The 53,992-nt window shown below is 70.2% G+C and carries 57 protein-coding genes and 1 tRNA gene (1 of these 58 cut by a window edge); 28 read left to right on the forward strand and 30 right to left on the reverse strand.

Annotation, left to right across the window (positions count from 1 at the left end; translation table 11 throughout):
- The 6 genes from Q0R13_RS17520 to Q0R13_RS17545 all read right to left on the reverse strand — a co-directional run.
- The coding region (locus Q0R13_RS17520) for a PAS domain-containing protein (protein WP_293906322.1) at nt 1–723 on the reverse strand (723 nt) is incomplete at its 3' end.
- 182 nt (nt 724–905) lie between these two features.
- Nucleotides 906–1,607, reverse strand: coding sequence for a TPM domain-containing protein (locus Q0R13_RS17525; RefSeq protein WP_293906324.1), 702 nt, complete (start codon nt 1,605–1,607; stop codon nt 906–908).
- Nucleotides 1,607–2,377, reverse strand: coding sequence for a TPM domain-containing protein (locus Q0R13_RS17530; RefSeq protein ID WP_293906326.1), 771 nt, complete (start codon nt 2,375–2,377; stop codon nt 1,607–1,609). The genes Q0R13_RS17525 and Q0R13_RS17530 overlap by 1 nt, the downstream gene beginning before the upstream one ends.
- A 179-nt stretch (nt 2,378–2,556) precedes the next feature.
- On the reverse strand, nt 2,557–3,249 hold the full coding sequence (locus tag Q0R13_RS17535; protein WP_293906328.1) for a LemA family protein: 693 nt from the start codon (nt 3,247–3,249) through the stop codon (nt 2,557–2,559).
- A 215-nt stretch (nt 3,250–3,464) separates the two neighbouring features.
- Entirely contained in the window at nt 3,465–4,244 is a 780-nt protein-coding gene (locus Q0R13_RS17540) for a DUF1365 family protein (protein WP_293906474.1), read from the reverse strand.
- A 5-nt stretch (nt 4,245–4,249) separates the two neighbouring features.
- Nucleotides 4,250–5,587: an FAD-dependent oxidoreductase gene (locus Q0R13_RS17545; protein WP_293906330.1), complete on the reverse strand. Its 1,338-nt coding sequence runs from the start codon at nt 5,585–5,587 to the stop codon at nt 4,250–4,252.
- 146 nt (nt 5,588–5,733) lie between these two features.
- Here Q0R13_RS17545 and Q0R13_RS17550 point away from each other — a divergent pair, with 146 nt between their 5' ends.
- Genes Q0R13_RS17550 through Q0R13_RS17560 form a run of 3 tightly spaced genes read left to right on the forward strand, consistent with a single transcriptional unit; the run spans nt 5,734 to nt 7,995 of the window.
- Nucleotides 5,734–6,537: a DUF1295 domain-containing protein gene (locus tag Q0R13_RS17550; protein WP_293906332.1), complete on the forward strand. Its 804-nt coding sequence runs from the start codon at nt 5,734–5,736 to the stop codon at nt 6,535–6,537.
- Nucleotides 6,534–7,559, forward strand: coding sequence for a cyclopropane-fatty-acyl-phospholipid synthase family protein (locus Q0R13_RS17555; RefSeq protein ID WP_293906334.1), 1,026 nt, complete (start codon nt 6,534–6,536; stop codon nt 7,557–7,559). Before Q0R13_RS17550 ends, Q0R13_RS17555 begins: the two co-directional genes overlap by 4 nt.
- A gap of 22 nt (nt 7,560–7,581) precedes the next feature.
- A complete protein-coding gene (locus Q0R13_RS17560) occupies nt 7,582–7,995 on the forward strand; it encodes a DUF2177 family protein (protein WP_293906337.1) in 414 nt (137 codons plus the stop codon).
- 13 nt (nt 7,996–8,008) lie between these two features.
- Here Q0R13_RS17560 and Q0R13_RS17565 read toward each other — a convergent pair whose 3' ends face one another.
- Together Q0R13_RS17565 and Q0R13_RS17570 are read right to left on the reverse strand one after the other, a co-directional pair.
- Nucleotides 8,009–9,799, reverse strand: a complete 1,791-nt coding sequence (locus Q0R13_RS17565) for a M3 family oligoendopeptidase (protein WP_293906339.1) — start codon at nt 9,797–9,799, stop codon at nt 8,009–8,011.
- A gap of 40 nt (nt 9,800–9,839) precedes the next feature.
- Nucleotides 9,840–10,265 (reverse strand): Lrp/AsnC family transcriptional regulator, encoded by a 426-nt coding sequence (locus Q0R13_RS17570; RefSeq protein WP_293906341.1) that lies wholly within the window; start codon nt 10,263–10,265, stop codon nt 9,840–9,842.
- Nucleotides 10,266–10,360: 95 nt separating this feature from the next.
- Here Q0R13_RS17570 and Q0R13_RS17575 point away from each other — a divergent pair, with 95 nt between their 5' ends.
- Together Q0R13_RS17575 and rocD are read left to right on the forward strand one after the other, a co-directional pair.
- On the forward strand, nt 10,361–11,263 hold the full coding sequence (locus Q0R13_RS17575) for a dimethylarginine dimethylaminohydrolase family protein (RefSeq protein WP_293906344.1): 903 nt from the start codon (nt 10,361–10,363) through the stop codon (nt 11,261–11,263).
- Between the two features lie 11 nt (nt 11,264–11,274).
- The gene (gene rocD, locus Q0R13_RS17580; RefSeq protein WP_293906346.1) at nt 11,275–12,489 is read left to right on the forward strand and encodes an ornithine--oxo-acid transaminase; all 1,215 of its coding nucleotides are present in this window, start codon (nt 11,275–11,277) and stop codon (nt 12,487–12,489) included.
- Nucleotides 12,490–12,535: 46 nt separating this feature from the next.
- Here the strand turns inward: rocD and Q0R13_RS17585 are convergent, their stop codons facing one another.
- Entirely contained in the window at nt 12,536–14,656 is a 2,121-nt protein-coding gene (locus Q0R13_RS17585) for a PQQ-dependent dehydrogenase, methanol/ethanol family (RefSeq protein ID WP_293906347.1), read from the reverse strand.
- Between the two features lie 96 nt (nt 14,657–14,752).
- The gene (locus tag Q0R13_RS17590; RefSeq protein WP_293906349.1) at nt 14,753–16,165 is read right to left on the reverse strand and encodes a PLP-dependent aminotransferase family protein; all 1,413 of its coding nucleotides are present in this window, start codon (nt 16,163–16,165) and stop codon (nt 14,753–14,755) included.
- A gap of 94 nt (nt 16,166–16,259) precedes the next feature.
- Between Q0R13_RS17590 and Q0R13_RS17595 the strand changes: the two genes are divergently transcribed.
- Entirely contained in the window at nt 16,260–16,865 is a 606-nt protein-coding gene (locus Q0R13_RS17595) for a hypothetical protein (RefSeq protein WP_293906350.1), read from the forward strand.
- A 105-nt stretch (nt 16,866–16,970) separates the two neighbouring features.
- Nucleotides 16,971–18,443 carry a sigma-54 dependent transcriptional regulator gene (locus Q0R13_RS17600; protein ID WP_293906351.1) on the forward strand — a complete coding sequence of 491 codons (1,473 nt, stop codon included), beginning with the start codon at nt 16,971–16,973 and terminating at the stop codon, nt 18,441–18,443.
- On the opposite strand, the gene Q0R13_RS17605 is transcribed toward Q0R13_RS17600, so the two are convergent.
- The 6 genes from Q0R13_RS17605 to ykgO form a co-directional block, all read right to left on the reverse strand.
- The gene (locus Q0R13_RS17605; RefSeq protein WP_293906353.1) at nt 18,440–21,841 is read right to left on the reverse strand and encodes a carboxyl transferase domain-containing protein; all 3,402 of its coding nucleotides are present in this window, start codon (nt 21,839–21,841) and stop codon (nt 18,440–18,442) included. The two genes, Q0R13_RS17600 and Q0R13_RS17605, sit on opposite strands and share 4 nt — an antisense overlap.
- A gap of 277 nt (nt 21,842–22,118) precedes the next feature.
- Nucleotides 22,119–22,445 carry a hypothetical protein gene (locus Q0R13_RS17610; protein ID WP_293906355.1) on the reverse strand — a complete coding sequence of 109 codons (327 nt, stop codon included), beginning with the start codon at nt 22,443–22,445 and terminating at the stop codon, nt 22,119–22,121.
- Complete coding sequence (locus Q0R13_RS17615; RefSeq protein WP_293906357.1) at nt 22,442–22,711, reverse strand: DUF2312 domain-containing protein; 270 nt, start codon at nt 22,709–22,711, stop codon at nt 22,442–22,444. The genes Q0R13_RS17610 and Q0R13_RS17615 overlap by 4 nt, the downstream gene beginning before the upstream one ends.
- A gap of 154 nt (nt 22,712–22,865) precedes the next feature.
- Nucleotides 22,866–24,056: a PEPxxWA-CTERM sorting domain-containing protein gene (locus Q0R13_RS17620; RefSeq protein WP_293906360.1), complete on the reverse strand. Its 1,191-nt coding sequence runs from the start codon at nt 24,054–24,056 to the stop codon at nt 22,866–22,868.
- A gap of 292 nt (nt 24,057–24,348) precedes the next feature.
- Entirely contained in the window at nt 24,349–24,954 is a 606-nt protein-coding gene (locus tag Q0R13_RS17625; RefSeq protein WP_293906362.1) for an HAD family phosphatase, read from the reverse strand.
- Nucleotides 24,955–24,965: 11 nt separating this feature from the next.
- Nucleotides 24,966–25,091: a type B 50S ribosomal protein L36 gene (gene ykgO, locus Q0R13_RS17630; RefSeq protein ID WP_293379178.1), complete on the reverse strand. Its 126-nt coding sequence runs from the start codon at nt 25,089–25,091 to the stop codon at nt 24,966–24,968.
- Between the two features lie 171 nt (nt 25,092–25,262).
- On the opposite strand from ykgO, the gene Q0R13_RS17635 reads away from it, so the two are divergent.
- Entirely contained in the window at nt 25,263–26,564 is a 1,302-nt protein-coding gene (locus tag Q0R13_RS17635; RefSeq protein WP_293906366.1) for a lytic murein transglycosylase, read from the forward strand.
- 52 nt (nt 26,565–26,616) lie between these two features.
- Here the strand turns inward: Q0R13_RS17635 and Q0R13_RS17640 are convergent, their stop codons facing one another.
- The gene (locus Q0R13_RS17640; protein ID WP_293906368.1) at nt 26,617–27,918 is read right to left on the reverse strand and encodes an MFS transporter; all 1,302 of its coding nucleotides are present in this window, start codon (nt 27,916–27,918) and stop codon (nt 26,617–26,619) included.
- Nucleotides 27,919–28,022: 104 nt separating this feature from the next.
- Here Q0R13_RS17640 and motA point away from each other — a divergent pair, with 104 nt between their 5' ends.
- The 5 genes from motA (at nt 28,023) to Q0R13_RS17665 (ending at nt 31,804) form a co-directional block, all read left to right on the forward strand.
- Nucleotides 28,023–28,892 carry a flagellar motor stator protein MotA gene (gene motA / locus Q0R13_RS17645; protein WP_293906371.1) on the forward strand — a complete coding sequence of 290 codons (870 nt, stop codon included), beginning with the start codon at nt 28,023–28,025 and terminating at the stop codon, nt 28,890–28,892.
- 176 nt (nt 28,893–29,068) lie between these two features.
- Nucleotides 29,069–29,341: a hypothetical protein gene (locus Q0R13_RS17650; protein WP_293906373.1), complete on the forward strand. Its 273-nt coding sequence runs from the start codon at nt 29,069–29,071 to the stop codon at nt 29,339–29,341.
- Between the two features lie 71 nt (nt 29,342–29,412).
- Nucleotides 29,413–31,209, forward strand: a complete 1,797-nt coding sequence (mnmD, locus tag Q0R13_RS17655; protein WP_293906375.1) for a tRNA (5-methylaminomethyl-2-thiouridine)(34)-methyltransferase MnmD — start codon at nt 29,413–29,415, stop codon at nt 31,207–31,209.
- A gap of 58 nt (nt 31,210–31,267) precedes the next feature.
- Nucleotides 31,268–31,672, forward strand: a complete 405-nt coding sequence (locus Q0R13_RS17660) for a DUF6491 family protein (protein WP_293906377.1) — start codon at nt 31,268–31,270, stop codon at nt 31,670–31,672.
- Between the two features lie 3 nt (nt 31,673–31,675).
- On the forward strand, nt 31,676–31,804 hold the full coding sequence (locus Q0R13_RS17665) for a hypothetical protein (protein WP_293906379.1): 129 nt from the start codon (nt 31,676–31,678) through the stop codon (nt 31,802–31,804).
- Between the two features lie 170 nt (nt 31,805–31,974).
- On the opposite strand, the gene Q0R13_RS17670 is transcribed toward Q0R13_RS17665, so the two are convergent.
- Complete coding sequence (locus Q0R13_RS17670) at nt 31,975–33,174, reverse strand: TonB-dependent receptor plug domain-containing protein (protein WP_293906476.1); 1,200 nt, start codon at nt 33,172–33,174, stop codon at nt 31,975–31,977.
- Nucleotides 33,175–33,581: 407 nt separating this feature from the next.
- Here Q0R13_RS17670 and Q0R13_RS17675 point away from each other — a divergent pair, with 407 nt between their 5' ends.
- The 3 genes from Q0R13_RS17675 to Q0R13_RS17685 are packed head-to-tail and all read left to right on the forward strand — an operon-like array spanning nt 33,582 to nt 37,035.
- Complete coding sequence (locus tag Q0R13_RS17675) at nt 33,582–33,926, forward strand: STAS domain-containing protein (protein WP_293906381.1); 345 nt, start codon at nt 33,582–33,584, stop codon at nt 33,924–33,926.
- A gap of 45 nt (nt 33,927–33,971) precedes the next feature.
- Nucleotides 33,972–34,934 carry an MBL fold metallo-hydrolase gene (locus Q0R13_RS17680; protein ID WP_293906383.1) on the forward strand — a complete coding sequence of 321 codons (963 nt, stop codon included), beginning with the start codon at nt 33,972–33,974 and terminating at the stop codon, nt 34,932–34,934.
- Nucleotides 34,909–37,035: a CHASE2 domain-containing protein gene (locus Q0R13_RS17685; protein ID WP_293906385.1), complete on the forward strand. Its 2,127-nt coding sequence runs from the start codon at nt 34,909–34,911 to the stop codon at nt 37,033–37,035. The genes Q0R13_RS17680 and Q0R13_RS17685 overlap by 26 nt, the downstream gene beginning before the upstream one ends.
- Nucleotides 37,036–37,041: 6 nt before the next feature.
- Here Q0R13_RS17685 and Q0R13_RS17690 read toward each other — a convergent pair whose 3' ends face one another.
- Complete coding sequence (locus Q0R13_RS17690) at nt 37,042–37,620, reverse strand: OmpA family protein (protein ID WP_293906388.1); 579 nt, start codon at nt 37,618–37,620, stop codon at nt 37,042–37,044.
- 20 nt (nt 37,621–37,640) lie between these two features.
- Complete coding sequence (locus Q0R13_RS17695) at nt 37,641–38,120, reverse strand: FecR family protein (RefSeq protein ID WP_293906392.1); 480 nt, start codon at nt 38,118–38,120, stop codon at nt 37,641–37,643.
- A gap of 157 nt (nt 38,121–38,277) precedes the next feature.
- Between Q0R13_RS17695 and Q0R13_RS17700 the strand changes: the two genes are divergently transcribed.
- The 3 genes from Q0R13_RS17700 (at nt 38,278) to Q0R13_RS17710 (ending at nt 39,750) form a co-directional block, all read left to right on the forward strand.
- Nucleotides 38,278–38,646 carry an ATP-binding protein gene (locus tag Q0R13_RS17700; RefSeq protein ID WP_293906394.1) on the forward strand — a complete coding sequence of 123 codons (369 nt, stop codon included), beginning with the start codon at nt 38,278–38,280 and terminating at the stop codon, nt 38,644–38,646.
- Nucleotides 38,631–39,329 carry a DUF1345 domain-containing protein gene (locus Q0R13_RS17705; RefSeq protein ID WP_293906396.1) on the forward strand — a complete coding sequence of 233 codons (699 nt, stop codon included), beginning with the start codon at nt 38,631–38,633 and terminating at the stop codon, nt 39,327–39,329. Before Q0R13_RS17700 ends, Q0R13_RS17705 begins: the two co-directional genes overlap by 16 nt.
- A 103-nt stretch (nt 39,330–39,432) precedes the next feature.
- Nucleotides 39,433–39,750, forward strand: a complete 318-nt coding sequence (locus tag Q0R13_RS17710) for a hypothetical protein (RefSeq protein WP_293906398.1) — start codon at nt 39,433–39,435, stop codon at nt 39,748–39,750.
- Between the two features lie 3 nt (nt 39,751–39,753).
- On the opposite strand, the gene Q0R13_RS17715 is transcribed toward Q0R13_RS17710, so the two are convergent.
- The 4 genes from Q0R13_RS17715 to cpdR all read right to left on the reverse strand — a co-directional run bounded on the left by Q0R13_RS17715 (nt 39,754) and on the right by cpdR (nt 41,574).
- Complete coding sequence (locus tag Q0R13_RS17715) at nt 39,754–40,002, reverse strand: hypothetical protein (protein ID WP_293906400.1); 249 nt, start codon at nt 40,000–40,002, stop codon at nt 39,754–39,756.
- Between the two features lie 81 nt (nt 40,003–40,083).
- Nucleotides 40,084–40,899: a polysaccharide deacetylase family protein gene (locus Q0R13_RS17720; RefSeq protein ID WP_293906402.1), complete on the reverse strand. Its 816-nt coding sequence runs from the start codon at nt 40,897–40,899 to the stop codon at nt 40,084–40,086.
- A 139-nt stretch (nt 40,900–41,038) separates the two neighbouring features.
- Nucleotides 41,039–41,113, reverse strand: a tRNA-Val gene (locus Q0R13_RS17725).
- Between the two features lie 104 nt (nt 41,114–41,217).
- Nucleotides 41,218–41,574, reverse strand: coding sequence for a cell cycle two-component system response regulator CpdR (gene cpdR, locus Q0R13_RS17730; RefSeq protein ID WP_293906404.1), 357 nt, complete (start codon nt 41,572–41,574; stop codon nt 41,218–41,220).
- A gap of 113 nt (nt 41,575–41,687) precedes the next feature.
- On the opposite strand from cpdR, the gene Q0R13_RS17735 reads away from it, so the two are divergent.
- The 3 genes from Q0R13_RS17735 to typA all read left to right on the forward strand — a co-directional run bounded on the left by Q0R13_RS17735 (nt 41,688) and on the right by typA (nt 45,780).
- A complete protein-coding gene (locus Q0R13_RS17735) occupies nt 41,688–42,593 on the forward strand; it encodes an N-formylglutamate amidohydrolase (protein ID WP_293906406.1) in 906 nt (301 codons plus the stop codon).
- Between the two features lie 66 nt (nt 42,594–42,659).
- Nucleotides 42,660–43,463 (forward strand): PEPxxWA-CTERM sorting domain-containing protein, encoded by an 804-nt coding sequence (locus Q0R13_RS17740; protein WP_293906408.1) that lies wholly within the window; start codon nt 42,660–42,662, stop codon nt 43,461–43,463.
- Nucleotides 43,464–43,947: 484 nt separating this feature from the next.
- Entirely contained in the window at nt 43,948–45,780 is a 1,833-nt protein-coding gene (gene typA / locus Q0R13_RS17745) for a translational GTPase TypA (protein ID WP_293906410.1), read from the forward strand.
- Between the two features lie 73 nt (nt 45,781–45,853).
- On the opposite strand, the gene Q0R13_RS17750 is transcribed toward typA, so the two are convergent.
- A complete protein-coding gene (locus Q0R13_RS17750) occupies nt 45,854–46,582 on the reverse strand; it encodes a hypothetical protein (RefSeq protein ID WP_293906412.1) in 729 nt (242 codons plus the stop codon).
- Nucleotides 46,583–46,646: 64 nt separating this feature from the next.
- Here Q0R13_RS17750 and Q0R13_RS17755 point away from each other — a divergent pair, with 64 nt between their 5' ends.
- The 3 genes from Q0R13_RS17755 to Q0R13_RS17765 all read left to right on the forward strand — a co-directional run bounded on the left by Q0R13_RS17755 (nt 46,647) and on the right by Q0R13_RS17765 (nt 48,503).
- Nucleotides 46,647–47,270, forward strand: a complete 624-nt coding sequence (locus Q0R13_RS17755; protein WP_293906414.1) for a glutathione S-transferase family protein — start codon at nt 46,647–46,649, stop codon at nt 47,268–47,270.
- A 147-nt stretch (nt 47,271–47,417) separates the two neighbouring features.
- A complete protein-coding gene (locus tag Q0R13_RS17760; protein ID WP_293906416.1) occupies nt 47,418–48,092 on the forward strand; it encodes a hemolysin III family protein in 675 nt (224 codons plus the stop codon).
- Between the two features lie 204 nt (nt 48,093–48,296).
- Nucleotides 48,297–48,503, forward strand: coding sequence for a hypothetical protein (locus tag Q0R13_RS17765; protein WP_293906418.1), 207 nt, complete (start codon nt 48,297–48,299; stop codon nt 48,501–48,503).
- 27 nt (nt 48,504–48,530) lie between these two features.
- Here the strand turns inward: Q0R13_RS17765 and Q0R13_RS17770 are convergent, their stop codons facing one another.
- Entirely contained in the window at nt 48,531–48,983 is a 453-nt protein-coding gene (locus Q0R13_RS17770) for a GNAT family N-acetyltransferase (RefSeq protein ID WP_293906420.1), read from the reverse strand.
- A 51-nt stretch (nt 48,984–49,034) separates the two neighbouring features.
- Here Q0R13_RS17770 and Q0R13_RS17775 point away from each other — a divergent pair, with 51 nt between their 5' ends.
- Nucleotides 49,035–50,207: an aminotransferase gene (locus Q0R13_RS17775; protein ID WP_293906422.1), complete on the forward strand. Its 1,173-nt coding sequence runs from the start codon at nt 49,035–49,037 to the stop codon at nt 50,205–50,207.
- Nucleotides 50,208–50,313: 106 nt separating this feature from the next.
- Here the strand turns inward: Q0R13_RS17775 and Q0R13_RS17780 are convergent, their stop codons facing one another.
- Together Q0R13_RS17780 and Q0R13_RS17785 are read right to left on the reverse strand one after the other, a co-directional pair.
- Nucleotides 50,314–50,880 (reverse strand): carboxymuconolactone decarboxylase family protein, encoded by a 567-nt coding sequence (locus Q0R13_RS17780; protein WP_293906424.1) that lies wholly within the window; start codon nt 50,878–50,880, stop codon nt 50,314–50,316.
- 69 nt (nt 50,881–50,949) lie between these two features.
- Nucleotides 50,950–51,729 (reverse strand): helix-turn-helix transcriptional regulator, encoded by a 780-nt coding sequence (locus tag Q0R13_RS17785; protein WP_293906426.1) that lies wholly within the window; start codon nt 51,727–51,729, stop codon nt 50,950–50,952.
- A gap of 69 nt (nt 51,730–51,798) precedes the next feature.
- Between Q0R13_RS17785 and Q0R13_RS17790 the strand changes: the two genes are divergently transcribed.
- Entirely contained in the window at nt 51,799–52,176 is a 378-nt protein-coding gene (locus tag Q0R13_RS17790) for a VOC family protein (RefSeq protein WP_293906428.1), read from the forward strand.
- 25 nt (nt 52,177–52,201) lie between these two features.
- Here the strand turns inward: Q0R13_RS17790 and Q0R13_RS17795 are convergent, their stop codons facing one another.
- Both Q0R13_RS17795 and Q0R13_RS17800 read right to left on the reverse strand, forming a co-directional pair.
- Nucleotides 52,202–52,576 (reverse strand): hypothetical protein, encoded by a 375-nt coding sequence (locus Q0R13_RS17795; protein ID WP_293906430.1) that lies wholly within the window; start codon nt 52,574–52,576, stop codon nt 52,202–52,204.
- Nucleotides 52,577–52,585: 9 nt separating this feature from the next.
- The gene (locus tag Q0R13_RS17800; protein WP_293906432.1) at nt 52,586–53,329 is read right to left on the reverse strand and encodes an enoyl-CoA hydratase-related protein; all 744 of its coding nucleotides are present in this window, start codon (nt 53,327–53,329) and stop codon (nt 52,586–52,588) included.
- A 227-nt stretch (nt 53,330–53,556) separates the two neighbouring features.
- Here Q0R13_RS17800 and Q0R13_RS17805 point away from each other — a divergent pair, with 227 nt between their 5' ends.
- Nucleotides 53,557–53,992 carry the 5' portion of a PEPxxWA-CTERM sorting domain-containing protein gene (locus tag Q0R13_RS17805; protein ID WP_293906435.1) on the forward strand. Its footprint extends 389 nt past the window's final position, so the window shows 436 of its 825 coding nt (coding positions 1–436); it begins with the start codon at nt 53,557–53,559; the stop codon falls past the right edge of the window.

The following is a 53,992-nucleotide window of genomic DNA, read 5'->3' on the forward strand; positions in this document are numbered from 1 at the left end:
GGAGGTGCCGACCACCAGCCGGGTCTCGCCGGCGGCGTCCAGCGTCACCCGGCCATGCGCCTGAATCCAACGGGTCTCGCCGGCCGGGGTGATGATCCGGTGATCCATCGCATAGTCGCCCCGCGCGTTGTCGCTGGCCGAGCCGAAGGCGGCCTGAACGGCGTCGACGTCCTGCGGATGCACCAGCTCCAGATAGCGCTCGACGCTGACCTCGGCGTCGGGCGCCAGACCGAACAGCGCCTTGTTACGCGCCGACCAGGTGACCGTGCCGGCCGCCACGTCCCATTCCCAGAAGCCCAGGCCCGTGGTCTCCACCGCGGCCTCCAGCCGGCGGTGCTGCTCGCGCAGCTTGGCGGCCATCTCGCGGCGGTCGGTGACGTCCACCTGCAACCCGTCGCAGAACACCGCACCGTCTGGTTGGGCGCGCTGCAGGGACGCCAGCCGGTGCCAGCGCACCTCGCCGTCGGCGCGGCGCATGGCGACTTCGACGTCGAACGGCTGCAGGCTCGCCACGGCGTCGGCCTGCGCGGCCTCGAAGGTGGGGCGGTGCTCCGGCAGGATCATGTCGAAGAACACCTGGGCGTCGGCCATGATCGTCTCGGCGGTGACCCCGTTCACCCCCAGGCAGCGAGGTCCCGCGAACACAAAACGCCGCTGCCCGTCCGGCTGGCTCTCCAGGACATAGGCCATGCCCAGCGCGGTCGCGTCGGCCGCCGACCGCACGACGGGGTCACCCGCGACCAGATCTTCGCCTGCAGCGTCCACCGGCTTTCACACCCACCCAACCGGGGCACAATCTCCCGCGCGGGCTCGCTCGCGGCAATAGCAGAAGAACTATGGTGAGCCGCCGCTAACTGTCTGCGGCCGATCGCCCCAAGACCGCTGTCAGGGTTCAGCTTTTCCGTCTACGGGCGCGGCAGAACCACCACGGCGTCCGGCAGCTCATTAGGGTTATCGCCGGCCCGCGCCGGGAATTTCGCCGCCAGCACGTCGCCGCAGAGGCCGACGGCGGCCTCGAACCCGGCCTCGACGCGGCCGTGCTTCAGCCCGTCGGTGAGCGCCGCCATGGCCTTGTCCCAGACGTGGCTCTCGACGTGGTCGGCGATGCCTTCGTCGGCGATCAGCTCGGCCATCCGTTCGCCCAGGGAGACGAAGATCATCACGCCGGTCCGATCACGGGTGGCGTGCAGGTTCTTGGCGATGAACTGCTCGGCGGCGCGCCGCTGCACCCGCAGGCGCTTCAGGCCCCGGGGCGTCAGCGCCCGCCGCACGGCAGGGATCGAGACGATGGCCGCGGTCGCAACGAACAGCACGCCTTGGACCACGATGGCCCCGATCAGCGCGCGGCGCACCGCGGTCTCGATGGCCTCGCCGACCGCCGAGGCGCTCCAGCTCGAAAACAGGTCCGGGATGGTCACATGCACCCCGGCCAGCAGCAGCACCGCCGGCCCCAGCAACGCCACCACGGTCGCCCAGGCGATGACGATTTCGGTGTAGTGGGCGCTTTCCTCGGTGACGACGCAGTAGATCTCGCCGGTGGTCGCGGCCTCGGCCTTGCGGACCGCGGCCTCAATGGCGCTGAGTTCTGTGGGGGTAAGGCTCTTCATCACCAGCTTCCCGACGATCCGCCGCCGCCGAACGATCCGCCGCCACCGCCGGAGAAGCCGCCGCCACCGCCGCCGCCGAACCCGCCGCCGTCGCCCCAGCCCCCGCCACGCCCGCCGCCCAGGAACATGAAGGGCAGCCACCACAGTCCGCCCAGGCCGCGGCGGCCGCGCAGCAGGATCGACAGCACCCAGAACACCACCAGCAGGATGCCGATGATCGGAATATGGCCGCCGGAGCGGCCGCGGTCCGAGCTACGGGTCTGCGCGGCCTCGGACGTGGCCTGGGCGACGTTGGCGCGGGCCTGATCGTCCGGCAGGCTGATCTGGGCGATGATCGCCTCGGCGCCGTCGACGACGCCCTGCTCCATGCGGCCGGCCTTGAACTGCGGCAGCACCTTGCGCTGCAGGATCACCCGGGTCAGCGCATCGGTCAGCACCGGCTCGAGGCCATAGCCCACCTCGATCCGCACCTTGCGCTCGTTGGGCGCGATCAGCAGGATTGCCCCGTCGTTGACGCCCTTGCGCCCCAACGCCCAGCTCCGGCCGAGCTGATAGCCGTACTCTTCGATCTCATGGCCCTGCAGGTCCGGCACCGTGGCCACCACCAGCTGGTGGCCGGTCTTGGCCTCCAGGTCGGCCAGTTCGCCGTCCAGCTTCTGCGTCGCCGCTGGCGACAGCACATGGGCCCCGTCCACCACCCGCCCGCTCAGCGCCGGGAACTTCAGGTCCGCGGCGAACGCCACGGTGGTCAGGGCGAAGAAGGCCACCATGGCCGCCAGACCACGCCGAATCCGTCGCTTAAATACCTCCCCCGAGAATCGGGGGACGGGGACCACGGAGTGGTGGAGGGGGCGCTGCCGCCGCACCGAAAGTCGGCGCACGTCCCCAACGCCCCCTCCGTCACCTTCGGCGACACCTCCCCCGCAAGCAGGGGAGGTTTTTTGCTGATTCACTTGCTGGCCGGAGCCGGCGCCGCGGGCGGCGGGCTGCCGGGGGTGACGCCGGCGGGCGGCGGCGGCGGGGTCGTATCGAAGCTGACGGTCGGCGCGGTCTGGGCCGATTGCGTGGCCGAGAACAGCACCATCGGCTTGGAGCTCGAATAGACCGACTTGGCCCACAGCACCTGCGGGAAGGTCCGCAGCGTCGTGTTGAAGTCCTGGACGCTGTCGTTGTAGTCGCGCCGCGAGATGGCGATCCGGTTCTCGGTCCCCTCGAGCTGGCTTTGCAGGGCCAGGAAGTTCTCGTTGGACTTCAGGTCCGGATACTTCTCCTGGATCATCATCAGTCGGCCGAGCACGCCCGACAGCTTGTCCTGCGCCTGCTGGAACTGCTGGAACTGCGCGGGGTTGGTGATCGTCGACGCATCGACCTTAACCTGGGTCGCCGAGGCGCGGGCTTCGGTCACTTCCACCAGCGTGGATTTCTCCTGCGCGGCGTAGCCCTTCACGGTGTTGACCAGGTTCGGGATCAGGTCGGAACGGCGCTGGTACTGGTTCTGCACCTCGGCCCACTTGGCCTTGGCGGCCTCTTCCTTGGTCGGGATGGTGTTGACGCCACAGCCGGCGATGATCAGCGGCGCGAGCAGGATCAGGGCAATGCGCGCCAAACGCGTCGAAAGCGAGCGGGTCTGGATTCTGGTCAAGATGGTCTGGCCCCTCAAAGGCTCATGGTCGAGCCCGGTGTGCCTACTATTTGGCCCTGCCGCCGATCCGACGCAACGTCATCGGACATGACAGTTACGTCACCCACGCCATCCAGGACCCGCCGCCAACTGAGCGCGCCGCGACACCGGCGCGGCCCTACTCCGCCGCGACGAGGTTCCGCCCGGCCTGTTCGTCCCAATGGAGGCGCGGGAAACTACGCGGCCAGCTTCGCCTGGGAGACGATGGTAACGCGCCGCGCCGGGGCCGGCGGCCGGACGCGCACCGTCTCGCCCTTCAGCCAGATCTTCAGCGCCTCGAAGTGGATCGCCGCCACCACGCCCAGGCTCATCCACGGATGGGTCAGCCAGGCTTTCAGCAGTTCACGGTCGCTCAGCGGCCGGCGCTCGCCGGAGAAGCTCGCCGCCAGCACCAGGCCCTCGGCGTCGGACGTGTCCACCGCCACCAGCACGCGCTCTTCCGGCCGCAGGATCCTGAACGCGTAGGACAGGTCCATGTCCATGAACGGCGAGACATAGAACGCCTTGGCGCAGCCCTGCTTGATCAACGCCGCGTTGGGCGCCGGGATCAGATAGCTATGACGCTCGCCGAAGGTGTTGTTCACCTCATAGAGAATGGCCGACAGCGTCTGGTCGGCGGCGTGGCAGAAATAGACCGTCAGCGGATTGAACGCCCGGCCGAGGATCTGCGGCATCGCCAGCATCCGGACCGGCCCGCCATGGGCGAGGCCGGCTTCGGCCAGCGTCGCCTCGATCTGCGCCTTCAAGGGCCGCCCTGATCCGTCCCCGAACCGCGCGGGATCGAAGCCGAACAGGTTGAAACGGCCGACGCCCAGGGTCTTCAGCTTCAGGTGCGGCAGCTCATCCAGGTCGATGAACAGCATGAAGATCTTGTAGGCGAGCCGATGTTTGCGAGGCTTCACCCGGGCATGGCTGACCAGGCCCGTGTAGAGGCCTGAAGCCCCCTGCCTGGCCATCGCCGTCACGCCGCCGCCTCCATGCGCTCCGGTGCGCCAACATGGATGCGGCCGCTCTCGTCCGCGACGGTCCAGGGCCGCCGAACCCCGCCCAGCTGCTCGGCCACCGCCAGGCCGGCCTGCAGGGCGTCCTCGTGGAAGCCATGGCCGAAATAGGAGCCGCAGAACCAGGTCTTGCGGACCCCTTGCAGACTCCAGATTTCCCGCTGGGCGGCGATCGCGCCGGCGTCGAACAGCGGATGCTCATAGACCTCGGTCTTGATCACCGCCGCCGGATCGATGGGCTGGGTGGGTTTCAGCGTCACGAACAGGTCCTGCGCGCCCTTCAGGCTCTGCAGCCGGTTCATCCAGTAGGTGACGCAGCCGTCCTCCGGCGCATCACGGCGGCCGATGTGGTTCCAGCTGGTCCAGGCGGCCTTTCGCTTGGGCATCAGGCTGGCGTCGGTGTGCAGCACCGTCAGATTGCGGCTGTATTGGAAGGCGCCCAGGATCCGGCGCTCCTCCGGGGTCGGATCGTCCAGCAGGGCGAGCGCCGCGTCGCCGTGGGTGGCGATCACCACCTCGTCGAACAGCTCCACCTGGCCGGACACGTCGCGCACCTCGGCGCCGCTTGCCAGGCGGCGGACGCCGGTCACCCGTGCGTTGGTGCGGATTTCGCCGGCGAAGGCCTCGCGCAGGGTCTTCACATAGTTGCGGCTGCCGCCCTCGACCGTGCGCCACAGGCCCCGGCCGAAGATGCTCATCATGCCGTGGTTCTGGAAGAAGCGGATCAGGGCGGCGGCCGGATAGGCGCCGATGGCGGCCAGCGGCGTCGACCAGATCGCCGCGGCCTGCGGCAGCAGATGGTCGTCGCGGAACGCCTGGCAGTAGCCGTTAGACGCCAGATATTCGTCCAGCGAGACCTGCGGATGGTCCAGGGAGGCCAGGTCCTTGGGCGCGTCGCGGTAGAAGCGGGTGATGTCGCGCAGCATGGCCCAGAACCGGCCGGAGAACAGGTTGCGCTTCTGGGCGAAGACGCCGAGCGCACCGAAGCTGGAATATTCGAACCCGCCGTTGTCCAGCGAGACGCTGAGCGACATGTCGGCGTTGATGTGTGGCACGCCCAGGTGTTCGAGCAGCGCGGTGAAATTCGGGTAGTTGGCCTCGTTGTAGACGATGAAGCCGGTGTCGACCGGGACCGGGCCGTCATGGCCGGGCGCCTCGGCAGTGTTGGCGTGGCCGCCCAGGCGCGGATCGGCCTCGAACAGGGTCACGTCGTGTTTCTGCGACAGCAGCCAGGCGGCGGAGAGGCCCGCGATGCCGCTGCCGACGACGGCGACCCTGCGCCGTTCACCGCCACTCATGTCCACTCTCAAACCCCTGTCTGCACACGAGCACGACGTGCGGTCCCCACGCCCTGCTGCTTAGCAAAGGCTACGAGATCATCACAGTGCTGGATGCGTCCGGCCGCAGAACGTGGTGGTATCGGGGGTCGGGGAGACACAGACTGATGCTGTTCGAGATCGCGCTGGGCGTGCTGGGCGCCATGGTCGTCATCATGGTCTGCGCGTGGGCGTATGGCGGGGCCCGCGAGAACGGCGGCTGGACCGACGTGTTCTGGAGCTGGGGCACGGGCGCGACCCTCGCGGCGGCGGCGCTGTGCCCGATCCCCGGCGCGACGCCGACGATGCGGCAGTGGCTGGTCGCCGGCCTGATGGCGGTCTGGGGCCTGCGCCTGGGCCTCTACATCACGCCGCGCGTCATGACCCATCCGGAAGACGCCCGCTATGCCGCCTTCCGCGTCACCTGGGGCAAGCGCTATGGGCTGAACATGCTGTTCGTGACCCTGCCGCAGGCGCCGGCCACGGCCCTGCTCAGCCTGTCGGTGATCCTGGCGGCCCGCCGGCCGGATCCGGGCCTGGACCTGCGCGACGCGCTAGGGGTGGCGGTCTTCCTGGTCGCCATCGTGGGCGAATATCTGTCGGACAACCAGATGAAGGCTTTCCGCGGCGATCCGGCGAACAGGGGCCGGGTGATGGACCGCGGCCTGTGGGCCTGGTCGCGGCATCCCAACTATTTCTTCCAGTGGCTGGGCTGGGTCGCCTATCCGGTGATCGCCCTGGATCCGGCCCGCCCGGTCACCTGGCTCAGCCTGGCCGCGCCGGCCGTAATGTACGGTCTGCTGCGCTATGTGTCGGGCGTTCCGCCGCTGGAAGAGGCCATGGTGAAGACGAGAGGCGACCTGTTCCGTAGTTACCAGGGACGCGTCAGCGCCTTCTTCCCTTTGCCCCCCAAGCGAGTCCCGTCCGCATGAGCCTGATCTCCGCCACCATCGACACCTTCGAGGGCGCGCCGCTGCCCGACGTCGTCCGCAAGACGGCGATCACGCTGCTGGTCGCCAACGCGCGGCGCGAACTGTCCGCCGCCGGGCCCGGAACGGAAGCCGCCTTCGCCAAGGAGATGGCCGAGCGGCCGATCGCCGAACACGCCGACGCCGCCAACGCCCAGCACTATGAGGTCCCCGCCGAGTTCTTCCTGAACTGCCTGGGCCCGCAGCTGAAATATTCGTCCGCCCTCTATCGCAACCCTGGCGACACCCTCGGCCAGGCCGAGGAGCATGGGCTCAAGGAGACCGCCGAGCACGCCGACCTGGCCGACGGCCAGCGGATCCTCGAGCTAGGCTGCGGCTGGGGCTCGCTGTCGCTGTGGATGGCGAAGACCTATCCGAACGCGCGGATCACCGCGGTTTCCAACTCAGCCAGCCAGAAGGCCTTCATCATGGCCCGCGCCCAGGAACGCGGCCTTGGCAACCTGGAGGTCATCACTTGCGACATGAACGACTTCGAGGCGCCGGGCGAATTCGACCGCGTGGTCTCCGTCGAGATGTTCGAGCACATGGCCAATTGGCGCGCGCTGCTGGGCCGGGTGAAGACCTGGCTGAAGCCGGACGGCCGGCTGTTCATCCACGTGTTCACCCACAAGACCACGCCGTACCGCTTCGACCTCAACGACGAGGCAGACTGGATCGGCAAGTACTTCTTCTCCGGCGGGGTGATGCCCAGCCATGGCCTGATCGCCCAGTTCCCGGACCTGTTCACCCCGGAGCAGGACTGGCGCTGGAGTGGTTCGCACTATGAGAAGACCGCGCTCCACTGGCTGGAGCTCTACGACCGGAATATCGCGAAGATCCGGCCGGTGCTGGACGAGGTCTACGGCAAGGACGCCACGCTGTGGCATAGGCGTTGGCGGCTGTTCTTCCTGGCCACCGCCGGCCTGTTCGGCCACCGCGGCGGCACGGAATGGGGCGTCAGCCACTATCGATTGAAGCCCGCCTAGGCGCGGCTTCGGGGGGAAACCAATGCCAACACCGATCCGACTGATCGTCACCTACCTGGCCACCGCCATCGCGTTCGCGGCCGTGGACTTCATCTGGCTCACCCAGGTGGGACCGAAGGTCTATTTCCCCACCCTGGAGCCGGTGGCGCTGCACGCCGCGCGGATGGGTCCGGCGGTGGTGTTCTACCTGGCCTACATGCTGGGGCTGGTGGCGCTGGCCATCTGGCCGAAGCGCAACGAGCCACTGATCCAGACCACCCTGACTGGCGCGATCCTGGGCGCCATGTGCTACGCCACCTACGACATGACCAACCAGGCGACCCTGAAGGTCTGGGCCACCCAGATCACCATCGCCGACATCTGCTGGGGGACCTTCGTCACCGCGGTCGGCGCCACGGTGGGCGGGTTCGTGTTGCGGAAGATGCGGCCGGCGTAGCTGCCGCGCCGCTTCACACCAGGGCTTCGAATTCGTCGACCAGCCGTTCCAGCTGCTTCATCCCCGCCGCCCAGAAGGCCTTCTCACGGGGGTTGAGCCCGAACGACGCCAGGGCTTCGACGTAGGTCTTGGTGCCCCCCGCCGAGAGCAGCGCCTCGTATTTGGGCGCGAAGCCGTCCGGGTTCTCGCGGCGCTTCTCCATCAGCCCGCGCACCAGCAGGTCGCCGAACGCGTAGGCGTAGACGTAGAACGGCGCGTGGACGAAGTGGCTGACGTAGCTCCAGTAGTACTCGTAGCCCTTGTTCAGCTTCACTGCCGGACCCAGGCTCTCGGCCATGGTCTCCACCCAGATGGCGCCGATCTGTTCCGGCGACAGCTCGCCCTCCAGCCGGGCCGTGTGGAAGCGGGTCTCGAAGCGGTGGAAGGCGATCTGGCGGATGACGGTGTTGATCCCGTCCTCGATCTTGCCGGCCAGCAGCCCGCGGCGTTCGGCCTTGGAGGACTCGGCCAGCAGCTTCTCGAACACCAGGCCCTCGCCGAAGATCGACGCGGTCTCCGCCAGGGTCAGCGGCGTGTCGGCCAGCAGGGTGCCCAGCGGCCGGGCCAGGGTCTGGTGGACGGCGTGGCCCAGCTCGTGGGCCAGGGTCAGCACGTCGCGCCGCTCGCCCATGTAGTTCAGGAACACGAACGGGTGGCGCTTGGCGGTCACAGAATGGGAATAGGCGCCGGACTGCTTGCCGGGCCGCGGCCGGGCGTCGATCCACGGCTGGGCGAAGAAGCCGCGCGCGGTGTCGGCGAAGGTGGGCGCCAGGGACTCGAAGCTCTCCAGCACGATGCCCTTGGCCTGGTCCCAGGTGAAGGTGCGCGGCGGGCCGGCGTCCAGCGGCGAGTTGCGGTCCCAGTGGTTGAGGTAGGGCACGCCCAGCGCCTTGGCCTTCAGCTTGTAGTAGCGGTGGCTGACGCTGGCGTAGCCCTCGACCACCGCGGCCTCCAGGGCCGCCACGGCGTCGGCGTCGACCTCGTTGGCCATATGCCGCGAGGCGGCCGGGCTGTCGAACTTGCGCCAGCGGTCCTCGACCTGCTTCTCGAAGGCGAGCGTGTTGAGGCACAGCGTCAGTGTCGAGCCACGCTCGGCCAGGGCCTTGGCCAGCGCCGTGGCGGCGGCCTTGCGCCGCGCCGGGTCGGTGTCGGAGGTGCGGTTCAGCAGTTCGGACAGCGACAGGGTCTGGCCGTCCACGCGGGCGCTCAGCTTGGCCAGGGTCTCGCTGGAGAGCCGCCCCCAGTTGGCCACCGCCGGCGCCTTGTCGATCAGCAGGCGTTCCAGGTCCGGCGACAGCTCGTGCGGCCGGCCGGCGCGCACTTGCCTGAGCCACGGCCGCCAGCGCCCGGCGGCCGGATGCGCCTTCAGCGCCGCCTCGAGCTCCCCATCGTCCAGCTTGTTGATCTCGAGCGTGAAGAACAGGCTCATCGCCCCGATCTGGGCGAACCGCGACCGCAGGTCAGACTCGAACTTCGACCAGGCCGGATCGTCCCGCGCCACCGACGACGACAGCGAGCCATAGGCGCCGACGCTCCACATGGCGTTGACGGCGTCTTCGTAGAGCTGGATGCCGCGCTCGATGATCCCGCCCAGTTCCGCCGGCTTGGCGCGGGTGGCCACCAGCCGCCCCTCCAGCTTGGCCAGCTCGGCGTTGAACCCTTCGGCAGCCTTGAGGTCCGCCTCGATGCGAGGGTCCTCCCGGCTCGAGTAGAGGTCATCCAGCCGCCACTCGGGCAGGGTTTCGGTCTTCAGGGGCGCGTTCATAGGGCCGGAGCTTAAACGCCCCTGGCGCGCGGAGTCCCGCTCAAAGCTTCTGGGTCGCCAGGAGGATCGAGGTCTCGGTGGCGGCGATGCCCTCCAGTTGGCGGATAGTGTCCAGGGTGGCGCTGAAGGCGGCCAGGGTCTCGACCTCCAGCTCGACGATCAGGTCCCAGCGGCCGTTGGTGGTGTGGATGGCGGCGGCCTCCGGGAAGCCCTTCAGCGCCCGGACCACCGCGCCCGACCGCTCACCCTCGATGGCGATCGACATCACCGCCCGCACCCGGTGGGCCTCGGCGTCGGGGCGGGTCTTGACCGTGAAGCCCTGGATCACGCTGTCGCGCAGCAGCCGATCGATGCGGTTCTGCACCGTGCCGCGCGAGACCTTCAGCGCCTTGGCCAGGGCGGCGGCCGGCGTGCGCGAGTCGCTCCTGAGCAAAGCGATCAGCTGGCGATCCAGTTCGTCGATCATTTCGTCACCTAATCCTGACGTAACGCTAGATGAGCCATCATAATGTAGCATCTTGTGTGCTATCCGCTAGCACCGTCCCGGGCCACCCTGTGCGTATGAACAGCCGCCCCTTCTTCCTGATGACCGACCCCGCCTGCTTCGACGTCAGCTACCGGATCAACCCCTGGATGGACCCGAAGGGCTGGACCCCGGCTCACGCCGCCGCCGCCCGCGCCGGGTCCGCCGCCCTGCGCGCGGCGCTCGAGGCCGCCGGCGCCCACGTCGAGACCATCGGCGCGATCCGCGGCCTGCCCGACCTGGTGTTCCCGGCCAACGCCGCCGTGGTGCTGGACGGCAAGGTGCTGCCGGCCCGCTTCCGTCATCCGGAGCGGCAGGGCGAGGAGCCGATCTTCCGCGCGGTGTTCCAGCGCCTGAAGGCGCGCGGCCTGGTCAGCGAACTGGTCGACCTGCCGGAGGGGCTGTTCCACGAGGGCGCCGGCGACGCGATCTGGGATGCGGACCGCCGGCTGTTCTGGTGCGGCCATGGCCCGCGCTCCAGCAAGGGCGCGGTCGCCGTGATCGCCCGGACGTTCGGCCAGGAGACGGTGGCCCTCGAACTGGCCACCGATCAGTTCTACCACCTGGACACCTGCTTCTGCCCGCTGGCCGGCGGCCAGGTGCTGTACTTCCCCGGCGCCTTCACGCCCGAAGCGCTGGCGACGATCCGCGCCCAGATCCCGCCGCACCAGCGCATCGAGGCCACCGACGAAGAGGCCGCCGCGTTCTGCGTCAACGCCGTCAACCTGGGCGACCGGGTGATCATGGCCCGCGCCCCGGAGAGCCTGCGCCGCAAGCTGCAGGCGGCCGGCTACGCCCTCACCGAGGTCGACCTGGACCCCTTCATCCTGTCCGGCGGCGCCTCCTACTGCATGACCTTGCGCCTCGACCGCAGATCCGTCCCGGCCGCCGCCCTGCCCGCCACCACCCTGCCCGCCACCACCCTGCACGCCGCCGAATAGGGAGCCCCGCCATGAACGACATCAGCCTGACCCGCGCCGCCCGCCTGATCGCCTCCGAGGCCCGCTTCGGCGCCAGGAACTACAAGCCCCTGGACGTGGTCCTGACGCGGGGCGAAGGGGTCTATGTCTGGGACGTGGACGGTCGCCGCTATATGGACTGCCTGTCGGCCTATTCGGCGGTCAACCAGGGCCACTGCCACCCCAGGATCCTGGCCGCCATGACCGCGCAGGCCGGGCGGCTGACCCTGACCTCGCGGGCGTTCCGCAACGACCAGCTGGCGCCCTTCTACGAGGAGCTCTGCACGCTCACCAACAGCCACAAGGCGCTGCCGATGAACTCCGGCGCCGAGGCGGTCGAGACCGCGCTGAAGGTGGCCCGCAAGTGGGGCTATGAGGTCAAGGGCGTGCCGGACGGCGCGGCCGAGATCATCGTGGCGTCGGAGAATTTCCACGGCCGCACGGTGGCCATCGTCGGCTTCTCCACCGATCCGCAGTCGCGCGGCGGCTTCGGCCCCTTCGCGCCCGGCTTCCGCACCGTGCCGTTCGGCGACGCCGACGCCCTGGAGGCCGCCATCGGCCCCAACACCGTGGCCTTCCTGGTGGAACCGATCCAGGGCGAGGCCGGGGTGATCATCCCGCCCGCCGGCTATCTGAAGCGGGTGCGCGAGCTCTGCACCGCCCACAACGTCATCCTGATCCTGGACGAGATCCAGACCGGCCTTGGCCGCACGGGCCGGCTGCTGGCGGAAGAGCACGAGGGCATCGAGGCGGACCTGACCCTGGTGGGCAAGGCGCTGTCGGGCGGCTTCTATCCGGTCTCGGCGGTACTCTCGAACACCGAGGTGATGGATGTGCTGCACCCCGGCGAGCACGGCTCCACGTTCGGCGGCAACCCGCTGGCCTGCGCCGTGGCGCGGATGGCGCTGAAGGTGCTGGTGGAAGAGAGCATGGTCGAGAACGCGGCCCGCGTCGGCGCGCGCCTGCAGGCCGACCTCGCCGCCATCAGCGCCCCGCGCGTCAAGCAGGTCCGCGGCCGTGGCCTGATGATCGCTGTCGAACTGCACGCCGACGCCGGCGGCGCGCGCCGGGTCTGCGAGGCCCTGCAGGCCCGCGGCCTGCTGGCCAAGGAGACCCACGAGCACACCATCCGCATCGCCCCGCCGCTGATCCTGACCGACGCTCAGGCCGACTGGATCACCGAGCAGTTCGCGGCGGTGCTGCCGTAGCGAGCGCGTCAGGCAACGACCGGACTCCACGTTCGCCTGACTCGCTTCAACCGATCGGAGCGGCCGGCGCGACCTGGGCGGAGGCCGCCTTCTGGGCTTCGGAGAGCACGTAGGCGCGGACGTCCTCGGCGTCCTGGTCGGTGAAGAACCGCTTGAAGCTGGCCATGCCGCGCGGCGCGCTGGCCCCGTCGATGACCACGCCCTTCCAGTTGTCGGCGGTCATCAGCATCGGCGAGCGCTTCAGGTCCGGCAGCCAGGCGCCGGAGGCGTTGGGGCCGTGGCAGACCTGGCAGTTCTGATGGAACAGGGCGAAGCCGTGCTGCACGTCGCCGGCCGACGTCACCCCAGCCAGGTCGATGGGCGGCGGCTCGGGCGGAGTCGGGAAGGCCGCCGCCTTGGCGGTCCCGCCCAGTTTGAACACCAGCAGCCGGCCCGGCAGCCGCGAGCGGGTCGGCATCGAGGCCGGCGCCGAGATCTGCCCGCCGCCGCCGGTGCCCACCATCACGGCAACATATTGCTCGCCGCGGATCTCGTAGGTCATCGGCGCGGCGATCACCCCGTTGCCAGTCTTGTAGGACCACACCTTCTTGCCGCTGGCGGAGTCGTAGGCCGCCAGCTCGCCCTCGGCCGAGCCCTGGAACACCAGGCCGCCAGCGGTGGTCAGCACGCCGGCGTTCCAGAAATAGGGGTGCTCGACGCTCCAGACCTGTTTCTGGTTCACCGGGTCCCAGGCCACCAGGCTGCCCTTGACCAGGGCGGTGAGCGCCTTCAGCTGCGCCGCATCGCTGGGCAGCGAATTGGCCAGGAAGTCGACGCCGACGTTCCAGGCCCCGGCCTTGTAGCTGAAGCCCTTGTCGTCGGTGTAGGCGAACGGGGTGACGTTGGTGGGGATATAGACCAGGCCGGTCTTGGGGTTGAACGCCATCGGCTGCCAGTTGTGCGCGCCCAGCGGGCCCGGCACCTGCAGAACCATGGCCTTCTGGTAGCGCGCCGCCGGGTTCTCGATCGGCCGGCCGGTCTTCATGTCGACGCCGCTCGCCCAGGTCAGGTTGCTGACGTAGGGCTTGGCCGAGATCAGCTGGCCGGTGGCGCGGTCGATCACATAGAAGAAGCCGTTCTTCGGCGCCTGCATCAGCACCTTGCGCGGCTGGCCCGCGATGGTCAGGTCGGCCAGCATGATCTGCTGGGTGGCGGTGTAGTCCCAGCTCTCGCCCGGCGTGGTCTGGTAATGCCAGACGTAGTCGCCGGTGTCGGGCCGCAGCGCGACGATCGACGACAGGAACAGGTTGTCGCCCTTGCCGCCCGAGCGGCGCATGTGGTTCCAGGGGCTGCCGTTGCCGCCGCCGATGTAGACCATGTCCAGCACGGGATCGTAGGCGATGGCGTCCCAGGGCGTGCCGCCGCCGCCGGTCTTCTTCCACTCGCCGTCGGACCAGGTGGCGTAGCCCTTCTCGGCCATCACCTTGTCGGAGGCCGCGCCGTCGGGTTTCCCCTCGGGATTGGGGGTCATGTAGAAGCGCCAGGCCTGCTTGCCGGTGGCCGCGTCGTAGGCGGTGATGTAGCCGCGCACGCCGTATTCGGCCCCGCCGTTGCCGATCAGCACCTTGTCCTTGATGACCCTGGGCGCGCCGGTGATCGTGTAGGGCTTGGCGGGGTCGGTGGTCTGCACTGACCAGGCGACCTTGCCGGTCTTGGCGTCCAGGCCGACCAGCCGGCCGTCGAGCGTGCCGACGTAGACGCGGCCCTTCCACACCGCGACCCCGCGGTTGACCACGTCGCAGCAGGCGTCGAAGCCCTTGGTTCCCTTCACGCCGGGATCGTAGCTCCACAGCAGCTTGCCGCGCACGGCGTCGAAGGCGAACACCTTGGACCAGGCGGTGGTGGTGTAGATCACCCCGTCCACCTCCAGGGGCGTCGCCTCCTGGCCGCGGTCGGTGTCGAACTGGGCGTACCAGGCCAGGCCCAGCCTCTCGACCGTGGTGGCGTTGACCTTGTCCAGCGGGCTGAACCGCTGCTCGTTGTAGTCCTTGCCGTAGGAGAGCCACTCGGCGTTGCCCGCCGCCGCCGTCAGGCGCCTGGCGTCGACGTTCCCCGGCGACGCGGCCTTCTGGCAGGCGGCCAGGGTCAGGGCCAAGGCCAGCGCGACGCCCAAGCGGATGATCTTCATGCGGCCTCCCGACAGCCGACGCCGCGAAGGGTCGGTGTCCCGGGTCACTATGGCGCGGCCGGCCGCGCCCGCAAGCTTGTCGCCGGGTCGGCGCTCCTAGACCACCGCGCCCAGCGAGGCGCGGGCGGGCGATGACGAGGGGCGCAGGCGGGCGCAGGCCTGGACCAGGCTGTCTACCGCCTTCGCCAGGTCTTCCGGCGGCAGGGTGAAGGGCAGGCGCAGGAAGCGCTCGAAGGCGCCGTCGACGCCGAATCGCGGGCCGGCGGCCAGGCGGACGCCGAACCGCTCCGAGGTGGCGGCGAGCGAACTCGACACCGGCGCCGGCAACTCGGCCCAGAGCGACAGGCCGCCGGGCGGCGAGGCCACCCGCCAGTCCGGCAGCCGCGCGCGGACCAGGCCCAGCAGGTGGTCGCGGCGGCTGCGCAGCATCGCGCGCCGCGCGCTGAGCGCCGCCTCGTCGTCGCTCAGCAGGTGAACGGCGGCCAGTTGCTCCAGCAGCGGCGTGCCCAGGTCGATGGAGGCGCGGCGCGGCGCCAGCGCCAGGATGGTCTGGGCGTCGGCGCGGATCCAGCCCAGGCGCAGGCCGCCCCAGAAGCTCTTGCCGGTCGACCCCAGGCGCACCAGCCCGCTCTCCGGTTCCTCGAAGGCGTAGGGCTCGATCGGCGCGTCCAGCCAGAGGTCCACCAGGGTCTCGTCGAAGATCAGGGTGGTCCGCGTGCGCTGCGCCGCCGCGGCGATGGCGGTGCGGGTCTCGGGCGACATCCAGCGGCCGGTGGGATTGTGGAAATCGGCGATGAAATAGGCCAGCCGCGGACCGCTCTGGCTCATGGCGGCGGCGACGCCTTCCACGTCCCAGCCGTGGTCCGGCAGGCCGACCGGCACGGCGCGGCACGAGGCGCGCTGGATGGCGTCGATGGCGTGCGGATAGGTGGGATGGTCGATGACCACGCGGTCGCCGGGGCCGGCCAGCAGGCGCAGCATCAGGGCCAGGGCGTGCTGGGCGCCGTTGGTGACCATGATCTGGTCGGCCGTGGTCGGCAGGCCGCGGCGGCTGTAGCGCTCGGCGATGGTCTGGCGCAGCGAGGTCAGGCCCAGGGCCGCGTAGCCGGTGTGCGGCAGGTGGGCCGGCAGCGCGCTGAGCGCCGCGGCATAGGCCCCATGCACCGCCTCGCTGGCCGGCGGGGCGGCGGAGGCCAGGTCCAGCAGCCCCTCGGCCTCGACGCCGGCCAGCGGGCCGGGCGCGCCGCGCTCGCCGGGCCCCCCCGGCAGCCGGGTCCTGGCGCCCGCGCCCTGCCGGCGATCGAGGAAGCCGTCGTCGCGCAAGCGGGCCAGGGCGGCAGTCACGGTGGTGCGGCTGACCTCCAGGGTCTGGGCCAGCTCCCGCTCGCCCGGCAGCACGACGTCCAGCGGCAGGCGGCCGTCCAGGATCAACAGCCGCAGGCTGTCGGCCAGCTGGCCATAGGCCGGCCCCACGCGCTCGCCGCGCCAGGGGCCGAGCAAGCGGGTCACGGAGGCGGGACTGATGCGGCGGGGGCTCATGAGGCCACACTCGCAGAACTGGCTCTGTTTTCAAAGGCCACTTGGCAGCATCTGGCCATCCATGATGACCCGTCGCCTGATACAGCTGTTCGCCGGCCTGTCGCTCTATGGCGCCTCCATGGCCCTGATGCTGCGCGCCACCCTGGGCCTCGACCCGTGGGACGTGTTCCACCAGGGCCTGGCGGCCCACGTCGGCCTTTCGTTCGGCATGCTGGTGAACGCCACCGGCGCCGTCGTGCTGCTGCTGTGGATCCCGCTGCGCCAGCGGCCGGGGATCGGCACGATCGCCAATGTGCTGACGATAGGGACAACCGTGGACCTGACGATGCTGGTGCTGCCGGCCGTCGACGGCCTGGCCATCCGCGCCGTGATGCTGATCCTGGGCGTGGTGCTGAACGGGATCGCCGGCGCGCTCTATATCGGCGCGGGGCTGGGACCGGGTCCGCGCGACGGCCTGATGACCGGCCTGGTGCGGCGCACCGGCTGGCGGATCGCCTGGGTGCGGACCGGCATCGAACTGACGGTCCTGGCCATCGGCTGGCTGATGGGCGGGACGGTCGGCCTGGGCACGGTGCTCTACGCCTTCGCCATCGGGCCGCTGGTGCAGGTCTTCCTGCCCCTGTTCACCATCCCCGACCGGGTCCCGGAGCCGGTGGCCGTTAATCCCTGACTCAGGTCTGCGAAACGCCGCCTTTACCCTTGCCCTGTATCAATCAGGGACAAGAAGAAGGCCTCGCCAGAACAGCGAGCGTCCAATCCGGTGGGTGTTTCTCGCATGACCAAAACGGTCCTTGTCGTCGATGACGACCCTACCCAACGTCGCCTGATCCAGGCGGTCCTGGAGCGCGACGGGTTCGCCGTCGCCCACGCCCAGAGCGGCGACGAGGCGATCCAGCACCTGACCTCCGGGGCAAGCGTCGACGTGGTCCTGCTGGACCTGGTGATGCCCGGCATCTCCGGCCAGGACACCCTGATCGAGATGCGCGCCCGCAGCTTCAAGCAGCCGGTGATCGTGCTGACCGCCACCGGCGGGATCGACACCGTGGTCCAGGCCATGCAGTCCGGCGCCGGCGACTTCTTCGTCAAGCCGGCCAGCCCCGAGCGGATCACCGTCTCGATCCGCAATGCGCTCAGCATGGGCGCCCTCAAGGGTGAAGTCGACCGGCTCAAGAAGCACGCCAGCGGCCGCACCACCTTCAACGACCTGATCGGCGCCTCGCCGGCCATGCTGATGGTCAAGCGCCTGGGCGAGCGGGCGGCCAAGTCCTCGATCCCGATCCTGATCACCGGCGAGAGCGGGGTCGGCAAGGAAGTGATCGCGCGCGCGGTGCACGGCTCCTCGGAGCGCTCCGGCAAGCCGTTCGTGGCGGTGAACTGCGGCGCGATCCCCGAGAACCTGGTCGAGAGCATCCTGTTCGGCCACGAGAAGGGCAGCTTCACCGGCGCCAGCGACAAGCACCTGGGCAAGTTCCAGGAGGCCAATGGCGGCACCCTGTTCCTGGACGAGGTCGGCGAGCTGCCGCTGGACGTCCAGGTCAAGCTGCTGCGCGCCCTGCAGGAAAGCGAGATCGACCCGATCGGCGCCAAGCGCTCGATCAAGGTCGACGTCCGCATCGTCTCGGCCACCAACCGCGACCTCTCGCTGGCGGTCTCCGAGGGGCGGTTCCGCGAGGACCTGTTCTACCGGCTGAACGTGTTCCCGATCGAGGCCCCGGCCCTGCGCGAGCGCAAGGAGGACGTGGTCGCCCTGGTCGACTGCTTCGTGAAGCGGTTCAATGTGGAAGAGGGCAAGTCGGTGGTCGGCGCCACGCCCGAGACCCTGGCTTACCTCACCGCCTTCGACTGGCCCGGCAACGTGCGGCAGCTGGAGAACGCGGTCTATCGGGCGATCGTGCTGGCCGACGCCCCCTATCTGCAGCCGCACGACTTCCCGGCCATCTCCGGGGTCGCCGCCCCGCCACCGGACTATACGGCCGCGCCGATGCCGCCGCCCAGCGCCGTGGCGGCGCAAGGTCCGGCCGCCGAGACCCCGGTCCGCATCCTGGACGGCCGCGGCCACCTGCGCACCCTGGAGGAGATCGAGCGCGACCTCATCCAGCTGGCCATCGAGGTCTATGCCGGCCACATGAGCGAGGTGGCGCGCCGCCTCGGCATCGGCCGCTCCACCCTTTATCGCAAGGTCCGCGAACAGGGCCTCGACGGCCTCGTGAAGGCCGAGGCCGACGCCGAAGAGGTCGCGGCGGCCTAAGGCCTGAAAGCCAGCGCCCGGGGGCCCAGCCGCGCGGGCTGGCTCGCGACCCGCGTGGCGCCGTCGACCCACTCGCAGATCCAGGCCCGGGTGTCGCGCGGGTCGATCATCTCTTCCATCTGGAAGCGGTTCAGCGGGCCCACCGGGCCGCGGACGCTCTCGATCCGGGCCTCGATCTCGGCGCGCAGGGCTGCGGGGTCGGCGGCTTCGGCCAGCTGGCGCTTGTAGGCCGCCTCGATGCCGCCCTCCGGCGGGATCCCGCCGGCGTCGGCGGCCGGCCAGACCACCCGCGGATGGGCCCCGCTCTTGGGCGTCGCATAGTTGTTGCCGGCCACCCCGAAGCTGCGGCGCATGATCACCGTGAAGATCGGCACGCTGACCTGGGCGAAGGCGATCATCCACTCGGCGCCCTTGCGGATGGTGCCGGCGATCTCGTGCTCGATCCCGACCGCGAAGCCCGGATTGTCGACCAGGTTCAGCACCGGCACGTGGAACAGGTCGCAGAGGTCCAGGTGGCGGCGCAGCTTGTCGCAGCCGTCGGCGGTCAGCGCGCCGCCGTTCTCGTGCCGGCTGTCCGACGCGATCACCCCCACCGGATGGCCCTGGAAGCGGACGAAGCCGACGATCTGGTCGGTCCCCCACAGCGACCCGATCTCGAAGAACGACCCCTTGTCGGCCATCAGCCGGATGGCGCGGCGCATGTCGAAGGTGGTGGTGCGCTTGCGCGGCACGAGGGTGAACAGCTCCTCCTCGCGCCGGTCGGCGGGATCGTCGCAGGCCGCCCGCGGCGGCGGCTCATAGACGCTGGACGGCAGGTAGGAGAGAAAGCGCCGCGCCATGGCGAACGCCTCGGTCTCGGTCTCGGCCAGGTTGTCCACCGAGCCGTTGCGGCAGTGGATCCGCCAGTCGCCCAGGTCCTCCTTGGTGACCTGGTAACCCATGGCGTGGCTGACCACCGGCGGCCCGGCGACGAACAGCTGGGCCAGGTCGCGGACCATCACCGAGTAGTGGCCCAGCACCGCCTTGGCCGCGCCGATCCCGACCACGCTGCCCAGCAGCAGGTTGACCACCGGCACGCGGCCCAGCTGCTCGGCGTACATCGAACTGCCCAGGTGGCCGGGCAGGAACGAGCCGCCGCCGCCCGACACCCGCGGCCGGCCGGCGGTGATGGCGCCGGAGCTCTCGCGGGCCTGGCTGGCCCCCTCCTCCTGCTTGGGCACCATGGTGGCGACGCTGCCGCCGCCCGACGAGCCGTCCAACAGCCGCAGCGACGGGCAGCGGTATTCCATGGCCAGTTCGTCGAGATAGCGGCTCTTCTGGCCGATCGAGCCGTCGGAGTGGCCGCCGCGCGAGGTGAAGTCGTCGGCGCAGACCACCACGCGGCGGCCCTCGACCTGGCCCCAGCCGCCCACGTGGTTGGCCGGGGTGAAGTCGGCCACGCCGCCGTCGGCGTCATAGCTCGCGAACCCCGCCAGGCTGCCCACCTCGCGGAAGCTGCCGGGGTCCAGCAGCAGGTCGATGCGTTCGCGGCAGTTGAGCTTGCCGCGGCTGCGCTGGCGGACGACGCCCGGCTCCTGGGAGCCGGGGGCCAGGCGGCGATGGGCAATGGCCTGCAGGGCGGCGACCTGGCCCAGCATCGGCGCCCAGCTGTCGTCGCCGTAGTCGCGCGCGGCCCGGGGGTTGGCATCGTCCGCCGGAGCGATGGCCGCGACCACCTGGCCGGCGACGACGGCGCTGCCCGGCCCCACCTCGGCGAGGCGCGTGACCACGCCGGCGCAGGGCGCGGTGACCGAGGTCTCCATCTTCATGGCGCTGATGACCATCAGGGTGTCGCCGGCCGCCACGGTGGCGCCGACCGCGACCGAGAGCTCGATGACCGAGCCGGCCATCGGCGACTCCACAGCCTCTTCGCCCTCGGCCAGGGCGAGGGTCGGCGCCGCGGCGGCGGGCGCCGCCGGCGCGCGGCGACCGCCTTGCACGGCCGCGGACTGCTGGTGGAACAGCGCCAGCGACCCGGTGGGCTGCGCGGCGGGACCGCCTGACGCGGCCAGCTCGGGACGCTCGGCCAGCAGGCTCGTGCGGGCGTCGCCGGCCCGCACCGACGGGTCGGCCAGGATGGCGCGCAGCTGGCCAAGGTTGGTGGGCAGGCCGGCGATGTGGAACTCCGCCAGCGCCTGGGCCGCCCGGTCCAGCGCCGAGATGAACGACCCGGTCGAGTTCGACCGCGCGATCAGCTTGGCGAACATCGGGTCGAACTGCGGCGGCGGCGCCAGGCCCAGGTAGCCGCAGGAATCCACCCGCACGCCCGGACCGCCGGGCTCCTTGTAGGCGGTGATCACGCCGGCGCCGGTGGCGACGATACGGGCCTGGACGGCGAAGCCGCGCGGCGGGGGCACGGCCGCCTGGCTGGCCAGCCCGAGGGCGGCCAGGGTCTCGCCGGCCGCGATGCGGAACTGGGCCTCGACCAGGTCGACGCCGGTGACCTCCTCGGTGACCGTGTGCTCCACCTGGATGCGCGGGTTGCATTCGATGAAATAGTGCTCGCCGCGTTCCGGACTGACCAGGAACTCGACGGTGCCAGCGTTGACGTATTCACCGGCGCGGGCCAGGCGGATCGCGTCGGCCAGGATCCGGCCGCGCAGGCCGGCGTCCAGGTTGGGGGCCGGGGCGATCTCGACGACCTTCTGGTTGCGGAGCTGCACCGAGCAGTCGCGTTCCCAGAGGTGGACGATCTCGCCAGTCGCGTCAGCCAGGACCTGGACCTCGATGTGGCGCGGCCGCTCGACCAGCTTCTCGGCGAAGACCGACCCGTCGCCGAACGCGGCCTGCGCCTCGCCCTCGCAGCGGGCGAAGGCGGCGGCCATCTCGTCGGGCCCCGCGACCTGGCGCATGCCGCGCCCGCCGCCGCCGGCCGACGCCTTCAGCATGACGGGATAGCCCAGCGCCTGGGCGGCGGCCGTGGCGTCGGCGGCGCTCGCCAGGGCCGTCGGACTGCCCGGCACGGTCGGCACGCCCAGCGACTGGGCCAGCTGGCGGGCCTTCACCTTGTCGCCGAACATCTCGAGCGTCTCGGGCTTCGGTCCGATGAAGGCCAGGCCTTCGGCCAGGCAGCGGCGAGCGAAGGCCGCGTTCTCCGACAGGAAGCCGTAGCCCGGGTGGACGCAATCGCAGCCGGTGGCGCGGGCCACGCCGATCAGCGCCTCGACGTCGAGATAGGTCGCCACCGGATCGTCGGCCGCCGACCCGATGACCCGGGTCTCGCTGGAGGCGCGGGTGTGCAGGGCGAGCGCGTCGGCCGGGTGGTGGACACTTACGGACTCCACGCCGAGCCCGGCGGCGGCGCGGGCGATGCGGATCGCGATCTCGCCGCGGTTGGCGATCAGGACGCGCTTGAACACCGGCAACCCTCCCCTAAAGGCGGTTGACCTCGCACGAACAGGCGCGGCAGCGCTAGAATGGATCGACAGCCAACGGCGGTTGGCGACCTGGCATCCCTCCTCCTCGATGGAGGAGGGGCAGGGGTGGTGGTGTGGACGCCGCGGCGAAACAGAACCCATAGGTCGGCGCCGACCTATGGTTTCGCTTCAGCGTCTTGCACTCACCACCATCCCTACCCTTCCTCCATCGAGGAGGAAGGGGCGCGAAATCAACGGAGCCATGGGATGTGGATATACCCTAACCCTCCGCGGTCTTCCGGCGGAACCCCTGGCAGCGCTTCAGCCCCTTAGGCTCGCCCTTGGCCTTGGCGGCGATCTCCTTGAGCTTCACCGTCTGCAGGGCCGAGAGCGCCTGGCCCGCCGCGCCCTTCTCCGGGTCGCCGAAGGCGCGGCCGTAGGTCTTCACCCGGTCGGCCACCTCGGCGAGGAACTCGCCCTCCCAGTCAGAGAGCTTGACGCCGGCCTTGTCGGCCGTCCGCCTGGCGCGCTTCAAGGCATTGAGGGCGGCGCGCTTGGCCGCCGCCTTCCGGGCCTCGTGAGGCGAAACGGGCGGCTTGCGGTTCAAATCTCTCCGATGGCCGCCATGTAGAGGTCGAGGATGGCTTCCTCTTCCTGGCGCTTGGCGCGGTCCTGTTTGCGCAGGCGCACCACCTTGTTGATGATCTTGACGTCGAAGCCGTTGCCCTTGGCCTCGGCCTTGACCTCCTTGATCTGCTCGGCGATCTCGCCCTTCTCGACCTCGAGCCGCTCGATACGCTCGATGATGCTCTTGAGCTGCCCCTGGGCGGTGGCGTTCAGGATGTCGGGGTGGGAAGACGCGTCGTCGGCCATGGCCAAGCCTTTAATCTAGGATCGGAAAATCGGGAAGCGGCGGACCCTAGTCAGGGCGCGCCCGGCTGTCATCCGTCCGTGGAAATCCATCCCAAGAAAAACCCCCCGCCTCGGGGGGCAGGGGGTTCCTAGAAAGTCCGCCCAGGGAGAGAGACTAGGCGAACGTAGACACCGTGCGGCGACGGCGGACCAGGGTCCCGACCGCGCCGAAGCCCAGGATCAGCATCGTCCAGGTCGCCGGTTCCGGCACGCCGCCGCGCAGCTGCCCGGCGATCGAGTCGAACTCGAACGAATTGCCGGCGGACGAGAACTCCACCTTGTTCACATTGAAGTCGCCGAAGTCGAAGCTGACCCGGCGGCCGACGCCCTGGTCGCCGTTGGCCGTTACGAGGCCACCCAGGATATCCGCGCCGGCCAGGGTCCAGGCGAACCCGCCGGCGCCGGAGAACCTGACTTTGTTGTAGGTGTCCGGCGAGCCCAGGTAGAAGCTGATCGACTGGAGCGCCTTGACCGATGTCAGGACAGCGTGACCGCCGGTCAGGACGGTCTCGTAGTTGGTCAGGTCGCCGGGCGGCGGGGCGCTGACGCCCGAGTCCAGGCCCAGCGCGCCCGGGCGGACATAGGCGCCGCCGTCCTGCGCGAAGCTGAAGCCCGCCGCGATCGGGTGATCGAAGTCCTCGATCATGAACTGGTTGGCGCCCAGCGTCGCATCATCGCCCAGCACGGTGATCGACGGCGCCTTGGGCGGTGGCGGCGGCAGGACGTCGGAGAGCTGCACCTCGTCGATGAACGCGGTGTCGTCGGTGGTCGCCAGCCCCTGGAAGGCCAGGTTGTAGCTGGCGCCCGCCGTCAGGCCGGTGAGGTTGAGGGTGTTCAGCGAGAAGGGGTCGTTGCTGGCCGTGCCGAACGCGCCGCTGACCGCCGCGCCGTTCAGCAGCACCTGGTAGCTCTGGTCGCCCATGCCCCAGGGGCGGCCAGCGTCGAGCCAGCTCAGGTGCAGGGCGCCCGCGGTGGCGGTGAAGGCCTGCGACAGGCTGGAGGTGGCCTGCAGGGCGGCGAACTGCGCGCCGACCATGCCGGCCGGCGCCGCGCCGCCGTACCAGGCGTTGGAACCCGTGCCGTTCACCAGCGCCGAGCCGGCGAAGGTCCAGCCGCCCTGGTTGGCGCCGATCGGGGCGATCGTGCCATAGGACAGGCCCGGATAGGTGTAGTTGCCCGTGCCGATGTCCGGGCTCTCGAACCCGCCGTTGGTGAGCAGCTGGCCGGCGGAGGCCTGGCCGGCCAGGGCCGCGGCGGTCAGGGCGGTGGCGGCGAACAGGGCGCGAAGGGCGGCGGAAGTACGCATGGTGACGGTCGTCCAGTCTCGCAGGCGAGCCCCCCGACGGAGCCCGTTCATTCTGAAACACAGCCAGGCTGCGTACGGGCTGGCTGTGCAGAGCCCGTGCCAGGCTGTACCGGCGTTACGTTAAGGCCGGGCGCGCGGACGTCTGTCCGCGGTGTGGCGGGGGGTCGCAGGACCGCGCCAGCGCCAGCGCGAGCCCGGCGCCCCCTCCACCGCTTCGCGGGGCTAGAGGATTCACCGATCTGGCCAAGGCTGGCGGTGAACCCTTCTGGATGCGGGCCACACTTCCTCGCGCCTACAGCAACCCCCGCGCCGCCAGCGCGGGCCGGAGCGCCGCGGGGTCGGTGAAGTGGTGGACGTCGAAGCCGACGGCCTGGGCGGCGGCGATGTTCCGGGCGCTGTCGTCCACGAACAGGAGGTCGCCGGGGGCCAGGCCGAACCGCTCGCAGGTCAGATGGTAGATCGCCGGGTCCGGCTTCATCAGGCCCTCGACGCCGGAGGCGATCACCCCGGCCAGCCGGCCGAACGCCGGACTCATGGCCAGGGTCGAGTCCAGGGTCTCATGGCTGATGTTGGAGAGCCCGTACTGCGGCACGCCACACGCGTGCAGCGCCTCTATGGCGGCCTCGGTCTCGGGGATCGCGCCGGAGAACATCTCGTCCCAGCGCCGGCGCCAGGCCCAGATGGCGGCCTCGTGGTCGGGATGACGGGCGCTCAGCGCCGCGCAGTTGTCGGCGAAGGTCACGCCGCAGTCGGTCGGTGCGTGCCACGCCATGGTGCAGACGTCGGCCAGGAACCGGTCGCACACGACTGGGTCGGGAAAAATCTTCGAATAGAGGGTGCGCGGGTTCCAGCGCACGATCACATTGCCGAAGTCCCAGACTACAGCCCGGGGCGCCACGGCGGCGCGGCTCAGCCTTGCTTGGCCTTGAAGCGCGGGTTGGTCTTGTTGATGATGTAGACTCGGCCCTTGCGGCGCACGAGCTTGCAGTCGCGGTGACGCGTCTTGAGCGACTTGAGCGAGCTTCTGACCTTCATGGGACCGTATCTTCAAGCGGGCCGAAAACCGGCCGGTGGCGAACAAGAGCGCGCGCATATACGGAACGGCCCGGAGCGAGTCAACCGGATGGCCCCTCGGCGAGCGCCTGGCGCCGCCCTGACAGCGATGTGATTGGGGCCAGCGCCGACGCACCCTAGAGTCGAACGGTCATGCGTCTCCGCGTTCTCCTCCCCCTGCTCGCCCTCGCCGGTTGCGCGAGCCCGGGCCCCCCGCCCCCCGCCCTGACGCGGCCGCCGCCGGGGGTCGAGGCGCCGCCCGCCCTCCTGCCGCCGCCGGCGCCGCCCCTGGCCTCGATCGCCCCGCCCACCGCGTCCGGCGACATGGTGTTCGACGCCTGGGCGGCGGAGTTCCAGAGCCGGGCGCTGGCGGCCGGGATCTCGCCGCAGGTGCTCAGCCGCGAGATGGCCGGGCTGACGCCGAACCCGCGGGTGGCCAGCCTGGACACCGTGCAGCCGGAGTTCTCCAAGCCGGTCAGCGACTATGTTAAGGGCGTAGTCGGCCCCGCGCGGGTCGAGATCGGCCAGCGCAAGCGCGCCGCGATGCCGGAGCTGGGCGCCATCGAGGACCGGTTCGGGGTGCCGCGCGAGATCCTGCTGGGCGTCTGGGCCATGGAGAGCGGGTTCGGGGCGCTCCAGGGCGATTTCGACGTGGTGCGCGCCTTCGCCACCCTGGCTGCCCAGGGCCGCCGGCGCGCGTTCGCCGAGGGCGAGCTGATCGCCGCGCTGAAGATCATCCAGTCCGGCGAGCAGCCGCGCGCCAAGCTGCGCGGCTCGTGGGCCGGGGCCATGGGCCAGACCCAGTTCATCCCGTCCATGTACCTGTCGACGGCCGTGGACATGGACGGCGACGGACGGCGCGACATCTGGGGGTCCAGCGCCGACAGCCTGGCCTCGGCCGCCAACCTGCTGACCAAGGCCGGCTGGGTGCGCGGCCAGAGCTGGGCGCGGGAGGTCACCGCGCCCCCCGGCTTCGACTACAGCCTGACCGAGGGCCCGCGCGAGACGCCGATCGAGTGGGCCGAGCGGGGCGTCACCCGCGCCGACGGCCTGCCTTGGTCGGGGGTGGACTCCACCTCGCAGGCCCAGCTGATCGCGCCGGCCGGCGCGGGCGGGCCGCTGTTCCTGCTGTTCCCCAACCATTTCGCGCTGCGCCAGTACAACAACAGCCTGGCCTATGCCCTGGGCGTTGGCCTGCTGGCCGACCGGTTCGCGGGCGCGCCAGGGCTGGTGCGGCCGTGGCCGCAGGAGACCTCGCTGGCGCTGGTGGACCGGATGACGGCGCAGCGGGCGTTGATCGCCCTGGGCTACGATCCGGGCGGGGCCGACGGCGTCGTGGGCCTGAAGACCCGCAGCGCGCTCCGCACCTGGCAGAAGGCGCACGGGCTGACCGCCGACGGCTATCTCTCGCTGGAGATGGTCGGGCGATTGAAAGCGGAGGCCCAGGGGGGCTGAGGTGCAGGTCCAATTGGCCCCAAGCCATTCCACGGTATCCCCAACCCCCGGCTCAAGCCCCCTCGTCAGTCCGCTCCAGCGTAGCCAGGGTGGCGTCGGCGCGGGTGGCGGGCTCGGGGTCGGCGTTGCGCAGTTGCGGGTTGCGGAAGGTGTAGACCAGCAGCGCCGTCATCAGCGCCATGTTGAGCAGGAACGGCCCCGACTGGACGTGCCGGTACAGCCACATGAAGGCCGGGGCCAGGATCACATTGATGCCGTTGACCGCGGCGATGGCGCCGGCGACCCGGGCCTGGTCGATGGCGCCGACCGCGATGGATGCGCCGGCGGTGAAGCCCGGCCGGGCGAAGCCGAAGCCCAGGCTGGCGATGGCGTAGCCCGCCACCACCCAGAAGTAGTCCGGCGCCAAGGCCACGATCAGGTTGCCGGCCGCCGCCACCCCGACGCCCCAGCGCAGCAGCTGGCGCGGGTTCATCTCGAACATGCGGATCAGGCCCCACTGGGCCAGCAGCCCCGCCACGGCGCCGAACATCATCGCCATGGCCAGCGGGCGCTGCGACTCGAGCGGGGTCACATGCAGCTTGTCCAGCACCAGGAACCCCAGGGTCTGCTGCTGGGCGGTCTGGCAGGTGGCGACGATGAAGCCGTAGATCAGGAACGGGATCACCCGCTCGTCGCGCCACATCGGCAGGTCCTTGGCGTCCCCGGGCGCGCGCACCACCGGCTGGGGACGCGGCACGGTGCTCTCGGGCAGGAAGGCGGCGACGATGGCCAGCATGGCCGCGGCGATCAGGGCGAAGGCGAACAGCGGCCCGGACAGGCCCACCGCCGGCAAGATGAACAGCGGCGCCAGGAACGGCCCGGTGACCTGGCCCAGGCCCACCGCGCCGGCCAGGCTGGCCATCGACTGCGTGCGCCGCTCGCGCGGCGTGTGCTCGGCCACATAGGCCTGGCTGGCCGGATTGCTGGCCGGGCCGAAGGCGCCGAACAGGGCGCGGCAGACCAGGAAGGCCCCGAAGATCACCAGCGGCGTCGCCATGTGCAGCAGCCCCGCCTTCACCACCAGGCCGCACAGCGCCATGGAGACCATGAACCCGGCCAGCCCGACCATCATCAGCGGCTTGCGCCCATAGCGGTCGGAGGCCGCGGCCCAGCGCGGCGAGGTGAAGGCCCAGAGCAGGGCCGAGAGCGAGAAGATCGAGACCACCATCTCGTCGGCCAGCCCGATCGAGCGGCCGATCGGCGGCAGCACCGAGATCAGGCCGGTGTTGCCGATCTGGGTCGCCAGCGAGACGCCGAAGATGATCGTGAAGGTGCGCTTGGACATGCGCGGCGGGGCGGAGCTGACCTCGGTCATCCGCCGGCCTTATGCCGCACCCCGCGTCGGCGTCACCCCCATTCCGCGCTCACGGGCCATTAAACATTAACCGCGATGGTTCCGGCAGTTCTCCGGGGGAGCCCATGTTCCAGATTATCGGTCTCGTGCTGCTGTTCGGCCTGGTGTTCGGCAGCTACATCATGTCCGGCGGGAACATGGGCGTCATCATCGAGGCGGCGCCGCACGAGATGATGGCCATCGGCGGGGCCGGCCTCGCCAGCTTCCTGGTCGCCAACTCGATGACCACGATAAAGGGCCTGGGCGGCGGCATGGGCAAGGTGTTCGGCGGGCCCAAGTGGAAGGCCGGCGACTACCGCGACCTGCTCAGCCTGCTGTTCCTGCTGACCAAGACCATGAAATCCAAGGGCGTCATCGCCCTGGAAAGCCACATCGAGAACCCGAAAGAGAGCTCGATTTTCACGCGCTTCCCGAAGATCTGCAAAGACCACTTCGCCATCGATTTCATCTGCGACACCCTGCGGATGATGACCATGAACCTGGAGGATCCGCACCAGGTCGAGGACGCGATGGAGAAGCAGCTCGAGAAGCATCACCATGAGGCGCTGATGCCCGCGCACGCCATGCAGGCCCTGGCCGACGCCCTGCCGGCGCTGGGCATCGTGGCCGCCGTGCTGGGGGTCATCAAGACCATGGGCGCGATCACCGAGCCGCCCGAGGTGCTGGGCCAGATGATCGGCGGCGCCCTGGTCGGCACCTTCCTCGGCGTGTTCCTGGCCTATGGCATGGTCGGGCCGATGGCCACGCGGATGAGCGAAGTCACCGAGGAGGAAGGCGCCTTCTACAAGATCATCCAGGCGGTCCTCGTCGCCCACCTGCACGGCAACGCCGCCCAGATCTCGGTCGAGATCGGCCGCGGCAACGTGCCCTCCGGCGCCCAGCCCAGCTTCCTGGAGCTGGAAGAGGCCCTGTCGAACATCCCCGCCGAGGCCTGATCGGCCAAGTCGCACGGCCGGCGGAACATGTGATCACGGATTCGTGATAATTGACCTTGCGAGCTCCGGGGGGCGGGCGTATTTCTGCGCCGGCGCCGGGGGGCGCTCCGCAAAGGCGACTTGCTCGGCGGGACGTCCGACCGGCGCGAGACACCCCCACGAGAGGACTGCCCCCTATGAGCCATCCCCTGCGCACAGCGCTGATCGCCGTCGCCGCCGTCGCCGCCCTGGGCGTCGCCGCCTGCCAGAAGAAGGCCGACGCCCCGTCGGCGTCCGACGCCACCGCGACCGCCACCACCCCGCCGGCCGACGCCGCCGCGCCGGCCGCCGCCGCCGCCACGGACGCCGCCGCCGACGCTTCGAAGGCCCCGGCCGCCGACGCCGCGATGGCGACCACGCCGCCTGCCGCCGCACCTGCGGCCGCGCCTGCCATGCCCGAGAAGAAGTAAGCGCCGCACCGCGCTTCGCGTTACGGAAGGGCCGCCCGCAGGGGCGGCCCTTCTTCGTTCCGGATACCCGAATGACCGCGCCGCAGGACCCGCGCCAAAGCCCGCTGGACTGGACGCAAGACGGCCAGCCGCGCTCGCGGCGGTTCGGCGACGTCTATTTCTCGGCCGAGGACGGGCTGGCGGAGAGCCGGGCGGTCTATCTGGACGGCTGCGGCCTGCCGGACGCCTGGGCCGGCCGGCGGACCTTCACGGTCGGTGAGCTGGGGTTCGGCACAGGGCTCAACATCGCGGCCCTGCTCGACCTCTGGCGCCGCACCCGGCCGCCGGAGGGCCGGCTCCAGATCTTCTCCGTCGAGGCCTTCCCGGTCGCCGCCGAGGAGGCCGCCCGCGCCCTGGCCCGCTGGCCGGAGCTGGCGCAGGTCGTCGCGCCGCTGGTCGCCTGCTGGCCGGGCTACGCGCGGGGTCGCCATCGCGTCGACCTGCCGGAGTGGGGCGCGATCCTCGACGTGGCGGTGCTTGACGTCGGCGAGGCGCTGGCGGGCTGGGCGGGGGCGGCGAACGCCTGGTTCCTCGACGGCTTCTCACCCGCCCTGAACCCGCAGATGTGGACCGACGAGGTGCTGGCCCTGGTGGCCGCCCGCTCTGCGCCCGGCGCCCGGGCGGCGAGCTTCACCGTGGCCGGCCAGGTGCGGCGCGGGCTCGCGGCGGCCGGCTTCGCGGTGGAAAAGCGTCCCGGCCATGGGCGCAAGCGCCAGCGGCTCGAGGCCAGGCTGCCCGGCCAGGCCGCCGACCCGCCGCGGCGCCGGGTCGCCATCGTCGGCGCGGGGATCGCCGGGGCGGCGGCGGCGCGCGCGGTGCGCGCCCTGGGCGGGGAAGCTGTCGTGGTGGAGGCCGCCCACCCCGGCGCGGGCGGGTCGGGCAATCCCGCCGCCCTGGTCACCCCGCGACTGGACGCCGGCCTTGGCGAGGCGGCGCGGCTGTTCGCCCAGGCGGTCGGGCGGGCCGTGCAGCTCTATGCGGACGTTCCTGACGCCGTCCTGGCACGCGGCGTGCTGCAACTGGCCGCGGACCCCCGCGACGCCGAGCGGTTCGCGCGGATCGCCGGCTCAGACGTGTTCGAGCCGGGCGCGCTGGCGATACTGGATCCGGCGGCGGCGGCGGCGCGGCTGGGCGAGCCGGCCCCGGCCGCCCTCGACCAGGCCAACGCCCTGGTCGTGGACCCCGCGCCGATCCTGGCCGCCTGGACGGGGGCGACGCACACGGCGACGGTGACCAGCCTGGCCCGCGACGGAGCCGGCTGGCGGCTGCTGGACGCGGCCGGCGGTGAGATCGTCCGCGCCGACGCCGTGATCCTGGCCGCGGCCCTGGGGTCCCGCGAACTGGCGCCGGACCTGCCGCTGGCGCCGGTGCGCGGCCAGGCCAGCTGGAGCCGGGGCGGCGAACAGGCTCCGGCCGCGGCCTGGGGCGGCTACGTCCTGCCGACCCGGACGGGGCTGCTGTTCGGCGCCACCCACGACCGGCACGACGCGGCGACCGACCTGCGCGCGGCCGACCATCGGCGCAACCTCGACCTGCTGGCCGCCGCCCTGCCGGGGCTGGCGGCGCGGCTGGCGACCGGGCCGCTGGAGGGCCGCGCCGCGATCCGGGCGGTGACGCCCGACCGGCTGCCGCTGGCCGGGTCCTTGGGCGAGGACGGGCTCTTCGTGCTCAGCGGCTTCGGCTCGCGCGGGTTCTCGCTGGCCCCGCTGCTGGCCGAGCATGTGGCGGCGCTGGCGCTGGGCGCGCCCTCGCCGATCGGGGCCGCGGCGGCCGAGCTGATGGCCCCGCACCGCTTCGCCCGCCGCGCCGCACGGCGCAGCCGTTCCTAAGCCGGCCTCGGGCCTCTATAGTCAGGAAACCGGGGGACGACCGGAGACCTGAGAGATCATGAGACAGTTAGTCCTGGCCGTCGCCGCCGCAACCCTGCTGGCGCTAGGCGGCGCGGCCCCGCAGGCGGCCGCCAAGTCCCCACTGGAGCCGGGCGCCAAGCCGGCCAAGCAATGCTTCTGGACCCACCAGGTGAACAACTTCGCGTCCAGCGACGACCGCATCGTCAACGTCCGGGTGGGCGTGAAGGACGTGTATCAGTTCGAGATGTTCGGCCGCTGCGACGATGTCGACTGGGCCAACAAGATCGCCCTGGTGTCGCGCGGCAGCGACTATATCTGCAGCGGGCTGGACGCCGAGATCATCACCCACAGCCCGATCGGGCCGCACCGCTGTCCGGTGCGCAACATCCGCAAGCTGACCGCCGAAGAGATCGCCGCCCTGCCCAAGCACGCCCGGCCGTAGGGGATGCGTAAAGCGACAGGGGCGCTGGCCGCCGCACCCCTGTCGTGCCCCGCCCGGGACCGGGCCGAGGATCAGAACTTCTTCTTCACCCCCAGCTCGAACACCCGGCCGAGCGGGTTTCCGGAGGTGTAGTCATAGTTGTACTGGCTCGGGACGTACGGCGGGTCCTTGTCGATCAGGTCCTGGACGCTGGCGGTGATGACCGTGTCCCAGGGCGTAGGGCACCGACAGATTGGCCCCGGTGGGCGCGGTCGGCGAGAACGAGGTGCCGCCGATCGAGACCGGCGAGGGATAAACCGCCGTCAGGTTGGCGGGCGAGATGCGCTGCTCCGGCGTGTCGTTCTTGGTCCAGGCGACCTCACCGTGGAACGCCATGTTTTCGGAGAATTTGAAACTGACCTCGCCATAGAGCTGGTAGTGGTCCTCCCGGTTGACCAGGTCGTTGAAGTTCGAGAACTGGAAGCGGCAGGTCGAGTTGGTCGCCTGCGGACTCTGGGCGCTGACGGGGACAGCGACGGTCGCCGTGGCCCCTTGCCCAAGGTTCCGTTCAAGGGATTCGCATAGGTGACACTGTTGGTCAGCGTGCCGCCGAGCTCCTGGCAGCCGTTGTCGCGGAACAGCGGGGCGCCGGCCAGGAACAGGTGCGGGCTCGACGCCCCGGTGAAGCCTCCCGCCCCCCATCCCGCATGGTCGAACGACTGGATGGCCCAGTCGCGGTCGTGGACGTCCAGCCGCGAAAGGTGGCGATAGCCGGCGGTCAGCAGGACGTTGCCGTTCTCGAACTTCTTCCCCCATTCGGCATTGGCGTTGTAGTCGCCGCCGGAACTGTCGATCAGCGCGTATTCGCCGTCGACCTCCAGTCCGTCCAGGTCCTTGCGGGTGATGAAATTGACCACGCCGCCGATGGCGTCGGACCCGTAGGTGGCGGCCGCGCCGTCCTTGAGGTTTTCGATCCGTCCGACCGCGGCGGTCGCGATGAAGTTGAGGTTCGCGCCACCGCCCTGGAACACGGCGGCGGGGCTGTCGGCCAGTCGCCGGCCATTCATCAGCGTCAGCGTCCGCGCCGCGCCAAAGCCGCGCAGGTTGATCGTCGCCGTGCCGGCCCCGCCGTTATAGCGGTTGCTTTCGCCGAGCGACGACCGCGACGCGGTGATCGTCTTCACCAGCTGCACGATCGTCGGCGACCCTTGCTCCTCCAGCTGCTTGGCGCTGAGCACCTGCACCGGCAGGGCGGAGTCTTCCGGCGTGCCGGCGATATAGGAGCCGGTGACCACGACCTCTTCGACTTCGGATGGCGTGGACGTGGCTGTCGCCGCGCCGCCCTGGGCCAGGGCCGGCGCCGCCAGGCCAAGTGAAAGCACGACAGCCAGCACAGAGCCGCCGCACAGATAACTGTGTTTGTCGGTCATGATATCCTCCCCCTGAGGCCGCTTCCGCATCTGACGTGCGGAATTGCAGAGCCCTCCGGCATATCGATGATCGGCGGAAATTTTGAATTGCACCGGCAAAATTACGCTTGGGAAACATACCGGACTTCTGAATTGGCAAAGCGGCCGGTTTTTGCCGATCGGGTGCGCCAGGCGACCGTCACGCCGTCGCTGTGCCGGGACCGGCGAGGCGTCGGGATTTGACGAAGCGCGCTGTTTTTCGGTGTGCGGTGCAAAACGTCCCGGGCGACTGCACGCCACGGCTGCGTCCGCGACCGGCCACTCGCGTTGCAGGGGCGCGGCATCGTGGCGCGGCAGCGCAGGCGCGGACCGCCGGAAAACTTTGAAAATCAGGTATGTTGGGCGGCGAAGCCGGGCCGCCGCGGCCCTCGCCCGGCGCGTGAATCCTATTGCACGGCCACGCCGGGCGCCGTCAGGTTGAGGCGGGCGGACCGGTCGGGGGCGGCGGCATGAAATCGGACATGAAATGGACGGACGAGACCCTGCCCGACAAGGTGGTCGGCAAGGTCGAGGGCCGGATCTACGAGGCCACCTGGGAAGCCTTCGCCAACCAGATGATCGGCGGCGTCCGCAAGGCCCGCGACGCCGGCCTGAGCCTGCTGGTCGTGGACCTGACCAAGCTTGACTACATGTCCTCGCGCGGCCTGCGGGCCCTGACCCTGGCGAGCCGCGAGGCGGTCAAACCGGAGGCGGTAACCATCATCCTGGCGGCCCCCAACGACCAGATGCGCGAAATCCTGGAGATCAGCCGCTACGACAAGATATTCAAGGTCGTCGACAACGTCGCGGCCGCCGTGCCGGGCTGACAGCGGTTCGGACGCCGGCCTGACGGCGGCAAGGGGGAGGATCTGATGCTGGTACGCTTCTGGGGCACGCGAGGCTCCCTTCCGGTCGCCCAGAAATTCGGGGCGATCCAGGGCAAGATCGCCCGCGCCCTGGTGGCGGCCGGCGGCCGGACGTTCGCTGACGAGGCCGAGGCGGCGGCGTTCGCGGCGGCCAACCTGGACTTCGCTATCTACGGCGCCTATGGCGGCGCCACCTCCTGCGTCGAGATCGAGGGCGGCGACGGGTCGTTCATCATCTGCGACATGGGCTCGGGCCTGCGGGAATTCGGCCTCGATTCCTTCCGGCGCGCCGCCGAGGGACACCCCAAGGTCTACCACTTCTTCCTGTCGCACCTGCACTGGGACCACATCATGGGCTTCCCGTTCTTCGGGCCGGCCTTCGATCCCACCGCCACCATCGTCGTCCACTCCGGTCACCCCGACGCCGAGGCGGGCCTGCGCCGCCAGCAGGAGGAGATCTCCTTCCCGGTGCCGTTCGAATGGCTGAAGGCCAGGTTCGAATTCATCGTCCACAAGCCCAACGAGGCGTTCGAGGCGGCCGGCCTGACCGTGACGCTGACCGGCCAGCACCATTCCCACGAGTCGTTCGGCTACCGGTTCGAGAGCGGCGGTAAGGCGGTGATCTATTCCACCGACTCCGAGCACAAGGTCGACAACATGGAGTCAGAGGCGGCGTTCGAGACCTTCTTCAAGGACGCCAACCTGGTGATCTGCGACACCATGTACTCGCTGGGCGACACGGTCAGCCTGAAGCAGGACTGGGGCCATTCGTCCAATATCGTCGCCGTCGATCTCTGCCACGCGGCCGGCTCCAAGCGCCTGGCGCTGTTCCATCACGAGCCGACCTATACGGACGAAGACATCCAGCGCATGCACGGCGAGACGATCCGCTACGAGGAACTGGTGCGCGCCGGCCGTCCGGCGCTGGAGGTGATCTGCGCCTATGACGGACTTGAGGTCACGGTCTGACGCGCTCGGCGAGCTGGATCCGGCGGCGCGGCGAAGGGTCCGGATCGGCGCCCTGATCGCGGCGCTGCTGACGGCGGCCGTGGTGGCGGTCACCCCGCTGATCCCGCCGCTGGGCTCGCTTCGCGACACCGGCCAGCCCGCAGCCCCGGGCCTGCCGCTCAGCCAGCCACTGTTCGATTTCTTCCAGCGGGTGTCGTCGGGGCGGATCTCCAAGGACGTGCAGCTGGTCACCATCGACGAGCAGAGCCTGGCGGTGTTCGGCGGCTGGCCGTGGTCGCGCTTCGACATGCGCGAGCTGGTCGCCCGGATCGCCGAGCAGCACCCCGCGGCCATCGGCTTCGACGTGCTGTTCCCCGAGCCGGACCGGATGACGCCGGCGCTGCTGGCCGAGTATTTCCCGGACCTGCCAGCCAGCAGCCTGAAGGTGCTGCGTGGCCTGCCCGGCGGGGACGAGGTGTTCGGCGCGGTCCTGGGCAGGACCCCCTCGGTGCTGGCGCGCGCCGGTTCGCCCTGGGACCAGTCGAATGTGGCGGTCCCGCCCGCCGCCCAGTTCATCGGCGTCGCGCCGGCGAGCCTCCCGACCTATCCCAAGGTGCTGGCCAATGTGCAGGCGATCGAGGGGCGCGGGGCCGGCCACGGCCTGGCCAACAGCCCCAAGGACCGCGATGGCATCGTCCGCAGCATCCCGCTGATGGCGCGGGCCGGCGGCTACCTGACGCCCAGCCTGGCGCTCGAGATCGTGCGCGTCGCCGAGGGCGAGCCGCCGATCCGGCTGGAGGGCGACGCCCACGGACTTCGCGAGGTGCTGATCGGCCGCCACCGGATTCCCACCACGCCCAGCGGCCAGCTCCGGATGCGCTTCCTGGACGTGATGCAGGACCAGGTCACCTCGCCGGTCGAGATCCGCAGCCAGACCGTCGCCCCCCACCAGTTCACCGGCAAGATCGTGCTGATCGGCCTGACCAGCGCCGCGGCCATCGACGTGGTCGGCACGGCGCGCGACCCGCAGACCTTCGGGGTCTACGTCCAGGCCCAGGCCATCGACGCGATCCTGCACTCCCGCGTCCTGGTACGGCCGCCGTGGGTGATCTGGGCGGAGTGGCTCGCGGGGCTGCTGCTGGTGGCGTCGGCGGCGGTGTTCGTGCCGCGCCTGCGGCTGACCGCCAGCGCGATGCTGGCGGTGGGGATCATGGCGGCGGCGCTGGGCGGCAGCTGGTTCGCCTTCCAGGCCGGCGTGCTGTTCGACCCCGCGCCGGTGGTGGCGCCGGCGGTGGTGGCGGCCCTGACCATGATCTCGCTGCTGTTCGTCGAGGGCGGCCGGGTGCGCGCGCGGCTGCGCTCGTTCCTCGAACTGGAGCGCCTGGAGCGCAAGGCGGCCAGCCAGATCCAGACCGGGATGCTGATCGCCCGGGCCGACCTGCAGGCGATCACCCCGCGGGTGGAGATCGACGCGGTGCTGGAGCCGGCGCTGGCCGTGGGCGGCGACCTCTACGACGTGTTCCTGCTGGACACGGAGCGGCTGTGTTTCGTGGTCGGCGACGTGACCGGCAAGGGCCTGCCGGCCTCGCTGTTCATGGCGCTCGCCAAGGCCCTGTCGCGCAGCCTGCTGATGCAACCGCACAAGGACCTGGCCCAGGCGCTGGGCGGCATCAACGCCGAGCTCTCGCCGGACAACGGCCAGAACATGCAGCTCTCGCTGCTGGTCGGCGTGCTGCACCTGGCCGACGGGCGGCTGGAGCTGTGCTCGGCCGGCCATGAGAACCCGGTGATCCTGGACGTGGCCGGCGGCGTCCGGGCCCTGCGGCTGGATGGCGGCCCGCCGCTGTGCGCCATCGACGACTTCCCCTACCCGCTGGAGACCGACCACCTGGGGCCCGGCGAGACCCTCATCGTGTTCACCGACGGCGTCACCGAGGCCCAGGACCCCGGCCAGGCCCTGTTCGGATCCCAGCGCACCCGGGCGGCGGTGGCCAAGGCCGCCGAGGCGGCGTCGCTGAGCGGGCTGGTGGACGCCCTGGTGGCGACGGTGCGCGGCTTCGAGGCCGGCGGCGAACCCAGCGACGACCTGACCGTCCTGGCCCTGCGGCGCCCCGCCGCCTGATCGACTCTAGCGAATGACGACGGTGACCTTGCGGTATTCGGGATCGGCGACCCCGGGGCCGTTTTTCTTCAGCGCCTCGACGTCGCCGCGGCCGATGACCAGGCTGTGGCCTTCCGTGAACTCGAACCCCTCGTTGGCCAGAAAATCGCGAACCGCGTCGGCGCGCTCCTGGGAGAGCTTGAGGTTCCCGGCCGGATCGCCGGTGGAGTCCGCATAGCCGATGACCTCGATGTCGGAGACGTCGCGGTCGCGTTTCCAGAGGCCGAGCAGCTTGGTCAGCACCGGCTGCGACTCTTCCGTGATGGTCGTGGTGCCGACCATGAACTCCAGCTGGCCCTGGAAAGGGTCCGGGGGCATGAAGCCGAACATCTGGGCGAAGCCGCCGCGCTTGGACTTGCGCACCTTGATCCGGTGACCGCCGGTGCTGGCTTCCGTGTCGGCGCTGGCGACGACCCCGCGCTCGACCCCGGTCTCGGGGTCCAGCACCACGACCGACCCGACCTTGGGCACGTTCGGGTCGCTGCTGGGCTCGTTGTCCAACAGGGTGACCTTGGCGGTGGCGCAGCCGACGAGGACCAGGGCCATGGCGGCCGCCGTTGCAACCCTCACGGCACTTCGACCACGAAACGGGTGCCGCGCGCGGCCAGCAGCGACACTGGGGTGCGGACCTTCATGGCGTCCTTGTTCTCGTGAGCGATCTGGCCGGAGTTGATCGCCACCGTCCCCTTGTTGACCGTGGTCAGAAAGCGGCCGCGGTGGGTGGTGTTGTCGAACTCGAACTGGCTCAGCACCAGGTTGGTGTTGGGCCCGACCGCGAAGCGGCTGTTGTCGGCGAAGGTGATCCCCAGGCTGCCGTCCTTGCCGGTCTGGATCATGTCGCTCTGCAGCAGCACTTGCCCGGGCTTGGCGATCTGGTCGGGGGTCGGCTTCACGGGCGTCTTCGGCGCCTGCCCGCGGATGATGTAGGCGGTCCCCATCACCGACTTGACCCGGCCGATGCTGACCGGTTTGGCCTCGCCCGCCGCCCAACTCGGCGTCGACAGCACGGCGGCCATCAGCAATCCTATGGTGATCGTTGCCCGCATCGCGGCATCCCCCCAAAAGCGACAGGATCAATCCATAGCCCAGACTTCCGCCGATATCGACTCGCCCTCCTGCGACAGGCTCACGCACATCGACCAGCTTTCCGCATCTTCCGGACCCGCCGCGACCCTGGCGCGGCTGCCCTGCGACGAGGGCGCGGTGCTGCGCGGGCTGGCGGTGGCCTGGGCGTTCGCGGGCCGCGCGGCGATCGGCGACGCCGCGTCCGACCGGCTGGCCATCGTGGTGGAGGAGTGGCTGATCAACGTCATCGAGCACGGCCAGGCCGACCCCGGCAGCCGGATCGCCCTGTGGCTCCAGCGCGACGGCGACCTGGTGCGGCTGACGGTCAGCGACGCCGGCCGCCCGTTCGACCCGCGCGAGGCGGTGTTCGCGGGGCCGAACGAAGAGCGTGGCGGGGGCGCCGGCTTGGCCCTGATCCGGGCCTGGACCCGCATCGCCGCCTACCGCCGCCGCGCCGGGCGCAACCGGCTGGTCCTGGAGATGCCGCTCCCATGCAAGATACCGTGAGCCGGCGCCGGCGGCATTGGCGGGTCGGCCTGCGCGTCTTCGCCGCACGTCCCCGACTGGTGATCGCCAGCGGCGTCGGGCTGGCGGTCGGGCTGGCCTGCGGCCTGGTCGCGCACCTGCGGCTCTCGGCTTGCGCCATCGCCGGCTGGGACACCTTCTGCGTGGTGTTCCTGGCGCTCGCCCTGTCGCTGCTGGTCGGCAAGGGACCGGTGCGCATCCGCACCCACGCGGCCACCCAGGACGAGGGCCAGCTGGTGATCCTGGCGCTGGTGCTGGTCGCCTGCGCCGCCAGCCTGGGCGCCGCGGCCCTGGAGCTGTCGCTGGCCAAGGGCGAGCACGGCCTGTTCAAGGGGTTGCACGTCACCGTCGCGGTGGCGACCGTGGCGGCGTCGTGGCTGGTGATGCAGGTGATCCTCGCTCTGCACTACGCCCACGAGTACTACGCCCGCGATCCGGAGACCGGCAGCGACCATGGCGGCCTGAAGTTCCCCGGCCGCACCGCCCCCGATTACTGGGACTTCCTGCATTTCTCGATCGTCATCGGCGTCGCCGCCCAGACCGCCGATATCGCCTTCACCGACCGGCGGATGCGTCGGCTGGGCACCCTGCACAGCCTGATCGCCTTCGTGTTCAACACTCTGATCGTGGCGCTGACCATCAACCTGGCGGCGGGGTTGTTCTGAGCGGCGCGGGCGCCGTCGAGAATGTCGGAAACCTGACGTAGGCGAACGCCGGGATCAAAATCCCAGGTAGTGACGTTGGGGTAGCGGTTGTTCGGAGATTTCAGTGCCCAGTCCGCTTTCCATACCCGCCCGGCAGCGCCACGATGGCAGCCAAGAACCAGCGAACCACATCGGACAGACGCTGAGCGGGATCGTCCTGCTCGACGGCGGGAGTTTCGTCCGGTGCCGCTTTCGCAAGGCGGTCCTCATCTATGCCGGCGGCGAGCCGCCGCGGATGGAGGGTTGTGAATTCGACGGCGCCCAGTTCCAGTTCGACGGCGCCGCGGCCCGCACCCTGGCCCTGCTGAAGGCGATGGCAGGCGCCGGCAGCGGCCTGCGCCCGCTGTTCAAGGCCTCGTTCCCCACCCTCTTCGGCCACTGACGCTCAGCCTGGCGCCTCGCCGCCCGCGGCCTCCCAGGCGGCCTCGTCGGACTTCCAGGTCCGGACCTCCTCGACCATCGTCTCGGCCCGCGCCCGCCAGGCGTTGCGCTCGCGGACCGCCAGGTTGGTCCAGGCCGCGAAGGCATAATGCGCCCGGATACGCGACAGCGTCGTGCGCCGCGCCATGTCGCCGGATCGCTGGCGGCAGTCGCTCTCGTAGAGGGCGATGGCGAGGGTTTCGAGCGCGGTCATGGCGTGGGTCCCGGCGAGTCGTTGTCCGACGCATCCCCGCCCCAGGGGCGGTCGATGCCAAGCGAAAACAGCGCAGACGGGTCAGGTCCGCGCGGCCGCCAGGCGCCCGAACACCTCACCCATCGGGGCGCACCAGAGGTCCTGCGCGGCGATCGCGTCGAGAATCCGGCGGTGGGTCGCCACGCTGGCGTCGCCCTCCGAACGCCACCTGGGCAGGACATCGTGGAACACCAGGATCGCCCAGGCGCCGCGCGCCGTCGCATCCTTCAGGTAGGCGATGGCCGGATGCACGCCGTCGGCCTCATAGGTCGGTTCGAAGGCGTGCAGGCGAAACCGGTCGGTGAGCGCGTCGGCGGGCGCATTGGCGCGCCCGGCGGTCGTTCGCGCGGCGGAGAACTGCGATCGCAGCAGGCGCTGATAGCGCGCATAGCGCCGCCGCCGGCCGCCGCCGCCCAGGCCAAGATAGCCGCAGGGGTAGGCGTAGGTCCGCGGCCGCCCGCCGCCGAAGTTGGCGTCCAGGAACCCCTCCATCGGGTCCAGCTCCCGGTCGGCGAAGCCGCGGGCGCTGAACCGGGCCAGCGCGCAGGGATGATCGACCGTGTGGTCGCCGACCTCGTGGCCGCGGCGCGCCAGATCGATCCACTCCGGCAGCCGGGCCTCCATGTTCTCGCGCGTCAGGAAGAAGGTCCCCTTCAGCCCTCGGCCGTCCAGCTCCGGCACGGCGTAGTCGAGCTGGCTGTCGAGACCGTCGTCATAGGTCAGGCTGACCGCTGCCCGCGTGCCGTCCGGCCATGGCGAGATCGGCCCGCCGCTGGCCCGCGCGCCAGCCGGCGGCAGGACGCTCAACGCGGTCAGGCCCGCCAGGAGATCGCGTCGCGACGTTGGGCGCCTGATCATCTGTGTGCCGCAAGCTCCTGGAGATGGACCTCCGGTCCTCCAACGGTGCAGGTCCGCACCCGTTCCGGCGACCCTGCTTCGGTCGCCGCGCCACCGCGCGCCCCTCAGGGCAATATCCGATTCGATTTGGAAGACGCGATGGTGGACGTGACAGGGATCGAACCTGTGACCCCCTCGATGTCAACGAGGTGCTCTCCCGCTGAGCTACACGTCCATCCTTCGGGAAGGCGGGGATATACAGAGCGGCCCCGACGTTAGCAACCCGGGTCCGGCGCTCCAATCCCGCGCCCCAATCCCGCGCCCCAATCCCGCGCCCGGTCAGGCGGCGATCATCCGTTCGACTTCGGTGACGATCTCGCGCAGGTGGATCGGCTTGGACAGCACCTTGGCGCCGGCCGGGGCCTTGTCGCCGGCGGCCAGCGCCACGGCCGCGAAGCCGGTGATGAACATGATCCGCAGACCCGGGTGCTTGGCGGCGGCCCGGCGGGCCACCTCGATGCCGTCCAGGCCGGGCATGACGATGTCGGTGAGCAGCAGGTCCCACTGTTCGTCGAGGAAGGTCACTGCCTCCTCGCCGTCGGCGCAGGCGGTCACCTGATGACCGGCGCGTTCCAGCGCGCGGGCCAGGAAGCCTCGCAGGGAGTCGTCGTCTTCAGCGAGGAGAATGCGGGACATGTGCCGGGGTCGGGGGCCAAACTGCTGGGTGCGATCCGTCCATCTTAGCTACCGAAGAGTAAAGGCGCGATGAAGCGCTTTGACGCTGGGGCCGCGCCGCGTTCTATGACGGCATGACCGCGGCAGATCCCCTGACCGGAGCCGATTCGCCGCCGATCCCGGCGCCGTTCGAAGTTCGCCGGGCGTGGCCGATCGGCGCGCCGCCGACGCCGCTGGTGTTCGCCTCGCCGCATTCGGGCCGCCACTATCCCGAGGACATGATGTCGGCCGCCGCCCTCGACGCGGTCTCGATCCGCCGCTCGGAGGACGCCTTCGTCGACGACCTGATCGCCCAGGCGCCCGACCATGGCGCGGCCTTGATCACCGCCGGCATGGCCCGGGCCTACATCGACCTCAACCGCGAGCCGTTCGAGCTGGATCCCGGCATGTTCTCCGACGAGCTGCCGGAATTCGCCCGCTCGCGCACCGCCCGGGTCAGCGCCGGGCTGGGCGCCATCGCCCGGGTGGTCTCCGAGGGCCAGGAGATCTACCACCGCAAGCTGACCTTCGCCGAGGCGCGGTCGCGGATCGAGGGCGCGCACCAGCCGTATCATCTCGCCCTGGAGGGCCTGATCGCCGAGGCCCAGGCCGCGCACGGCTTCGCGATCCTGGTGGACTGGCACTCGATGCCGGCGGCGGCGGCCCGGTCGGGCGGCCGCGACCGGCCCTGCGACATCGTGCTGGGCGACCGGTTCGGCGCCGCATGCGCCGGCGTGCTGCCCACCCGGGTGGAGCGCGAACTGGAGGCCCTGGGCTACCGCGTCGCCCGCAACACCCCCTACGCCGGCGGCTATACCACCGAGCACTACGGCCGCCCCCACAAGCGCACCCACGCCCTGCAGGTGGAAATCAACCGCGCCCTCTACCTCGACGAGGCGACCGTGGCGCGGACCTCAGGCTTCGAGCGCCTGCGCGGGCACATCGAGCAGCTGACCCGCAAGCTGGCGGCGGCGGACTGGAGCGCGCTGCGGGCGAGTTAGGGGAGATGGCGGATTCCTCCGCGCTGAGCATCAAGGCATTCAAGTCCAGGACGCGGAGCGTACGCAATGTCTCAACGATTGACCGGCCAAGGCCTGCTTTATGTCGGCGCGGCCGCGCTGCTTGCGGCCACGCTTCAAGCGGCGCCGGCGTCAGCCACCCAGGTCATCCTGGGCAGGATGGAAGCCACCGCGTTCGGCGCGGGCGTAGCGATAGATCCACAGATCGACACGTGGTCCGGCCCGGCCGAGTTCCGTGACCTGAGCCCGCCCGCGTCGGTCTATCATTCGCCGGGCGCCGGCACGCCCAACGCCGAATCCCATACCGCCATAAACGCCCATTGGGACTCGGCAAATGCCGGCTCGGTCAATTTCACCGATGACGGGGTGACCGTGTCCCGGGGGGACCGCATCGACAACACCATCCTGGCCGGATACAGCGCCAACTGGGAATACCGCTTCGTGGCCGATGAGGACGGCGTCCTCGATTTCGCGCTCCAGGCCGCCTTCACCGGCAATCAGGCTGACATCGGGTCCTGGCGGCTTGCCGCCGCCGACCTGACCGACATCACCCGGGTCGTGGACCTGACCGCCGATGGATATGCCTTTGGCAGCACCAGTTTGCGGCTGGCGGGTTCGCTGCGATTGACGGCGGGCCACCCCTACGAATTCATCCTGGCCAACAGCGGGGACAGCCGCAATCTCGAGGTTCCCGGATTCCTGCAAGGCAACGAGGCCGGAACCATGGCCTGGTCGATCACCCCGGACGCCGCCGCCGTTCCGGAACCTGGCGCCTGGGCCCTGATGATCGGCGGCTTTGCCTCGGCCGGATCCGTGCTGCGCGCCCGAAGGCGCCGTCCGGATCCTGCCTGAGCGAAGGGGCGATCTGCCGGGTCAGGACGAGGCCCGGCTTCTCGAAAGCTCAGCCCGACCCGGCGCGCAGCGCCTTCGAAGATTTGAACCACGGAAAACACTGAAAACACTGAATTTGCCACGACGGCCGACCGTGCCGGCGCCCTTCAGTGTCTTCGGTGTTTTCTGTGGTTTCCCTGCTCTTCGCCTGCGGCGGCCAAAAAAAGCGCGCCATCGGGCGCGCCAGTTCGTTGGGGAGGAAACGCCCCGAAGGGCAGGACGTCAGGGACGTCCTATGGGAAAAACCTAGGGTGCAGCGCACAAACCCGCAAGGCCCTGTAATAAAGTTTTCCACAACCTTCGCGGAGAGCCGCTGAATTCACGATAAAATCAGGATATCCTGTTACGTCAGCTGTCCGCGACCTTATGTGCGGCGCACAACAGACTGGCGGCGCGCGCCAGCTTCCCCTACAAGCGCGCGCTTCCAAACGAGACCGTTCGCGCTATGTCGCTCCGAAATATCGCCATCATCGCCCACGTCGACCACGGCAAGACCACGCTCGTGGACCAGCTGCTGGCCCAGTCCGGCATCTTCCGAGCCAATGAGGCGCACGCCGAGCGCGCCATGGACTCCAACGATCAGGAGCGCGAGCGCGGGATCACCATCCTGGCCAAGTGCACCTCCGTGCTGTGGCACGGCAAGGCCGGCGACACCCGGATCAACATCATCGACACGCCCGGCCACGCCGACTTCGGCGGCGAGGTGGAGCGGATCCTGGGCATGGTGGACGGCTGCGTTCTGCTGGTCGACGCCGAGGAAGGCGTCATGCCGCAGACCAAGTTCGTGCTGGGCAAGGCGCTGAAGATGGGGCTGCGGCCGATCCTCTGCCTCAACAAGGTCGACCGGCCGCACGCCGATCCCGACCGGGTGCTGAACGACGCCTTCGACCTGTTCGCCGCCATTGGCGCCACCGACGAGCAGCTGGACTTCCCGCACATCTACGCCTCGGGCAAGAACGGCTGGGCGACCCTGGACCTGGCCAAGCCCAACGCCGACCTGGCGCCGCTGTTCGACCTGATCGTCAGCCACGTGCCGGAACCCAAGGCCGTCGTGCGCAAGGACGAGCCGTTCCAGATCCTCTCGGTGCTGATCGAGAACGACCCGTTCCTGGGCCGCCTGCTGACCGGCCGCATCGAGAGCGGCAAGGCCATCCCCGGCATGGCGATCCACGCCCTGGGCATCGACGGCAAGGAGATCGAGCGCGGCCGGATCACCAAGGTGCTGGCCTTCCGCGGCCTGAAGCGCCAGCCGATCGAGGATGCCGAAGCCGGCGACATCGTCGCCATCGCTGGCCTGAGCAAAGCCACCGTCGCCGACACTCTGTGCGCGCTTGACGTGACCGAGGCGCTGCCGGCCCAACCCATCGACCCGCCGACCATCTCGATGACCGTCTCGGTCAACGACAGTCCCCTGGCCGGACGCGAGGGCGACAAGGTGCAGAGCCGGGTGATCCGCGACCGGTTGCTCAAGGAAGCGCAGTCAAACGTCGCGATCCGTGTCACCGAGACCCCGGACAAGGACGCCTATGAGGTGGCCGGCCGCGGCGAGCTGCAGTTGGGCGTCTTGATCGAGAGCATGCGCCGCGAGGGCTTCGAGGTCTCCATCAGCCGCCCCCGCGTGGTGTTCCGCGACGACCCGGAAACCGGCGAGCGGATGGAACCCATCGAAGACGTGATGATCGACGTCGACGAAGAGTTCACCGGCATCGTCATCGAAAAGCTCAGCGCCCGACGGGCCGAGCTGAAGGACATGGGACCCTCCGGGGCCGGCAAGACCCGCCTTAGCCTGATGAGCCCGTCCCGTTCGCTGATCGGCTATCAGGGCGAATTCCTGACCGATACCCGGGGCTCGGGCGTGCTCAACCGCGTCTTCAGCCACTATGAGCCCTACAAGGGCGCCATCGACGCCGGCCGCAAGGGCGTTCTCGTCTCCAATTCCGACGGGGAAACGACAGACTTCGCCCTGTGGAACCTGGAGGACCGGGGATTCATGTTCGTGGGCGGCGGCGAGAAGACCTACCAGGGCATGATCATCGGGGAGAACTCCCGCTCCGACGACCTGGACGTCAACCCGATGAAGGCCAAGGCGCTCAACAACATCCGCGCTTCCGGCAAGGACGAGGCCGTGCGCCTCACCCCGCCGCGCCGCCCGACCCTGGAGCAGGCGATCGCCTATATCGACGAGGACGAACTGGTCGAGGTGACGCCGAAATCCATCCGGTTGCGCAAGAAGGTGCTCAACCCCTCGTTCCGCAAGAAGCGCGCGAAGGAAGAGTAGCCTTCCCCCGGGAGTGGCGAGCTTGGGTGCTCGTTGCGAGTTCCGGCAATATCGTAGACTGAGATGTTGGGTCTTAGGCCGTGTGGCGACGGAGCATCTCCACCAGTGCGTGGTCCGCCCCCTTTCGCACCACCACATCGGCCAAGGCCATGGTGGGCGCGATATGCTCGCGCAGGTTCACCAGGTTGAGGTGCGTCCACGCCGCCTCAAACATCGCGTCCCGCGGCCCAGGGTCGAGCTTCGCGAAGAAGCTTTCCGGGTCATCGGCGATGATCTGGTGGAGGCGCTTCAGGTACCAGGCCTTCGCATGCGCCGGATCAGCATCGACGTAGATCGACAGGCCCAGGCGGTCGCGGGCCTCGGCCGTCTGCAGCATATTGATGCCTTCGACGATCACCACGCCGCCGCCGTCGACGGCCCGTTCCTGGCCGGCCACGATGTCGTAGGTCACATGGGAATAGACCGGCATCGCCGCCGTACGGCCCGCGGCCAGCTCGCCCAGGAAACGGTGCAGCGCCTCGGTGTCGTAGGTCTCCGGGAAGCCCTTCTTCATGCTGAGCCCCGCCGCTTCGAGCGCGGCGTTCGGCTTCAGGAAGCCGTCGGTGGCGACGACCTGGACCGGCAACGCCGGGCCCAGGCCCTCCGCGATCGCCCCCGCCAGGGTGCTCTTGCCGACCGCCACGCCGCCGGCGATCCCGACCAGCAGCACATCGCGCCCCGCCGCCCGCTCGGCGACCAGGCTCCCCAGCTTCGCGCCCACGTCCTCGGTCAATCGCGCCTCCCAGATCGCGAGGCGTTCCATGTCGGGGCGGCCCCGGTCAAGGCCGGCCTTGCGACGCCGGCGCGATCGGCCGATACCGCCGGGCATGCTGAAACTCTACACCCACCTCGGCACCATCGGCCTCGCCTGCGAGATCGCGCTGGAAGAGGCCGGCGCGGCCTATGACGTCCAGCGGATGAATTTCGCCGAGAATGAGCAGCGCGCGGCAGCCTTCCTGGCGATCAATCCGAAGTCGCGGGTCCCGGCGCTGGCCACCGACCGGGGCGTGATCACCGAGGCGCCGGCGATCCTGGGCTATATCGCCCGCGCCTTTCCGGCCGCGAGGCTGGCGCCCGAGGGCGACGCGTTCGAGATGGCGGAGCTGGAGTCGCTGATGGCCTACCTCTGTTCCTGGGTGCATCCGGCCGCCGCCCACCGCCACCGCGGCTATCGCTGGGCCGACGACACCGCCGCCATTGCCGACATGCGCCGCAAGGCCCCGGAGGTGTTCGGCGAAGCGATGCGCCTGATCGACGGGACGCTTTTCAAGGGCCCCTGGGCGTTGGGCGAGGCCTACAGCATCGCCGACCCCTACGTCTATGTGCTGACCAGCTGGCTGCCCCGCGACACGCTCGACATGGCCGACTTCCCGAGCCTAGCCGACCACTACGCGCGGATGAACGAGCGTCCGGCAGTGAAGTCCGTCCTGGCCCGCGTCGAGGCGGGATAGACCGGCGCGAAGACCGACGGGGCGCCCCGGCGTCCACGCCGGCTGCGCAAGAAGAGCCTCAACCCCTCCTTCCGCAAGAAGCGGGTGCGGGAAGATTAATATCGGCATGCCATAAGGGTGACACCACCCATACCCTATGGACCGTCCATGACCGCCACCGACCTCGACCCGGCGCCGCCGCGCCACTATCCGACCGACGCGGCGAAGTACGCCGACCTGATCGTCCATGTGGTCGGGCTGACGCTGGCGCTGGTGGGCGGGATCGTGCTGCTGACCCTGGCGGTGATGGCCGGGCGGATCAGCGAGGTGGTCGGCGTGTCGATCTACGCCGCCGGCGTGATCGCCATGCTGGCCTTCTCCACCGCCTATAATTTCGCGCCGCCCCGGCTGCAGCCGCGCCTGCAGCGGCTGGACCACGCCGGCATCTTCCTGATGATCGCCGGGTCCTACACCCCCTTCACCACCCAGAGCTTGTCGGGCGGCTGGGCGTGGGGGATGACGGCGGCGGTGTGGTCGGTGGCCGGCTTCGGGGCGCTCAGCAAGCTGCTGTTCCCGCACGTGACCCGCCGGTTCTCCCTGCCGCTATACCTGGCGCTGGGCTGGCTGGTGATGGTGGCCGCCAAGCCGATGTTCGACGCGCTCGCCTGGTACGCCCTGCTGTTCCTGGTGGCCGGCGGGGTGCTCTATTCGACCGGCGTGATCTTCTACGTGAACAAGAAGCTCAAGTTTGCCCGCGCCATCTGGCACGGCCATGTGGTGGCCGCCGCCGCCGCGCACTGGGCCGCCATCCTGCTGGGCGTCGTACTGGCCGCCCAGCACTAGGCCGTTCAGGTCCAGGATCTGGGCCGCAAGACAGGCCGACGCCCCCAGCGCCGACGGCGGCGCCGAACGGGTCAGGCCGGTCAGGCGGCGGTCGAGGCTGCGGTAGTCCTCCGCCTGGGCGCTGGCGAACACGGCCAGGATCAGGGCCTCATCCGCGGTGAGGCGCAGGTCCGCCGGGACCGACAGCTGCAGCCGGCGCCGGCCATGCAGGCGCAACTGCTGCAGGAACACCTCGACGGCGCGGTAGGCCTCATGGCCGGCGCAGCCGCAGGCCGCCTCGAAGTGGGCCCGCAGGCTGTCGCAGGGGGTGTGCAGCGCCAGCAGCCGCACGGTGCGGATCAGCAGGCGCTCGCCATGGGTGAGCGCGTCGTTGGCCATGATCTCGAACATGACCCACGCTATTGCTATTGATAATCGTTCGCAACAAGAGAGTTGTGGTCAGTACGGCCGCGCCATGAACACGTCGGCGCGGACGTAGGGGGTCTCCGCCGGCGCCAGGTCGCGGAAGCCCATGGCGCGGTAGAGGCCCAGCGCCGGGGCCAGACTGGAGTTGGTCTCCAGGTAGAGGCGGGTCGCGCCCAGCTCGACGCCGGCGTCGATGCAGCGCTGCATCAGCAGACGCCCGAGGCCCGAGCCGCGCAGGTCCTCGCTGACCGTCATCTTGGCCACCTCATAGCCACCGTCCGGCATCTTCAGCAGGGCCGCGCAGCCCACCGCCACGCCGTCCTTCAGCGCCATGAACACCCGGCCGCCCCTGGCGACGATCTGGCCGTGCGGGTCGTCCAGCACCTCACGGTCCTTGGGCTCGAGGGTGAAATATTTGGAGATCCACGCCTCGTTCAGCGCTTTGAAGGCCGGGGCGTGATGCGGCTCGAACTCGACGATCTCCATGACGCGGCTCCGGGATGGTCAGCGGCCAAGTCTGAAGCCAAACTCGCCCCGATGGCCAACGCGATTTTCTCTTCCCTGCCCACGACGATCTTCGAGGAGATGTCGGGCCTGGCCCGCGCGACGGGCGCGGTGAACCTGGGCCAGGGCTTCCCGGACGATCCCGGGCCGCCGGCCGTGCGCGCCAAGGCCGCCGAGGCGGTGCTGGACGGCTACAACCAGTATCCGCCGATGGCTGGTCTCCCCGAGCTTCGCCAGGCGGTGGCCGACCACTATGGCCGGACCCAGAACCTCGACCTTGATTGGGCCAGCGAGGTGACGGTGACCTCCGGCGCCACCGAGGCGCTGGCGGCCAGCTTCTTCGGCCTGCTGGAGGCCGGCGACGAGGTGATCGTCTTCCAGCCGTTCTACGACGCCTACCTGCCGCTGATCCGCCGCGCGGGCGGGGTGGTGAAGCTGGTCAGCCTGTCGCCGCCGCACTGGCGCTTCGACCGGGGGATGCTGGCGGCGGCGTTCAGCGATCGCACGAAGCTGGTGGTGCTGAACAACCCGATCAATCCCGCCGGCGTGGTGCTGCCGGACGAGGACATGGCGCTGTTGGCGGAGTTTTGCGTCGCCCACGATGTGATCGCGGTCTGCGACGAGGTCTGGGAGCAGGTGGTGTTCGACGGGGCGCGGCATCGGCCGCTGATCGGCTACCCGGGCATGGCCGAGCGGACGGTGAAGATCGGCTCGGCGGGCAAGATGTTCGGCCTGACCGGCTGGAAGGTGGGGTTCCTGTGCGCCGCGCCGGCCCTGACCCACAGCCTGGCGCGCACCCACCAGTTCCTGACCTTCACGACGCCGCCCAACCTGCAGGCGGCGGTGGCCTGGGGGCTGGGGAATTCCGACGCCTGGTTCCGTGACATGCCGCTGGGGCTGGCGGCGTCGCGCGACCGGCTGACCGAGGGCCTGCGCCGCGAAGGCTTCGCCGTGCTGCCCAGCGCCGGGACCTATTTCCTGAACGTCGACCTCAGCGGCTCTGGCATCGACGAGGCCGACCGCGACTTCTGCCTACGGGCCGTGAAGGAGGCCGGCGTGGCGGCGATCCCGGTCTCGGCCTTCTACGAGGCGGAGCCGGTGACGCGCATCGCCCGGCTGTGCTTCTCCAAGGCCGACGCGACCCTGGACGAGGGGGTACGGCGGTTGGCCAAGGCGCGGGAGCTGTCGCTGAAAGCAACCTCCTAACCCTGTCATTCCGCGGCTTGTCCGCGGGATGACGAGCTGTGATTGGGGCGAGGGGCCAGCATCGGGAGACCGGCTCTGGCTAGCCGCCTCCCGGCTTGGGCGGCCCCTACTCCCGCTCGGGAACCGGCACGTTGAAGCCGTTCAACGTCGTCGAGACCAGGCTGTAGAGGCCGGCCAGGTAGATCAGCTCATTGGCGCCGTGCTGGCCGAAGGTCTTCACCGCCAGGCTGTACAGCGGCTCGGGCAGCACGCCGCCGCGCACCAGGGCATAGGCCATGTCGAAGGCCACGCTCTCGTCGGCAGCCAGGTCGTTCGGCTTCAGGTCGGCGACCAGCGTCGCCAGCCGCTCGGGCTTCATGCCCTCGCGCTCGGCCACGGCGATGTGGGCGTAGAGCTCGTAGGCGGCGTCGAAGCGGGCGCCGACCACCAGGATGGCGATCTGGCGCACATTGTCGGCCAGGGTGGCGTTGGCGGTCATCGCCAGGGTCAGGTCCCAGATCGCCTTGCCGATCCGCGGCTCGTGCAGCCAGGGGTTCCAGGGGCCCATCAGGGCGCCGTCCTCGCGCTCAACCTTGAAGGCGTTGAAGTTGCTGGCGATGCCCTGGCGCATGTCGTCGTAGAGCGGCTTCTGCTCGGGCGTCAGGTCGGCGGGGGCGATGAGGGGCAGGCGCATCGGCGATCCTTCTATGAACAGCCCCCGCCAGATAGGGCCGCGATGCGGCGATCGTGCGACGGCGCTCCTTCAACCCGCCCGCCAGCGCGCCGGGGTGACGCCGAAGGTGCGTTTGAAGGCAGCGATGAAGGCGGATGGGCTCTGGTAGCCGGCGTCGAGGGCGGCGCTGGTCACCGAGCCGCCGGAGCTCAGGCAGACCACCGCCTGCTGCATGCGGGCGCGACCGCGCCAGGCGTCGAGGGAGAGGCCGGTCTCGGCGAGGAACAGGCGCTGCAGGGTGCGCAGGCTGGCGCCGGAACCCCGGGCCAGCGCCGCCAGCGAGGCCTCGGCCCCGGGGTCGGCCAGCAGGCGTTGGGCGAACGCCCGCGCGCGGGGATCGGCCGGCAGCGGCAGTTCCAGCGGCGCGGTCTCCGCCGCCGCCAGCAGGTCGACCAGCAGGTCCTCCAGCCGCGCATGGGCCGGGTCGTCGATGTCCAGCATGCCGAGCCGCACGATGTGCAGGATCAGCTCGCGCAGCAGCGGCGCCACCTCGATGGCCCGGCAGGCGGCCAGCCGCGCGTCGGCGCCGGAGGGCGCGAGATAGAGGGTGCGCATCGCCACGGTCCCGCGCATCTCGATCTCGTGCGGGGTCCCGCCCGGCACCCAGATCGCCCGGGTGGGCGGGGCCAGCCAGGCGGCGTCCGGGATCGAGACCCGCATGGTCCCGCTGGCCGCGAACACCAGCTGCGCCCAGGGGTGGGTGTGGCGGTCCAGCCGGTGGCCGTCGCGATAGGTCACCGCCAGGCCGCGGACCGGGAAGCCGTCGGGATCGCGGGCATTGGACGGCGGAGTTTGGCGCGTATGCGACATAATTCGTCAGACTAGCGCAAGCGCGCCGTCGCCGGGAAGGTCTAGCTTGGGGTCGAAGAGGATAGCGCCATGACCGCCACCGTCCGCCACTTCGCGATCAACGCCAACGACGTGCCCCGCGCCAAGGCCTTCTATGAAGGGGTGTTCGGCTGGGCGTTCACGCCCTGGGGGCCGCCGGGATTCTACCAGACGCGCAGCGCCGGCCAGGGGTTGATGGGCGCCCTGCAGGGCCGCCGCGACATCGGCGGCCACGTCATGCCGGGGATGGAGATCAGCTTCGGGGTGGACGACATCGAGGCGACCTCGGCGGCGATCGCCGCGGCCGGCGGCAAGGTTCTGATGCCGCCGTTCCACATCGAAGGCGTCGGGCGGCTGATCTTCTTCCAGGACACCGAGGGCAATATCGCCGGGGCCATGCAGTACGAGAGCGTGCAATGGCCGGAGTGATCGCCGACCCGGCCCTGCGGGCGCTCTAAAGCGTCGCCCCCAGATACGCCGCGAACAGCACCACCAGCGCGCCGTCGACGATCACCGGCACTAGTGCCTTGCGGCGGTGGGGCGGGTGGCTGAGCACCAGGGCGATGAAGGCGAGCTTGCTGGTCCCCGCCACCACCAGGACCAGGGGCCGGACCTCGGGGTGGAAGGCGGCCCAGACCAGCATCGCGCCGGTCAGGCCGATCAGCACCCCCCAGCTGCGGGCCAGCATCAGGGCCAGCGGCCCCTGCGGCGCCTCGCCCAGCAGCAGGCGGAAGGCGGCGCGCGGGGCGACGGCGGCCTGCAGCATGGTCAGCGTCACCAGACCCGCGGCCAGCAGAATCCATTTGAACTGGGCGACGAGGATATCCATCCGGTCCGCCTAACTCTGGCCGCGGCGGGCGATCATCAGCATCTGGGCGCGTTCCTCGATCTCCAGGGCGGTGTCCAGGCTGACCGCGTCCAGGGTGGCGTCGAAGCTGCGCTTGGAGAGCCGCAGCGCATCGGGGCGGGCGCGGACCATGTCGGCCGCCAGCGCCAGGCCGTAGGCGTCGAGCTCGGCGTCGGGGGTGACGGCGGAGACCAGGCCCAGCCGCAGCGCATCGGCGGCGTTCAATGGCCGGCCGATATAGAGCATCTCCCGGGCCCGGGACACGCCGATGGTCCGCTGCAGCCGCCAGCTCGCGCCCAGCTCCGCGCCCGACAGGCCGACGTTGATGAAGGCCGAGTGGAAGCCCGCGGTCTCCGAGGCCACGATGATGTCGGAGGCCAGGGCCAGCGCCAGGCCGCCGCCGGCCGCGGGGCCGCGCACCAGGGCGATCAGCGGCTGCGGACAGGCCCGCATGGCCTTCATCAGGTCGCGCAGCACCCAGTCGCCGCGTGGGCCGTCCTGCAGGGCGTCCGGCTGGCCGGCGGCCTTGAGGTCTGCGCCGGACGAGAACGCGCGCCCCGCGCCGCGCAGGATGATCACCCGGGTGGCCTCGTCGCGGCGGCGCGACTCGAAGTGCGCCAGCAGCGCCTCGGCCATGGGGTGGTTCATGGCGTTGAGGCGGGCCGGCCGGTTGAGCGTCAGGCGCTCGACGCCGCCGTCCAGCTGCTCGGCGATCAGTATGGGGTCGTCGGTCATGGGAGCCTCGGGGTGGAACGACGGAGACTACGGAGGTGCAGGCCCGGTTGTCGCCTACATCGACGACCCGACCCCACCTCCGCCCTTCATGGGGGCTACAGGCGCGCCCGCAGATTCAACTCACAGCGCACGGGGCCTTGCCGCGGCTTCGCCTCCCAGGGGAACCCGCGTGTGTTGCCTCACGCCCCGGCCTAGGGTCGCGGCCAAGCGCACACTTGGAAATTCCGATGTCCTTCATGAAGACCACGATCGCCGCCCTGACCCTGGGGTCGGCCCTCATCTGCCTCCCGGCCGCGGCCTCCGCGGCGACGGTCAACTATGCCCTGAGTTCGGCCGGCGCCGGCTTCGTGTCCGGGTCCAGCATCATCCCCGACGGCACCTTCGGCCTGTCGATCAACTACGCGACCATGCAGAATAACCTGATCACCAACACCCCCGGGCCGGGGATCAGCAACGGCGACCCGCGCTACATCTTCGGCGCATTCGATCCGGACGGCACGGTCGAGATCGACCTGGGCCAGGTGCGGACCATCTTCAGCCTGGGCGCCAACGTCCAGCTGCCCAGCATGGGCGACCGCTACATCCTGGGCCCGTTCCACGCCGCGGTGTCCACGGACGGCGCAAGCTTCACGACCTTCGGCTCGCCGGTCAGCTCGGTCGCCA

Origin of the sequence: Phenylobacterium sp., from assembly GCF_025351295.1 — a bacterium.
In the GTDB taxonomy this organism is placed as follows: Bacteria; Pseudomonadota; Alphaproteobacteria; order Caulobacterales; family Caulobacteraceae; genus Phenylobacterium.

Excerpts from the sequence above, each read along its gene's own strand:
- cpdR (WP_293906404.1), bottom strand. The coding sequence starts at position 41,574 with ATGTCCCGCATTCTCCTCGCTGAAGACGACGACTCCCTGCGAGGCTTC.
- Q0R13_RS17620 (WP_293906360.1), bottom strand. The coding sequence starts at position 24,056 with ATGCGTACTTCCGCCGCCCTTCGCGCCCTGTTCGCCGCCACCGCCCTG.
- rocD (WP_293906346.1), top strand. The coding sequence starts at position 11,275 with ATGAACGACATCAGCCTGACCCGCGCCGCCCGCCTGATCGCCTCCGAG.
- Q0R13_RS17555 (WP_293906334.1), top strand. The coding sequence starts at position 6,534 with ATGAGCCTGATCTCCGCCACCATCGACACCTTCGAGGGCGCGCCGCTG.
- Q0R13_RS17740 (WP_293906408.1), top strand. The coding sequence starts at position 42,660 with ATGTCTCAACGATTGACCGGCCAAGGCCTGCTTTATGTCGGCGCGGCC.
- Q0R13_RS17720 (WP_293906402.1), bottom strand. The coding sequence starts at position 40,899 with ATGATCAGGCGCCCAACGTCGCGACGCGATCTCCTGGCGGGCCTGACC.
- Q0R13_RS17560 (WP_293906337.1), top strand. The coding sequence starts at position 7,582 with ATGCCAACACCGATCCGACTGATCGTCACCTACCTGGCCACCGCCATC.
- Q0R13_RS17565 (WP_293906339.1), bottom strand. The coding sequence starts at position 9,799 with ATGAACGCGCCCCTGAAGACCGAAACCCTGCCCGAGTGGCGGCTGGAT.
- Q0R13_RS17635 (WP_293906366.1), top strand. The coding sequence starts at position 25,263 with ATGCGTCTCCGCGTTCTCCTCCCCCTGCTCGCCCTCGCCGGTTGCGCG.
- Q0R13_RS17640 (WP_293906368.1), bottom strand. The coding sequence starts at position 27,918 with ATGACCGAGGTCAGCTCCGCCCCGCCGCGCATGTCCAAGCGCACCTTC.
- Q0R13_RS17760 (WP_293906416.1), top strand. The coding sequence starts at position 47,418 with ATGACCGCCACCGACCTCGACCCGGCGCCGCCGCGCCACTATCCGACC.
- Q0R13_RS17550 (WP_293906332.1), top strand. The coding sequence starts at position 5,734 with ATGCTGTTCGAGATCGCGCTGGGCGTGCTGGGCGCCATGGTCGTCATC.
- motA (WP_293906371.1), top strand. The coding sequence starts at position 28,023 with ATGTTCCAGATTATCGGTCTCGTGCTGCTGTTCGGCCTGGTGTTCGGC.
- Q0R13_RS17765 (WP_293906418.1), top strand. The coding sequence starts at position 48,297 with ATGCAGGCGCAACTGCTGCAGGAACACCTCGACGGCGCGGTAGGCCTC.
- Q0R13_RS17660 (WP_293906377.1), top strand. The coding sequence starts at position 31,268 with ATGAGACAGTTAGTCCTGGCCGTCGCCGCCGCAACCCTGCTGGCGCTA.
- Q0R13_RS17750 (WP_293906412.1), bottom strand. The coding sequence starts at position 46,582 with ATGGAACGCCTCGCGATCTGGGAGGCGCGATTGACCGAGGACGTGGGC.
- Q0R13_RS17790 (WP_293906428.1), top strand. The coding sequence starts at position 51,799 with ATGACCGCCACCGTCCGCCACTTCGCGATCAACGCCAACGACGTGCCC.
- Q0R13_RS17615 (WP_293906357.1), bottom strand. The coding sequence starts at position 22,711 with ATGGCCGACGACGCGTCTTCCCACCCCGACATCCTGAACGCCACCGCC.
- Q0R13_RS17705 (WP_293906396.1), top strand. The coding sequence starts at position 38,631 with ATGCAAGATACCGTGAGCCGGCGCCGGCGGCATTGGCGGGTCGGCCTG.
- Q0R13_RS17575 (WP_293906344.1), top strand. The coding sequence starts at position 10,361 with ATGAACAGCCGCCCCTTCTTCCTGATGACCGACCCCGCCTGCTTCGAC.
- Q0R13_RS17795 (WP_293906430.1), bottom strand. The coding sequence starts at position 52,576 with ATGGATATCCTCGTCGCCCAGTTCAAATGGATTCTGCTGGCCGCGGGT.
- Q0R13_RS17685 (WP_293906385.1), top strand. The coding sequence starts at position 34,909 with ATGACGGACTTGAGGTCACGGTCTGACGCGCTCGGCGAGCTGGATCCG.
- Q0R13_RS17785 (WP_293906426.1), bottom strand. The coding sequence starts at position 51,729 with ATGTCGCATACGCGCCAAACTCCGCCGTCCAATGCCCGCGATCCCGAC.
- Q0R13_RS17665 (WP_293906379.1), top strand. The coding sequence starts at position 31,676 with ATGCGTAAAGCGACAGGGGCGCTGGCCGCCGCACCCCTGTCGTGCCCC.
- Q0R13_RS17540 (WP_293906474.1), bottom strand. The coding sequence starts at position 4,244 with ATGGCCAGGCAGGGGGCTTCAGGCCTCTACACGGGCCTGGTCAGCCAT.
- Q0R13_RS17595 (WP_293906350.1), top strand. The coding sequence starts at position 16,260 with ATGACCCGTCGCCTGATACAGCTGTTCGCCGGCCTGTCGCTCTATGGC.
- Q0R13_RS17525 (WP_293906324.1), bottom strand. The coding sequence starts at position 1,607 with ATGAAGAGCCTTACCCCCACAGAACTCAGCGCCATTGAGGCCGCGGTC.
- Q0R13_RS17585 (WP_293906347.1), bottom strand. The coding sequence starts at position 14,656 with ATGAAGATCATCCGCTTGGGCGTCGCGCTGGCCTTGGCCCTGACCCTG.
- mnmD (WP_293906375.1), top strand. The coding sequence starts at position 29,413 with ATGACCGCGCCGCAGGACCCGCGCCAAAGCCCGCTGGACTGGACGCAA.
- Q0R13_RS17715 (WP_293906400.1), bottom strand. The coding sequence starts at position 40,002 with ATGACCGCGCTCGAAACCCTCGCCATCGCCCTCTACGAGAGCGACTGC.
- Q0R13_RS17800 (WP_293906432.1), bottom strand. The coding sequence starts at position 53,329 with ATGACCGACGACCCCATACTGATCGCCGAGCAGCTGGACGGCGGCGTC.
- Q0R13_RS17690 (WP_293906388.1), bottom strand. The coding sequence starts at position 37,620 with ATGGCCCTGGTCCTCGTCGGCTGCGCCACCGCCAAGGTCACCCTGTTG.
- Q0R13_RS17770 (WP_293906420.1), bottom strand. The coding sequence starts at position 48,983 with ATGGAGATCGTCGAGTTCGAGCCGCATCACGCCCCGGCCTTCAAAGCG.
- Q0R13_RS17735 (WP_293906406.1), top strand. The coding sequence starts at position 41,688 with ATGACCGCGGCAGATCCCCTGACCGGAGCCGATTCGCCGCCGATCCCG.
- typA (WP_293906410.1), top strand. The coding sequence starts at position 43,948 with ATGTCGCTCCGAAATATCGCCATCATCGCCCACGTCGACCACGGCAAG.
- Q0R13_RS17775 (WP_293906422.1), top strand. The coding sequence starts at position 49,035 with ATGGCCAACGCGATTTTCTCTTCCCTGCCCACGACGATCTTCGAGGAG.
- Q0R13_RS17545 (WP_293906330.1), bottom strand. The coding sequence starts at position 5,587 with ATGAGTGGCGGTGAACGGCGCAGGGTCGCCGTCGTCGGCAGCGGCATC.
- Q0R13_RS17755 (WP_293906414.1), top strand. The coding sequence starts at position 46,647 with ATGCTGAAACTCTACACCCACCTCGGCACCATCGGCCTCGCCTGCGAG.
- Q0R13_RS17695 (WP_293906392.1), bottom strand. The coding sequence starts at position 38,120 with ATGCGGGCAACGATCACCATAGGATTGCTGATGGCCGCCGTGCTGTCG.
- Q0R13_RS17600 (WP_293906351.1), top strand. The coding sequence starts at position 16,971 with ATGACCAAAACGGTCCTTGTCGTCGATGACGACCCTACCCAACGTCGC.
- Q0R13_RS17680 (WP_293906383.1), top strand. The coding sequence starts at position 33,972 with ATGCTGGTACGCTTCTGGGGCACGCGAGGCTCCCTTCCGGTCGCCCAG.
- Q0R13_RS17675 (WP_293906381.1), top strand. The coding sequence starts at position 33,582 with ATGAAATGGACGGACGAGACCCTGCCCGACAAGGTGGTCGGCAAGGTC.
- ykgO (WP_293379178.1), bottom strand. The coding sequence starts at position 25,091 with ATGAAGGTCAGAAGCTCGCTCAAGTCGCTCAAGACGCGTCACCGCGAC.
- Q0R13_RS17780 (WP_293906424.1), bottom strand. The coding sequence starts at position 50,880 with ATGCGCCTGCCCCTCATCGCCCCCGCCGACCTGACGCCCGAGCAGAAG.
- Q0R13_RS17530 (WP_293906326.1), bottom strand. The coding sequence starts at position 2,377 with ATGGTGGCCTTCTTCGCCCTGACCACCGTGGCGTTCGCCGCGGACCTG.
- Q0R13_RS17570 (WP_293906341.1), bottom strand. The coding sequence starts at position 10,265 with ATGATCGACGAACTGGATCGCCAGCTGATCGCTTTGCTCAGGAGCGAC.
- Q0R13_RS17650 (WP_293906373.1), top strand. The coding sequence starts at position 29,069 with ATGAGCCATCCCCTGCGCACAGCGCTGATCGCCGTCGCCGCCGTCGCC.